The organism is Agaribacillus sp. DX54 (assembly GCF_056858335.1).
This window is the reverse complement of the sequence record NZ_JBXEQE010000038.1, coordinates 1-57,671: the sequence shown is the minus strand read 5'-3', so window position 1 is coordinate 57,671 and position 57,671 is coordinate 1. Positions and strand designations below refer to the sequence as shown.

The following is a 57,671-nucleotide window of genomic DNA, read 5'->3' as shown; positions in this document are numbered from 1 at the left end:
TCTGCATTACAAATATGTTATTGTCCTCATTTAACTCCGGAATGTTGTTAGTTTTATCCACCACCACAATAATGTAATAAGTTCCCGCCGGAGTTGTTTCGGAGACCTTTAGTTCCTCACTGCGCCGAATTTTCTCAACACCGTCTGCACTTATCGGGCCAATAGGTAACAGACCGATTAAATCATCGGCACCGTCATCAAACACATCATCACCGGATATATAGAAGTTCAAAAAAGTCGATTCAACAACTTCATTACCATTATTTCTTATGGATGAATTCACTCGAAAGATTTGCCCTCTGCTCACTTCATTGATAGTGAGGGTCGCATTGGTGATTTCAAGGTCGGAAGCCCCGGACACCGTAACTTTGAATGTCCGGCAAAACGAGTTCACATTGGGTGGATCGCCGGGTCCTTCATCATTTACACATACGGTAATATTTGCTTCCCCTTCCAGATTGGGTTCGATGGTATAGGTCAGTAGGCCAAAATCATTGGCAGGATCAAAATCTACCAATATTTTGGCAGGGTCAACAATTGAAGGGTTGTCAGACGAAAAGGTAATACTGACGGGCTGATTTTCCTTGGGTCCTCCGCTGATTCCGGTGAGGTTTACAGGAGATGGCTCTTCCCCGAGATCAAAGATACCCTGATCAGGAATTTCATCTAAAGTGGGGGCATCGTTGATGGCATTGACGGTAATTTTGAAGGTTATTTCTTTTTGGTTGTCATTGGGTGGACTACCGGGACCTGTATCGGTTAACCTGATTGTGATATTGGCTTCTCCACTGGCATTCTCGATGGGTGTATACAGCAGCGTGCCTTCGGGGTCTCCCTGATTGTAGTTGACCGACAAACTGGTGCCTTCGGGATCGAACAAATCAGTGTTATCAGATATCAACGTAAACGTTAAATCCTGGGACTCGCCTGTTCCGGCAGTAATACCTGTCAGGGTCAAAGGATCCGGAGTGGCATCTTCATCTATGACAATATCACTGACCTGATCGATAGTCGGCTCTTGGTTTACCGGACTGACAACTACGTTAAAATTTTCTACCCTTGTTCCTCCCTCGCTATCCGTAACGGTAACCAGGATCGTACTCGATCCAAATTGATTTGGGAGAGGGGTATAACATACCTGCCCGGTGGCATCCGGAGAAGTGTATTTAACAGTAATTGGCGGATCGTTGGGAATAAGGCTGGTATTACTGGAGCCTGCCGAAACAGAAAGTGTCTGATTCTCGCCCGGACCTGCACTGATCCCTGACAGTGAGACACATTGCTCCCCTGCGTTCACAAAAATAGTACTGGGATCCGGAATCGGATCCAGGGTCGGGTTGTCGTTATCCGGATTGACCACCACCGTAAAAGTCCTGCAAAACTGATATACATTAGAATCTGTCTGGGGGCCGTTATCGGCAACGCAAACCTGAATATCGGCTGTGCCTGATGCATTAGCGACGGGAGTATATCTCAGTACGCCTGTGTTATTGGGACTGGTATATTCCACCGGGGCGATGGTGAGTAGTCCTGTGGAAACAGTATTAGCCGTCACAGTCAGGATCTGCGTTTCATTGGGGCCCGCATTAATGCCGGTAAGATTGATGACTTGTTCTCCCGCATCTTCAATAATGGGGGCCGGACTGGGAATAACACTCAGTAATGGCGCATCATTGATGGGAGCTACATCGACCGCAAATGTGGCATCTTCTGATAATCCATCGGGATCTGTGGCTCGAATGGTGATGGACGCAATGCCATGAGCGTTGGGACTGTAGTCCAGTGTGAGTGTCCCTGCCGCATTATTAATGATAATGTTAGAAAATAATCCCGGAATATCGGGAGGCACTTTTGAAAAAACAAGTTCAGAATCCGCATTGTCCGGATCTGCAAAGTGGTCCCAAAGATTTATGACAGTGTTGGGATCGTCTTCATTTACATCCACATTCGGTATGCCTGATGTAGTCGGCTTATCATTTACTGCATTAACGGTCACTGTAAAAGTTGTACTGGTAGATCCGTTATCGGTATCCGTTGCACTCACTGTGAGATCGGCGGTTCCAAAGGCATCATCGGCGAAATCGAGTGTCAAAACGCCATTGGTAGGGTTTATGTCGGTGCTGTTAAATAATGGAGCATTTGTATTGTTATCAACGGCAAAAACAAGATCTTCATCCTCGTCTTCGGCATCTTGAAATACATTAAACAACTGAATAGTAAAATTCGGAGCATCTTCTTCGACCGTGACATCGTCGATGTCCCCATTGACTAAATTCGGGGGTGAATTGTCAGTTACCACAGTCACTATTTTTGTGTCTGAGCCGGTTAAGTTGTCATCAAAAACTGAAAAAGTAATTTCCCTGTCTCCTCCGGTCGGGTTAACTCCTGCACCATTGACATATTGTAAGGAAGCAAGCACAGTCTGATATTCTGATACCGGTCGGTTCCCGTTCAATTCCATAACACCGGTGTCCTCATCAAATATACCGGTTATGCCAGTATCCGCCTGTATAAAGTTCAATATATCCTCCCCTTTGATATAAGTATCCGTAAAGGCAACCGTTCCGGAGCTAAGATCGGTATTATCAACATCGCTGACTGTAACGCCACCGTCAATAACAACAAACGTTTTCACGGAAGACTCCACATACGTAGTTTTCCCGGTAGTATTGTTTACCTGAGGTTCATCATTCACAGGAGTAACATTAATCGTCATGGTGTAGGTGTCTACACTTTCCTCACCTACATTATTCCGGACTTTAAAAGTAAAAGTGGTGTAAGAAGTACCAAAATCATTAGGGCCCGGCGTAAAAACCAGGGTAGTAACATCAGCAACCAGGTCGTTCGCCGCAACGGCTCCAACTCCGTTTATTGTCAATAATCCATTAACAGGCAGGGTGACGACCCTGATGCCTGCAAAATCGGCACCATCAATATATGTAAAAGGAAAATCCGGCACCGGTAACCCAACAAAATTGTATGCCACATCTTCATCGGTTGTCACTGAAGCATCTGCGCTGGTCGGTGGATTAACTATGGCTCCTCCCACATTCATATTAATGGTCAAATTATCATCCCCTAACGCGTTAGAAGCCAAAACATCAAACGATGCAGCCCCCTCCTGCCCCGCGCCCGGCACCCAGGAAACGGTCTGATTCCCCGCATCATAGGTCATTCCTGTCGGAAGATTACTCACCGATATAGCCGGTGTGGATATACCGTTGGCCATAATCTGGTACTCAAAGTTTTCCCCCACATTGGCTGCCTGGGCACCCGGATCGGTAATCAATGGAACAGCCAGGGTACTTGTGAGGGCCTGTTCCCAGACAGCAGCCATTTTATCGTAGGCCGCCTGAGTCGGATGTATCAAATCAGGCTCAAGATCGCCGGGATAGGTAAGCGCCGACTCCTGATCAACCATGTACAGTTTATCGCCATCGATAACCCTTTGATTCACCATGGCTGCTATTTGACTATTAAAATCGGTGGTTTCAGCACCCGTAAAACCGCAGCACACCAATCTGATAATTCTCGCGATAAAAACTACCACCTCGGTATTGTTTTCAGACTCGTACGCATCAATGTTATCAAGGAGCGTTGCTACTTCATCAACAATATCAGCAAGGTTTTGAGGAATCCCAATATCATTAGCGCCGATATGCAACAATACTACATCAGCGGGATTGTTGTTAAGCCAGGTTTTAACTTCATCACGGATTCCATTAGCCATCCAACCTCCATGTCCCTCGTGATCCTCATCAAAACCCGTCCCATCACCCGTAGAAAGACTTCCTACAAAATCCAAATTGGAATAAACACCATCTAACGAGTTATAGAGCGCTTTCCTGTAGCCAATATCGGTAGCAGTAGCCGGAGAAGTCGATAATACCCCCCTCGTTATTGAATTTCCCAAAGGCATAATTCTTAACTGTGGGCAATTCGCCAGTGCCGGTTGGGACATCATCAGGAATACCAAAACTGTTTTAACAATATTTCGCATGCTTAAATCTTGATTTCGATATTTTAGTAAAAAATTCAAATGCCATCCCTTCACCACCCCTTGTGAGGTATGTTATGAATCAATTCCTAAAATTTTTATGAATTAGTGACCACCCTGTCAGGAATGTTGTAACTAAAAAAAGTACTGCAATTCATGTCGTAGATGTTTAATTCATACATATTTATTTAAAACATTATAGTTTGTCATTTTTATCAATCGGGCGTTACCGGGGGTCCGGGTAATTCATTGTTTTCTTCCCCGTTGGAAATTAAAAAGGCCGTAGCCCCAACAATAATCCCCGCCGAAATAAATTTGAGCGCATTGGGTATTTTCCGTCTTACCTGAAACTTGGAGCTGAAAACAGGGTCACTGGGTTTGTTAGCCACACTTAATCTCAACTGATAATTAACGCCAGGACGTAAATCATTGGGTACGTTCCAAAAAATATTGCCTTTGTTGGAAGTATTGGCGATCACCTTTTGCCGCGTATCATATCTGTATAACTCTATCACCAGGCTTTCATTGATATCCCCTCCCAGCCACTCAATTTTTTCAGTTGTACCTCTTTTAAATACTGCATTTCTATCTCTGGGATGAATAAAGTATAGGGAAGAGCTTTGTATGTTGGCTTTGATTTCAAAGGTCAGATCCTCCAACGAATAGGTGGTCAACTCCTCTTCGTTGGTCCAGACCACTCTTTTGTCCTTACCGGGTTTTACATTTTTTCCTACATCACCGGTAGCAAAATAGAGCCTTTGGGAGTAAGTAGTACTATCTGAACAATACAAAACCACCTCAAAGATTTGACCCTCAATGTTGGCAATCAGATCAAAATAGATGTTCACCTCATCCCCTATGATTTCCTGACGGAAATTTTCAATGATCTGACCCTTTACATGAAACCCCAGAATAAAAAACCATACAACTACTGTAAATCTTCTTATCATAAATCGCTCATTTTTTACTAGACGTAAAACACCGGTAAATAGTACATGCTTACGATTAATTATTTTTTACAAGGTATTTCCGGTTGAATCCGTTCATTTTCTGCATTAAAATTTAAAACTTCGGCAGCCAACCTCAAGAATTGTTATTTGAAACGATCAAAACCACTCCCTTTTAAATAAGACTGAATTACAAATATATTTAAAATTAAGACTAGTGTAATATTTTTATTTATAATTTAACAATTCCGTAATTAAAACCGATTAAAATATTAGAAATGTCATTATGATCATGTAAGTTCACTACGGCTTCTCCGTATGATTTATTATGACCTTTGCTTCATCCCGAGTAAAGGATTTCATCACTCATCCCATTAACCCTTCTTCCGTATATGCTTGTTCAGCGGCTAAAATTCAGGATGTAAGTTTTATGTAATTTTTAGGTACTTTTCTTTGCATTAATGGTCAAAATATCGAAAAAGTAACCCTTAACCTGCGTAAATTCACAAAAAAAAACATAAAAGACCTGTTTATTCGACCAAACCGGAAAATCAAAGGGTAAAACTACCATCTCAGCTCATTTAATCTGTTAAATGAGGCAAATCTTATGGTTTCCCATAGTATCTTTGTCAATCTGCTCATGAGAATCACCATGCAAACATACCGGTTTTATGCGACTATCGCCTCTATATTCAGTTTCAGTGTTTTTGTCCTGTCGGGTACCAAAGCACAAAGCAAGGATTATACCGGAATACCATCATTGGTGTGGCCTGTTTTATATGATATTCAATATAAAAAAGCGCAGGATGAATATGGAGCATATGATAGGCCTGTTTTCAGTGAAGCAGTTAAAAAGATGGCAGGGCAAGAGATTACATTGCCCGGTTATATCATTCCTTTTGAAGGTACCAACCAATCCAAAGCCTTCATGTTTTCTTCGCTACCATTAAACGCCTGTTTTTTTTGTGGCGTCGGGGGTCCTGAGACTGTAGTACAGGTCAGGATGGCTAAACCCATCGATTACAATGATAAACCCGTAGAAATCAGAGGACGGTTAAAGCTCAATCCCGATAATCCGGATGAACATTTTTATATTTTGGAGGATGCTGTGGAGCTTGGACCAGTGAGCTGGTAGCTATAATTAAAAAAAAGCCTCAAAGCCGGGTTACCTTCAGGGGTAAAATTCATTAACTTCATAATCAATGGTAAATCTTCTTCATTAACAATTACCTAACGCACATGTTTTGAAGAGGCTGTCTCAAAAGTGAGATGGCCTTTTTTAACAACGAATATCCTTTTGTTGGATACAGGTTGAATGGGTATTTATCTCAAGATATGAGTAAAACACCCCTTGTTTTCTATCGATTCTCAGTGAGAATTTAACCAAGCAAAATAATATTTGGCAAAAAAATCAGAGGCTACCCTTTTGAGACAGCCTCTTTCTTTTTAATGGAGTACTGGGGCTATAAATAAAATCTTTCTGCATTCCCGGCCTGTTTTTATCTCCTGGGATTTGACTAATATTGCCAATTTTAAGATCAAAATTTTAGTTGAATACGCTATGTGTACTCCCTCACAAAAGTTACTTGTTTGTTACGGCATTAATGGCCTTTCTGACCGATCCGTAACGCTCCAGTAAATTGCTTGCCTCACCCTCAGGAACAGACAATTCCTCCATCAACATTTTTACCCCACGTTTGACAAGCTTGGTGTTGCTCAGTTGCATATCGACCATTTTATTTCCTTTAACCCGGCCAAGTTTAATCATCACAGCGGTGGAAATCATATTTAAAACCAGTTTTTGGGCCGTACCTGCTTTCATTCTGGTACTACCTGTAACAAACTCAGGGCCTACTACCGCTTCTATGGTAATGTCTGCGTTTCTGCTGAGCTCCGTTTCCAGGTTACAGGTGATACCTCCGGTAAATAACCCGTTTTGCTTCGCTGCTTTTAATCCGCCCACAACATAAGGGGTTTTCCCCGAGGCTGCAATACCAATTACTACATCTTTTGCATTCACATCAAAAGCCTGTAAATCCTTCCAGGCCTGCTCATAATCATCTTCGGCAAATTCAACGGCCTTTCTGATAGCGCTGTCACCTCCGGCAATCAGACCAATAACCAGTCCATGGGGCACGCCATAGGTTGGGGGGCACTCCGAGGCATCGAGAATACCTAACCGGCCACTGGTTCCGGCCCCGATATAAAAGAGCCTGCCCCCTTCTTTCATCCTTTCCACAATAGCATTAACCAGTTTTTCAATCCTGGGAATCTGCTTTTCTACGGCAAAAGCTACCGTTTTATCTTCCCTGTTAATGTTACTTAATAATTCAAGGGTTGGCATTTTCTCCAGATCCTGATAGTTTGATGACGACTCGGTAATGCTCATTTAAATAAAGAATTCTAAGGTTTAATGGGTAATACAATAGAACAAATGACTACAAAGATGCTAATTACCGGGATTATTTCCCCTACAAAAACTATGAAATCCATATTCCTGCCGGAAAAAAGTCCTTTGATGGATTTTTACCCTCTGATTCCTTGATAAGCAACCGGAAAATAGTGCAATCCACCGAAAATTCTTGCATGTGAGCAGCCAAGGCAAGATATGAATCCCAGGCATCTTTTAAAATTAATATCTTTAAAAATCCACAAAACCAAGGCAGATTATGAAAAATATATACATTTTAATAATCATATTTTCTTTCTCCGTGCCAGCTACTATTTCAGCCCAGGAATCCGGGGCAAACGGGGATGAGCGTGATAAACTGGTTTCTGAAGTTACAGAAAAAAAGAAGGACAGATTTGTCAATAACCAGGATGAAGACAGAAAAGTTGAAGTCATTGAATTACCGGTCTATCCTGTAGAAATAAAGTATGAACAAAAAATGATGAGTAAAGGCGAAAACATGGCTGTAATCGTCAAAATTCCCGAAACGGACATGAAGGCAGTGCAAAAAGGGTGGGAAAAAACTATAAAGCATAAAACCAAATCCAAAATTCAGAAAGAGCTGAATGAAACCTGGATCGCCAGCACTTTGCTGACGGAAATTTATCAGGAGCCTATTGGCGTCTATGGAAAAATAATAGCCACGCAGGAAGGGGTAGATGTTGTAGCCTTTTTTGAGGTTGACAGCCTGTTTATTAATAAAGAAAATGATCGGGACAAGGTCGCCTCTGCCAGCAGATTTATGCACAGGTTTGGGGTGGAGCAATATAAATCGGCAGTGGCAGAACAGTTAAAAAATGAAGAAAAAAAGCTGAAAGAATTTAAACAAAAGCTGTCAAAATTACAGAAAGAAAACGAGAAATTACATAAAAGTATCAAAGCCAACGAATCAAATATAATCAATAAGGAAAGCGACATCGAGGTAAATATGTCTGATCAGGTAATTAAGGGTAAGGAAGTGGAAAAATATAAACTCGAAGCCTCTGCGGTGGGCGATCCTGAACAGGAAAAAGCGGCAAAAAAAGCGCTAAAAGACAAGGAGAAGGAAAAGAAAAAGCTTCAAAAGAAAAATCAGGATATGCACAAGGATATCGCCAGATACAGGGCTGAAATTGAAAAGGCTAAAAGGGCCATTCAATATAATCTCGATCAACAGGCCATGGAGGACGATGCGATTAAAAAACAGATCGTGATGGTGAGGGCGGTTGAAAACAAACTGGCCAGGATAAAATAATACCCTGAACGGCAGCAGCCCTAATCCGAACTGAGATCTGAAGTCAATATCTGCTGAGCAAGCTCATCAGAGTCCTGGTATTGTTGCTGAAGCTTTGTCAATTCGATCATCATCGATTGCCTGACTTCTTCATAAGCAGGATCATTGATCACATTTTTCATCTCATGGGGATCCTCCGGCAGGTCGTACAGCTCCCACTCGTCAACGTCGTGATAAAAATGAATCAATTTGTAACGATCGGTTCGCACTCCGTAATGTCGTTTTACAGCATGGATACCCGGGTATTCGTAATAGTGGTAATAAATGGAATTCCTCCATTCGGTAGCCTGACCTGTTAAAAGGGGTAAAAGACTTCTTCCCTGCATGTCTGCGGGAATTTCAGCACCTGCGGCATCCAAAAATGTTTGTGCAAAATCGAGGTTTTGCACCAGGTCGGTATTAACAGTACCAGGCTCGACCATCCCCGGCCACCTGACAATGAGGGGCGTCCGGAATGATTCCTCGTACATAAATCTTTTGTCAAACCACCCATGTTCACCCAAATAAAAGCCCTGATCAGAAGTATACACCACCAGGGTGTTTTCTGCCAAACCCGTACTGTCCAGATAATCCAGTAAACGCCCAAGATTTTCATCCACCGACCGGATACTTGTCAAATAATCCTGCATATATCTTTGATACTTCCAGCGGGTCAGTTCCTCGTTTTGCGGGGTATTATTTTTAAAATCTTCGTTGATAGGTCCATAAACACTTTCCCAATTGGCTTTTTCTTCTTCTGTCATGCGGTTATAGGAGTTCAGATGCGCCTTCGAGTACCAGGGCAAAAAATCGCTAAAGCCAAGGGCCTCTGCTATTTCAGGCATAATCTTGTTGTCGTTGGTCAGTCCCATATGATCGCTTATCCGCATTTCTGCCTCCCTGGCTGCCCTGCCACGGTTTTGGTAATCGTCAAACAGTGATGGAGGTTCCGGATAACTTGTTTTTCCGACGTCTGACAAGTGATCCTGCGAAGGCCGCCACTCCCTGTGTGGCGCCTTATGTTGGTACATTAACATAAATGGTTTATCGGGATCGCGTTTTTCCTCCAGCCAATCAATGGTGATATCAGTGATTACATCGGTAACATAGCCGGTTTCCTTGACGATCCCTTCCGGTGTCCTGAATTCAGGATGGTAATAGTGGCCCTGGCCCGGTAAAACTTTCCAGAAATCAAAACCGGTAGGCGTAGATTTCAGATGCCATTTTCCGACGATAGCGGTTTGATAACCAAAAGCCTGCATCAGTTTGGGCAATGTCTGCTGACTGCTGTCAAATACCTGGATATTATCCCTCAAACCATTTATATGACTGTGTTTTCCGGTAATAATGACAGCCCGGCTGGGTGAACAGATAGAGTTGGTGACAAAAGCCTTATCAAAACGCATCCCTTCATTGGCCAGCCGGTCGATATGGGGGGTGTGAATAAGTTTTGAGCCATACGCACTAATGGCCTGATAGGCGTGGTCATCAGTCATCACAAATATAATGTTGAGCTTTTGGTCCGCAGTAGATTTTTCAGCAGAAGGCTGACAACCAAAAGTCAGAAGCACAACAATTATCGACAGTCCAGTAGTAAGATTACGTGTATTCATACCGGTAACTTGCTTGGGTTAGTTAATTCATCTCCAAAGGCAAGCCAATATAATACTTTATTGCAGATTATTAAAGTAACTTAAACTATTGCATGTCGATAATCATCGGCGTATGGGCCGGAACCTGTATTTCCCGGTTCAACACAATTGTCTTGCCGGATATGATGTCTTTTCCTTTTTTGCCGACATCCAGGATTTGTCTGAATCTGGTGAGATCGAGTGTAACATCCCCATCGTTCTTATTCAGGATCACCATGACTTTGTGGCTATCAGTATACCTGAAATAAACATAAAATCCATTTTCAGGAGCAAAATGCATTAATTTTCCATGGTGAACGGCTTTGGCTGTTTTTCTCCAGTTTAAAACATTTTTAATAAAAGATTTTGCCTCCTTTTCCCTGGCAGTTAATCCGGCTCCGGTAAATGCGTCTTTGCCATCTCCATCCCATCCTCCCGGAAAATCGGTGCGGATCAGCCCATGATCGCCCGGGCCGGAGTTTGTCATCAAAATCTCGGTTCCGTAGTAAAGCTGGGGTATGCCTCTCATGGTTAAAATGTAAGTGATGCCTTGTTTGAAAAGGTTATAATCTTCTTTTACCTGTGTGTAAAACCGGTCCATATCATGATTATCTGGAAAAATAACCAGGTTGAAGGGATCGGCATATAAAAAATCATTGCCCAGCATTTCATAAACGGTTATCATACCTGAATGGTCTGATTCGTGGTCAGTCAAGCCTTTAACCAGCATGGCCTGGATGGGAAAATCCATCACGCCCGGCAGACAGGAAGTGTAGCCATTGGCATTGACTTTTCCCCTTTGCCAATGTGAAGTAATGGCCGGGTTAAGAGACCATTCTTCACCGACAATGTTCAAATTCGGATATTCCTCCATTACCCTGCAGGTCCAGGCGGTCATGTACTGCATATCAGGGTAAGGATAAGTATCCATTCTGATTCCCGACAGTTCTGCATATTCAACCCACCAGATACTGTTTTGGATAAGATAAGTGGCCAGTAGATCATTTTTTTGATTCAGATCTGGCATGGTTGCTACAAACCAACCATCTGCAAACTCTTTGTAGTCCACTTCAGACCTGTATGGATCCTGAACCGTGGTGCGGCGATGGGTAGTCTGCCTGAATCCGGTTTGATAATTTAGCCAATCACTGGCAGGCAAATCACTCATCCACCAATGCGCTGATCCGCAGTGATTTAATATCATATCCATCACCATTTTGATACCTTTTTCCCCGGCTTTCAGACTGAGATTCCGGTAGGCTTCATTGGTGCCAAACCGTTGGTCTACTTTGTAAAAGTCCGTGGTGGCATAACCATGATAGGAATAAGAGGGCATATCATTTTCAAGAACGGGATTCAACCAAATGGCTGTAAAGCCAAGATCATGAATGTAATCCAGATTATCTATAATCCCCTCGATATCCCCACCATGCCTGCCACCTTTGTTTGCACGGTTGGCTTTCTCTTTGTATCCTTCCATATTGTCATTACCAGGATCTCCATTGACAAAGCGGTCGGGTGTGATCAGATACATCACATCAGCGGGTGTAAAGCCTGTTCTTTCCGCCGAACCAGGTCTTCTTGCCCTGAGTTCGTAATTAAAAGTGGCATAGTCTTTCTTTCCTTTGCGGAAATGTATGGAAAAACTTCCAGGCTTTGTATTGGCGGTGATATCGAGATAAACAAACAGGTAGTTGGGATTTTCAACCCCGACTACCTTTTCTATCCGAACCCCCTCGTATTGAAGCGAAGGTTTCGTTTCGGAGATATTTTCCCCATAAACCAAAAGTTGCAGTGAAGGGTTTCTCATACCTGTCCACCAAAATGACGGTTCCACCCGCTCTAACTTTTCCAGCCCCCAAGCATCCATACCCAAAACACAGGCTGTCAACATAATAGCCAATCCCTGTTTCAATTTATTCATCATCAAAGAAAGTTTTTTTTTCAATTTCAAAATACATCTATCGATAACCCGGTTATCATACCATTCCAACACCACAAACCATCCACCCCCAAACCCAAACCCAAACTCACACTCACACTCACACTCACACTCAATATCCTTGGTTTTGTTCCAGTTTTGTATTGGCAATAAGTTCCGAGGACGGAATGGGATAAACATCACGAAATTTATCGGTGGTGACGCCGTTGGGGGCGCCGCCTTTGAAAGGCCATAGTCCATTTTCGGTGAACCGGTTGAACCTTATCAGGTCGGTCCTGCGATAACATTCCCAATATAACTCCCGCCCTCTTTCGTCCAGTATAAAATCCAGGGTAAGTTCACCGGAAGTGATATTACCTCCCGCACCCTCATAGGCCCTTTCCCTGATCCTGTTTACAAGGTCAAGGGCGGTGTTCATACCCCCTCCTGTACCTCCTCTTAAAACGGCCTCCGCATACATCAGGTAAATATCGGCTAATCTGAAGAAGGCAAAATCCGTATCAGGATGACCGGAATTTTTACCGGGTTCACCGGTGGAAGTAACATTTCTATACTTTACAACACCAATGCCATTGGTAAAATCCAGAAAACCACTTTCGGAAATCTCCTTGGTTTGCCCATCTGTCCAGAATAATCCTGAGCGCCTGTCAGCAGTGCCATCCGGGTCGGGGAACAAGTCCACCAGGGCGCTGGTAGTTCTCATGCCGGCCCAACCGCCATCAATGCCAAAATCGGCAGCATTCATGGATCCTCCCACCGGCATGTGGGTAAGGAAGGTCATACCCCCGAAGCTGCGCGTGTTGTCGCCATCAAAGGGGACTGTGAAGATCACTTCATCAGAGGTATGGTTATCAGCCAGGAAGATATGGCCGTATGTAGAAGTTAAGGTGTAAGCGTTTGCATCGATCACCTTGTTACAGAAAGTCAGGCATTCCGTATACTTTGATTGCCCCAGGTAAACTTCGGCATTCAGATACAGCTTGGACAACAAAACCCAGGCTGCCGCCCGGTCTACGCGGCCGTATTCGTTACTTCTCGGCTCAGGCAGCTCATTTTCTATGGCCAAAAGTTCGGACTCGATAAAATCAAACACCGTCTGCGGGTCTGCCTGCTCAGGCGCCTCGGAAGTTAGCCCATCTGCATCGGTGAAAAACGGAATATTCCTGAACAAATCCAAACCATGCCAGTAACTTAGTGCCCGCAGAAACCTCGCCTCCGCCCTGAAGGAACGGATATCAGACCTAAGATTATCGTTTACTCCTCTTTCCGCAAGTTTGTCGTCGGTCGTTTCCCGCAGGAATTGATTAGCCAGCCCGATCTGGAAAAATATCCGCGCATAAAAAGCCTCGGTAAACTGGTTGCCGGCTGTCCAGTTGTGATCATTTAAATCACGTATTCCTTCATCGCCCCACCTTGTAACTGCTTCATCTGTTGAAAGCTGCTGAATCTTCCAGTAACCCCGCAAATATTGGGAGAATCCTTCATCAATACCCTGTATATCAGGCTGGCCACTTGGTCCCTGCTGGCCGCTGACTGCCAGTCCGGCATATAGTTTAGCCAGAAAGCTTCGGTATTGGGACGGGTCCTGAAATACTTTATCTGCTGTTGTAAGGTCTTTTGGCTCCAAATCCAGGTCGGTACAGGAAACAGCTACGATGATTGATAAGATATAGGTTATTCTAACTATGATGTTCATGACTTTTGCATTTATAATAATTATAAATTCAAGTGATCTGGTAATTTATAAGCCAAAGCTGGCACCGATGATGAACGTCCTGGCCCTCGGATATAAGTTATTGTCAATACCGAATTGAGGGGTGATATTGTTGTTCGATGCATTGCCTATTTCCGGGTCCAGACCGCTGTAATCTGTTAAAGTAAACAGGTTTTGAATAGTGCCATATATACGCAGATTCATGCCCTGGGGTAATCCTGGAATGGTGTATCCCAATGTGATATTATCCATGCGTAAAAAAGAAGCGTCTTCAATGTAGTAATCTGAGAAGAATTGTGAGTCTTTAAAACCAGTTTCCAAAACAGACCTGTGCATGTTTCCGGGTACAATGCCGTTCACCAAATCCCTGAAACCATTGGCTGAAGAAACATTGTTATATACATAATTGCCAACGTTGGCCCTCAGGGTAAAATTCAGGTCAAAATTTTTGTAATACAATTGGGATGTCAACCCAAAAATCCAATCGGGGGCAGGTTGCCCGAGAAATCGTTTGTCCAGGTCATTCACCTCTCCGTCGCCATTGGTATCGGCATAAATGTCGGCGTCGTTGCGCTGGCCGTCTTCATTATAATCCAACGTATCCAGCCTGGGTCGGCCATTCTGATCCGGTAAATGCTGGAAAACAAAAAATGAGTTCACCGGCTGGCCCACTGCAAGCCGTTGAATGTTATTGCCTACACCGCCGGTTATTCCACCGGTTTCAAACCCTTCGAAATTGGGATCATCATCACCGGCAAGGCCGGTAATTTCATTTTGGTTATAAGCCATATTAAAGCCGATATCCCACCGCCAATCCTGATGGTCAATGGCGATGGCATTGACTGCAAATTCGAAACCTTCATTTTCCAGTTCTCCGATGTTTGTCAGAATTCTGTTGGTGAGGTTGGTACCTGCGGGTACTGCCACGGTAAATAACAAATCGTCAGTTTTCTTATAGTAGTATTCCAGCGACCCGGTGAATCTTCCTTCAAACAGCCCATAATCCAGCCCTACATTAAATGATTCTGTCTCTTCCCATTTCAGGCCCTGGTCGGCTCCATTAGGCCGGGTCGTGGTAACAAAATCGCTGCCAAACTGATAGCGGGAAAACTGATCCCCGGGACGGTAGGTAAAGAGGAACTGGTAATCACCGATTTCCTGGTTACCGGTGATACCCCATCCCACCCGAAGCTTCAGGTCATCCAGTACCGGGCCGGCATTGATGAAAGGTTCATCGATAATCCTCCAGGCAAAAGCGGCTGATGGGAAGGTACCCCACCTGTTCAAGGGGCCGAATCGTGAGGAGCCATCCCGCCGTACCGTTAATGTGAGCAGGTATTTGTCCCTGAATGCGTAGTTTAACCTGCCAAAAACGGAGATCAACCGGTTTTCAAGAATTGTGTTGAATATCTCGAACTGAGAACCCACTGTAGGATTATTCGGACCGAAGCTATTGGTATTTAAGGTAAAGGCCCGGGATGAAGGAAATTCATTTCTAAAATCCTGGTAAGAGTAACCGGCCGTGAAATTGATACTACTACTGATACTTTCAATATCCCTTTTATACGTCAGGTAAGTTTCCAGTAACTTGCTGACCCTGGTCAGGTTTTCGTTTCTCACCTCGCCGCTGTCGGTAACCTGTGATCTTAAGGTGAAGGGTATAAACCTCGTTCTTTGCCCCCTTGTGACATCATATCCCAGATTCACTTTCGCTGAAAGCCCTTCCAACACCGGGATTTTGTATTCTACCTGCACATTCCCTATACTTCTGAATGTTTCTCCCTCGTCCCGGGTTTGCCCGATCAAAGAAACAGGATTGACACCCAACGAATTTCCGAAGCTTACAGGCCACTCCCAATATCCGCCAAACTCACTATTAACATCAAACACGGGTTGGGACGGCGCAAAGGATATAGCGCTGCCAATGGCGCCATTGTCATTGAATTGATCATTGGTGGCTGATCCTTTTACATTGACGTCAAGGATTAAGTCACCATCCAGCAGGGACTGGTTAAAGCCTGCGGAAAAACTTAACCTTTCAGTCTCAGAGGTCCTGACGATACCCTCCTGGTTGAGATAACCCAGGGAAAACCTGTAGCCCAGGTGCTCAGCCCCACCGGTAAAGCTCAGGGAATGATTCTGTCCAACAGCTTGTTGCAATATTTTTGCCTGCCAATCCGTATTGGCATTGAGTAACAGTTCATTTCTGAATGGGGCTTCTTCATTCACAATGCTTCGGAATTCGCCTGCATTTAATACATCCACTTTGTCAATGGCGTCAGCGATTGAAACCCAGCCACTGTAGCTAAGCTGTCCCGCACTTCCTTTATGGCCTTTTTTGGTAGTAATGATGATGACCCCATTGGCACCGCGGGACCCGTAGATGGCTGCGGCAGATGCGTCTTTCAACACCGTAAAAGTTTCAATGTCATCAGGATTCAGGAAATTCAATGGATTTCTGCCAGTAGAAAAGCCCCCTGGGTTGTGGGGAGAATTATCAATGGCAACACCATCGATAACATACAGGGGTTCATTGCTTGCATTTACGGAGGTACCTCCTCTGATACGAATGGAAGTTTGTCCCCCTGGCTCCCCGGTGTTGGAGGTTATCTGAACGCCTGCCACCTTACCTGTGACCAATTGATCAGGAGAAACGATGGCTCCTCTGTTAAAGCTTTCCGAATTGACCGCTGTCACCACACCGGTTACATCTTCCTTTTTTTGCTCACCGTAGCCGATCACCACCACCTCTTGCAATGACTGGATGTCCGGTTCCAAAGCTACATTGATGACCGTTTGTGATCCCACTTCAATTTCACGTGTTATATAGCCAACAAAGGATATGTTCAGTACATCTGTTGGTTGTGCTCTGAGTGAAAAATTTCCCTCGATATCCGTCACTGCGCCGGCCGAAGTGCCTCTGATCAGGATGTTTACACCCGGCAGGCCTTCTCCTGTTGTCGCATCGGTTATCTTACCGGTTACGGTATTCTCCTGGGCAAAAGTCTGTTCTGCCAGCATAAGGCAAATGAAGAAGCATACCCCATGAATTACTGTATTCAATTTCATATGTTTAAAGTCTTTAAGTTTTGGGTTAATTAGCCACGGAATATTCGAAAGTCTCATCGTTAAAGGTAATCGTAACCGTCCCTTCAAATGAGCAATCGATGTTGTCTGATGCCCCTTCTTCATCGGCCACTCCATCACAGTCAGGGTCAGACCAATCCGTACCCTGGAAGTTTGGTGTGTTGGCAAACTTAAATTGGCCGCCGGATGTCATGATCACTCCCGTTACCTGCCACGTATGGTCAGCAATCAGGGTCATGGCCTGATCAGGGTCATTATCCCCCCAACCATTCATAGAGCCCAGCACAAACATTTGCGCTTGGTTAGATAAAAACACCGGCTCCCCTTCCACAGCATACTCAAAGGTCAGGTCGTTGTATCTGATGTCAAAGACCCCGTTAAACCCACAGGCAATGTTGGCGCCCCCTCCTTCTTCATCTGCTATACCGTCACATTCCGGATCAGTCCAGTCTGTACCTGAAAAATCCGGGGTATTGACAAATTTGAATTCATCTGCAGCGGAAATTGAAACATCCAAAATTTCCCAGGTGTAATCACCGACCAGGGTCATCCTGAGGTCGGAGTCATTTGCTGCCCAACCGTTCAGCGAGCCCAATATGTACATGTCAGATTGTACTGATTTGAAGGGACTGCCAAAAAAAACGGTATCTGCTTCGGTCCTGACACCTTCGGTATCTTCTACGATGGCGGTAAGGCTATATGCTCCCACAGATAGCTGATCGGGCTCTATAGTAAACTCAGCAGTATCCAGCACCCCTATCAATGTTTCAGTTAGTGATAAAACAGTAGATCCTGATTCATCCCTCAAAATAATGGATGCAATACTCAAACCGGGGGTTTCGTCTTCAGTCCTAAGCCTGACAGAAAACCCCTCATTCACATTGGCGGTATCGCCGGGGGAAATAATAGCCAGAGTGGGGGCCACATTATTTCCTAAATCATCGGAGAAGTCATCAATTTTACATGACACAGCCACTAAAGAAATGACCATCACCGCCGGCAGCCGACTCCTTATCAAACGGCTCTTGCTAAACAGTCTGATCATCTGCTTGGTTAATCTTAGGTAAATTTGTTTCATACAGTTTTGTTTTTGAATTTTTCAATTACCGGATCAAAAAATGCCGATGTTTTAATAAACACCCGATTTATGATTCGATTTTGAAAATTTTGCAATAAAAGGAATGTGAAGTTTTAAAATAGATTTGGCCGATGCAATTATATACGGTTTACAAATAGTTAACAAAATAATTCAACTATTTGATTTTCAGAAATATACAAATAATTACTTTTGAAGCCGGAATGGGAATGACGAGGGCAAATATGACTAAATCACATGGCCATTACATGATCGGTCAAATCCTGCTGTGACTCCAGGTTCAGCTTTTTTCTGAGTCTGAAACGGGCGGTTTTAACACTTTCCGGAGAGATGCCAAGCAGTGATGCACTCTCGCTGATCGACATATTCAGCCGCAACAGCGCACAATGCCTCAGCTCCAGGGAGGTGAGATCAGGTTGATACTTGATCAGATTTTCAAAGAAACCAGTATGTACCTCTTCAAAATATAACTTAAATTCATCCCAGTCTTTATCTTTTCTGAAACTGTAATTAATTAGTCCCAGCAGTTGCCTCAATTCAGAAGAAGAATGCCTTCCGGAACTTCTGATTATCCGGGTGATGCCTTTACTCAACTCCTTTAAAGTTTCGTTTTTTTGAATAATGTTTAACGTGTGGGTGGTCAGTTGCTTGTTTTTATATTCAATTTTGTCATTGAGCTGCTTTTCTTTCAGCATCAGGTATTTTTCATTTTGGCGAATTATCTCATTTTTTTGAGTGATTATTTTATTTTTCTGCCTTTTTATTTCTATAGTTCTGTTCTTGATAATTCTCTCCAGCCGCTCGTTTTTTTTCATCAGGTGCCAGTTGTAAAATCTTACTGTACCCACCAGAATAACAACAAAAGACACAATATACAGCAAATAGGCCCACCATTCTTTAAACCAGGGGCGTTCGATGTTAAAGCCGTAGCGTTGAACCTCACTCCACAACAAACCACCATATTGTTGAGCACGCACTTCCAAAATATGGTTTCCTGAAGTGAATTTTGGAATAAACAACGCATTGGAAGTGGTGGGGGAAGACCAGGTCGAATCGTCGGGTAACATCCTGGTTTGATATTTTATCCGGTCTGCCGGGTACGACAAGGAAACAAATCGTGCTTCCAGAAAAACATTATGTGCAAAACTTTGAATGCCTTCATTGGAAAGGTGCTGTTTTTTCCCGTTTATTTTTACATATTCAAATATTGGTTTGGGGGTAACTACATTGGCAGGATTCCTGTTAGGCAGGAAAGCAAGGCCTCTGGCAGTGGCAATCCAAAGGGTATTATCATAATCGACCAGCAATCCCCTTGTAGACAGATTTTTACTGGGAAGCCCCCTGGTTTTGTCATAGAAAAGGCTTGCATTGTTTTGATACCGTACAAGGCCATTGGAGGTAGCCACCCACAAGACCTCTTTGGCATAGGCCAAGGCTTTGATGGGTTCATCGATTGGCACTTTTTTGAGGTCAATCCTTTTAACCCTTTTTCCATCAATGCCACCTGTACCTGGTTTCAAGCTGTATGCTAACAATCCACTGGTACTTGCCAAAAAAAGCTCGTTGTTCTGACCAAAGGCCATATCTTCAATGGTAAAATCTTCGTGGACAGGGAAACCGATTTCCGCACTTATATCTTTGAATGAATCATGGGCTTCATTGTAGAGAAATAGATAACTCCGGGCATTCCCCCCGGCACAAAACAAAATGCCATTATGGGTCTCCCTCATCACCTTGGCCTGTGGCAGGCCACCTTCATTGAAAAACTTAAGTTTGCCGGCGGTATCCATCTTAATCAACCCCAACGTTTCATGCCCCACAATCCATGTATTTCCACTTTTATCTTCATACATTTGTGAAAGCTGACTACCCGGGGAAATTTCCGGAATCCGGTCAAGCTCCTGGCTATCGATTTGATACTTAAATACCTCACCCGAAAAATCCCCCACCCACAAAAAGTCCCGGCCTCGTGATACAGCCATGGGATAAATATCGAAATTTTCCAGAATCTCCTTTTGATACCACTGGTTATTCCTTTTCTCCAACTGAAAAATATAGTTATCAGCCGTTGCGTAAATCGTACTGTCTCCATTGAGTTTCAATGAGGAGATATGGTCTGTACTGGAATGGTTTACCCGCTCAAAAAACACCGGGTGAAGCAGAGCAATGTTTTCAGTACTGGAGATCCAGATACCATTCTTATCATAATGTAAACCGGTGATATCATTAAAAGGAAGGATATCCAGCGCCGTAAACGTAGGATTTTTTTCTGATATGTCGGCCCGCCATAGCCCTTTACCTGCGGTACCGATGTAAAATTCCTTATCATTGAGCAACAGGGTGCATGATATTTTATCTATTCCATTGATCCTTCTGCAATGCCCAATGGTTTTCTCATCCTTGATTTTGATCTCAAACAAACCGTTTTCTGCTCCTATCCAAAAAGTGTTTTCCCCCCTGTTATCAATACTGCCCACATTAATGATATTCTCTTTTAACGGCAACTGTATAAACCGGTCCCGAATGGAATCATAACGGTATAAATTTCCGTTGAATGACATGGCCCAGATTGTGCCCAAATGATCTTCGATGATGGAAAAAGCCTTGAAAAAGCTATCGGCAAAATCTTCAGTACCAAAGCGATACTTTTTAAGTTTTCCATTTTGAACTTTACTGATAGCCTGGTTTTCACCAATCCATAGACCTCCCTGGCTATCTTCAAATACAGACTTGGGATAGTACAAGGTGGAGTCAGTGTCAGTGGAAAGCCCGCCGATAATTTTATTGAAATATACAGTATCCGGATTACTGCGTATGGATACCAGCCCAAAATCATGCAATACCAGCAGTTGTCCATCCTCCTTTTTCCAAAATGCCTTGGCAAATCCGGTTGGGATCTGGTCTTTGAACAACACAGCATCCTTACCATTGAATCGGATCACTCCTCTGTCTGTAGCACTCCATACAAAGCCGATATCATCGGTGATTATGGCTTTGATCAGGCCACTTGATAATCCTTCATCGAGATTGTAAGTGCTGAGCTGATATTGCTGCGAAAAGACAGCCGTCGTGGCCAATAATAATGTAATCACGGCCAACCAGCCTTTGCTTTTGATGCATTCAATCCATTTCAAAACTACGCCGCTTTTATTGGTTAATGAGCTTACAATCAAAAATAAAGCATTGCATAAATAATTAATACCGATTAATCTATAATATAAGCCATTCCGATCAAATTTGTTTGTCTTTAAACCGGTGATTTCTGATAAAGGAAGCCTGGATTGTAAAAGCCCTGGCAACTAAACAGGCCTTTTTTTATAGAATTCATTTAATTGACTATCAAGTAGTTATTGAGAACATTTATGAGTTGGCACAATACTTGGGCTTAACTGGGAAAGAATTTAAAATTCCAGGTTATGAAAAAGATACTGATAATATTTACCATATTGGCCGGCATATCGATTTCGAACAGTCAGGCTCAAACCTTTATAACTGCCGGAGGAATACATTTAAGTTGGAATCTGCCTTTGCCTGTGGTGGATGTGGTCAACTATGACTATCCTGGTTATGTATGGGTACATACGGAAAGGATCAGGTTTCACGGGCGTCTGAGATTCAGATTAATTCTGAAAGACGGCCCTTTCTTCGTAGAATTGTATCTCAACCGCCGAGGCCACGTGCTGGACAGGATATATCATGACGATTATCCGCTGATTAATCATACGTGTTATGATTGCGGCTATCATAGTTATTATTATCACAATTTCTACTATCCCGCGTTGGTGAGTTTCAGGGTCAGGCCCCACTATCACTATCACAGGCCTTACTACAACTTTACCTATGTTTACAATTACAATCACTTGCACTATCATAAACAATATTACAGAGAAAGGCCGGTGAGTCGCAGATACTACCGTGACCATCGATCGGGCAGGGATTCCTACAGTAGTAACAGAACGTACAGGAGAGATGGCAGGGTTACCAGAAGTCGGAGTAGCAGTAGTTACAGGGGAAACAACAGCCGGGTCACAAGGGTTCAGCGACCGAGCACCAACACCAGTGTTCAGCGGCAAAGCAGTAGCAGGTCCAGGGTGCAAATTCAGAGTAGTAATAACGCCAGGGTTCAGCGACCGAGCACCAACACCAGTGTTCAGCGGCAAAGCAGTGGTAACGCCAGAGTTCAGCGGTCAGGCAGGAGCAACGCCAGCGTACAGGGGCAGCGTGGCAATTCCTACCGAAGTCGTAAGGAAACCACCACCGGAACATCGCGGCAACAGCTAAGTCAGTCTGCAAGAACTGTGAAAAGCGCGGATAACCGCAACAGCCGATCAGGTAATAGCAGGAGCTATCAAAGAAGTTCGCAAAGCAGAACCCGCAGCTACAACACGAACAGCAGAAGCCAGGTAAAGGCTGAGCCAAGAGGACGTTCCTCTGCCGTAAAATCATCCGGATCCGGTAGTCGAAGTTCCAGGGCAGGTTCAGGAACAAGTTCCGGCTCAAGAAACAGACGGCAGCACTAAGCACAAAAAGTTAATCAAGAGGCTGTCTCAAAAGGGTAGCCTCTGATTTTTTTGCCAAATATTATTTTGCTTGGTTAAAATCTCACTGAGAATAGATAGAAAACAAGGGGTGTTTTACTCATATCTTGAGATAAATACCTATTCAACCTGTATCCGACAAAAGGATATTCGGTGTTAAAAAAGGCCATCTCACTTTTGAGACAGCCTCTTTTTTTTAAGTCATAATTCCAATAAATTTGCAAAATAACTACAGGCCTGAATCGTTGTGTATTTGATTTAATCTCGACCCTATATTGTGAACAACCCATTTGCCAATGTTTTTGAATTGTTAAAGTCCGTGGCCGATAAAACGCGTAAGGCCTGGCAAAACAACGCATGGTACAAATCCCTGTTAAAGTTAACGCTCATCCTGTTTGTAGCCGGTATCGCTACCATAGCTGCATTTTACTGGAGCATTTATTTTGGGCTTTTCGGGCCGATTCCAACCGCGCAGGAACTTGAAAACATAAAAAATCCCGTAGCCTCGGAGGTCTATTCATCCGATAGTGTATTATTAGGAAAATACTATCTTCAGGAGCGTACGGATGTAACCTTTGATCAACTTCCGGAGGAGCTTATCCAGGCTTTGCTTGCCACTGAAGATGTCAGGTTTTATGAACATTCAGGGGTGGATAAACGAAGCCTTTTCAGGGTTCTATTCAAGAGTATAATACTTCGGGACGAGTCATCCGGGGGTGGCAGTACCATCACCCAGCAATTGGCAAAAAACATTTTTCCCAGGCAAAGAAACCGCTACCTTTCCACACCCATTAACAAGTTAAAAGAAATCATCATTGCCCAAAAGCTGGAAAAAATCTATAGCAAGGAAGATATCCTGACTTTGTATTTTAATACGGTTTCGTTTGGAGAAAATGCTTTTGGTATCAGGACTGCTTCAGAGCGGTTTTTTAGTGTGAGGCCAAAACAACTGAAAATTCAGGAAGCTGCCGTTTTGGTAGGGTTATTAAAAGCTACCAATACTTATAACCCAAGGCTAAACCCCAATAATTCGATCTCAAGGCGGAACCTCGTCATCAGTCAAATGGCCAAATACCGGTTTCTGGCAAAAGATGAATCGGACTCGATAAAATCCCTGCCACTGGTTTTAAGGTACAAACAACACAATCATAATGAAGGGCTGGCTACCTATTTCAGGGAACATATCCGGCGGGAGTTAAACGAATGGTGCCGGCAAAATCAAAAAGCTGATGGTACGCACTATAATCTATACACCGACGGTCTTAAAATATATACTACCCTTCATGCCGGTATGCAACGTTACGCCGAAAAAGCGGTGCAAACACACATGGCAGAGCTACAGAATACTTTCTACAGGCATTGGGGCAAGAGCGAACCCTGGACGACCCACAGTCAAATACTGATGAATGCCAAATATAAAAGTGCCAGGTATAAAAAATGGCGGGAAGAAGGTCTTCCCGAGGAAGATATTAATAAAAAATTTTCAGCGCCCATAAGAATGAAAATTTTCACCTGGGAGGGTGAGGTAGAAAAAGAAATGAGCCCTCTGGATTCCATTAAACATTACCTGTATTTCCTCCACGCGGGATTCATGGTGATGGAGCCCAGGTCGGGACATATATTGGCCTGGGTGGGTGGCATCAATCACAAATACTTTAAATTCGACCATGTCAACGTCAACACCAAAAGACAGGTGGGCTCAACCTTCAAACCGATCGTTTACGCTACCGCCCTGGAAAACGGTGTGGAACCTTGCGATTTTGTACCCGCCCGAAGGATTATTTATAAAAACTTCGAGGACTGGTCACCCGGCAATGCCAACGACAAATATGAAGGATCCTATTCTGTCAAAGGCGCCTTAACTCATTCGGTAAATACCGTTTCGGTCAAAGTATTGAAAAGGGCTACTATAGATAAAACGGTAACCTTAGCCTCAGAAATGGGTATTGAAAGTGAAATACCGCCTGTCCCCTCTATTGCCTTAGGAACTGCCAATATCTCATTGCATGAGATGGTAGGTGCTTTTGCTACCTTTGCCAACCGTGGTAAGGTAAGGAAACCCAACTTTCTTCTGGGCATCACCGGCAGGGATGGAAAAGTGCTTGAAAGCTTTCAAAATACAGAAGAAGAAAAAAGGGTGATGAGCACCCAAACCGCCGACATGATGACAGCGATGATGAGAAATGTGGTGAATAATGGAACAGCCTCCCGGTTAAGGACTAAATACGGGCTGAAAAATGACATTGCCGGCAAAACAGGTACTACCCAGTCCCACGCCGATGGCTGGTTTATTGGCTTTACACCGGATCTGGTGGCCGGTGCGTGGGTAGGTTCGGACGATCCTAATATTCATTTCCGGAGCATCACTTATGGCCAGGGGGCCTCTATGGCCTTACCGATCTGGGCCTTGTTTATGCAACAGGTAAATAAGGATAAAGCACTAAGTCATTATGCCAAAGCAGGTTTTCGACATGCCGGTGGAGAAGTCAGCCGGCTGATGAATTGTGATGATTACCGGGACCGAAAATCCTTCATTGATGATATTTTTGCCAAAATTTTAAAGAAACGGGACAGGTCGAAACCCAAACGATCTAAGAGAAAACAGCCTCGTAAAAGAAGGTGGACCAACTAAGTTTTTTGGTATTCCCAATAATTACACTTAATATTTTGTGATCATTTATTTAATTTTGGCCATCAACATGAGAATATATGATAAGTTCAAGGATTATTGGGTTGGGGCACCATGTTCCGGAAAACATTGTTACTAACCACGACCTCTCCAAACTAATGGATACCACTGATGAATGGATCGTAGAGAGAACAGGCATTCATCAGCGGCGTTTCATGAACCCGGAAAAAGATACTGTAGCCAATATGGCAGCCAAGGCCACCCGCATGGCGGCTGAAAGGGCAGATTTAAAAATTGAAGATATAGAATTCATCATCTTTGCCACCATTACACCCGATTACTACTTTCCCGGTTCGGGCGTATTACTGCAAAGGGAATTGAACCTGGAAAGGATTGGGGCCCTGGATATTCGAAATGCCTGTTCGGGATTCATCTATGGCCTTTCGGTGGCGGACCAGTTTATTAAAACAGGCATGTATAAAACCATTCTGGTGGTCGGTGCTGAAATACAATCAACCGTGTTGGACCTGTCTACCCGGGGAAGAAGCACGGCCGTTATTTTTGGGGATGGGGCCGGTGCGGCAATTGTACAAGCCTCACAGGAAAATGGCAGGGGTGTATTATCAACACACCTTCATGCTGATGGAAGGTTTGCGGAAGAACTCTACATAAAGGATCCGGGAAGTAGCCGTCCACAAGCTGAAAGGCAGCCTGAGCAGATTCTCGATACTTCTACATTTAAGGTTCATATGAACGGTAATGCGGTGTTTAAGCACGCCGTTGGCAAGTTTGCAGAAGTTATCGAGGAAGCTTTAAAAAGTAATCAGGTGCATGTCGAAGATATTGACCTGCTGATTCCTCATCAGGCCAATCTTAGAATCAGCAAGTTTTTACAGGCCTCTCTCAATCTTCCTGACGAAAAAGTCTACAACAATATTATGAGATACGGCAATACTACTGCCGCTTCTATTCCTATCGCTTTAAGCGAAGCGTGGGCGGAGGGAAAGATTAATACCGGGCAACTTGTGTGCCTGGCCGCCTTTGGCAGCGGGTTTACCTGGGCCTCCGCCTTAATAAAATGGTAATAAACCCAAACCTTTGTGTCTTGGGCCTCCGTGGTAAAAAATGGTGAGGCACAAAGACACAAAGAGGCACAAAGAATTTTGTCGAAAACGTTGTGCAACAGCCACGGACGCTTGCGCCAGGGGCCGGAAATTGATGCCAGAAAAACTGCGAGCCGTCCTTGCAGGACTTTGAGTAAGGCTATGTATAACATGCTTACTTTTTCCATTGGTTACCATAATCGACCACCAGGTTGCAAAACGCCCGCATACCCAGTAACATGCCCGCATCATCTACATAAAAATCCGGGGTGTGGTGCGGTGCGGCAGTGGCAGGATCTTGACCCTCCGGCATCCCTCCTATGAAAAAGTAAAGACCTGGGATTTTTTCCTGAAAAAAAGAAAAATCCTCTGCCCCGGTGATCGGATCCATATAATTCACATTGTCATGGCCGGCCACACGTTTTAAGGTACCCTCCATAGCTGCGGTCAATTCCGGGTCGTTGTAGGTAATAGGATAGCCTTTTCGTATACTGACCTCAGCCACTGCCCCCTGGCTTTCGGCTATCTTAGTAGCAGTATGCACTATTTTCTCATGGATAATTTTGCGCATTTCATTATCCAGTGTTCTGATGGTACCGATCATTTCCACTTCTTCCGGAATGATATTACTTCTAACGCCACCATGAATACTTCCCACCGATATGACCGCAGGGGCTTTGGTGAGCTCCATTTGCCGGCTTACGATGGTCTGCAGCCCGTTAATGATCTGGGCTGAGGTTACAACCGGGTCAACACCCGTCCAGGGGGTCGAGCCATGGGTCTGTATTCCTTTCACTTTGATTTTAAACGAATTGGCTGCCGCCATAATCCCATGTGATCGATAATTTAACTTACCCACCTCGGTTTTCGAATTAATATGCAAGCCAAAAATTACTTCCACCTCGGGATTGTCCAGTACCCCTTCTTTGATCATAAGGTCAGCACCTCCTTCCTCACCTTCCGGCGCCCCCTCTTCAGCCGGTTGAAAAATAAACACCACCGTACCTTTCAATGACGACTTTAATTGCGACAATATCTCTGCCACGCCCATCAGAATGGCAATATGTGTGTCATGCCCGCAGGCATGCATTACGCCAACCTCCCGGCCATTGAATTGTGTCTTCTCTTTGGAGGCGAAACCAATGTTAACCCTTTCAGTCACCGGCAATGCATCCATATCCGCCCTGAGCGCCATTACCGGTCCGGGCTTTCCACCCCTTAGTATACCTGCAACACCAGTATGGGCTATTCCGGTCTTAACTTCAAAACCTAACGCACTTAAATGATCCGCTACTTTTGCAGCGGTTTTAAACTCACGGTTGGATAACTCCGGATACTGATGAAAATGATGCCTCCACGTAATCACCTTCGGTTCAATCTGTACACTTAGTTTATCTATCTTATCATAAATTGTATTTTGTGATAAGACAGGTTGGTCGGCATCATACGCCGTGATTGTAATAAGGGCTATAAGAAAATAGTTTTTCATAGGGTTATGGAAGTTTATCTTATCTAATTTAAAGAAATAAAACTACAAATGAGCAAAATGCTATTGGAATAAGCGCTCCATAAACCGGATGTAGATATATAAGGCTTTATATGAAAGGACAGTCTGGTATTGCCAGCGCCGGTCTAACTGTTTTTTTTTGAAAATTGGTAGTTAAGCCATTTGTCGTAAAAATCTACCGTACCATTCTTTCTTATCAACAGTACCCCGCTATTGGCATTTACTTTTTCAACATTAGTGAAGTGATTAGTACTTAGCAGGTTAAAGTCCTTGTCATATACTTCAATGATGCCAGTCTTTTTATGGGCAACAATAAACTTATCACCTAATACAATATCTACAATATCATTTAAATTCTTGATTTTATTGGTATTTAGCCCTCGCATAATTTGTTAGATCAAACTTCTTTCTCCCTAATCCAAATGGTATGCCAACTACCATTTCCAGACACAGTTGTCCTTAAAATGCCTCATTTGTGCATAAAATTTCAAGTATTTTGTATCAAAATGGGAATCCGATCCCAATTTGACCATCTTATATTTAAATAAATCGTATATTATAATATATTTCACGGGATATTAACTTTATGATAACAATAGGCGCCTTTAACAAACTCTCAAAATTTCAGCAATGTGTCGTGCTGTGGCAGGAAGGAACCTTTATTTCCAACCGCTTTGACCATAACGGCTACCGCATTAACCTGTATTACACAGGCAATTTTTACGCTGAAGTTTGGTATAACGGCAACCAGAGAAAAGTCGGATCAATTAAAACCTTCAGCACCCTGTCAAAATTAAAGCCATATCTGGATAAAATTGATATTGCCGATATCTATCATTAAACCACCCCCAAACCCACACTCAAACTCAAACTCACTCTCACTCTCAGTTTTGTGATGCCTCCCCCAAGCAAAAAATTGCCCGCCCCGAGGTTCATTTTACAGGTGAAAAAACCCACCCATTTTTTCATGAGCAAATAGGCAATGGGGGTAGCAATGATAAAAGGAATAAGCCCGGTGTTGTACCGGACCATCGATGACATCCGTCCCGGAGAACAGCAACTTGTTAAGCTGAAGATGGGAAATACCCTGAAAGAGCTGGCGGTTCAGTCTTCCGGATTTAAAGTAGGTGAGGATTTGTTTAAATAGGAACTGTTTTTACCATTATGATTTAATTATTTCAAAACGCAATAATATGCAGGGATATTGATATTATTGCAAATATTTTGCTTTTCATCCTGCATATGAAAATAGAAAAAAGTATCTCACTGCAGCCTTACAATACCTTTGGTATCGATGTTAACGCCAAATTGTTTTGTGCTTTTGAAAGTGAAAGTGATCTTAGAAGTCTTTTAATGCATGAAGCCTGTAAGGAGGAGAAAAGACTCATCCTCGGCGGGGGTAGTAATTTGTTGTTTACTTCTGATTTCGATGGACTTGTGATGAAAAATGATATCAGAGGCATCGAAACACTGAAAGAAGATGACAATCACATTTGGGTAAGAGTGGGGGCAGGTGAAAACTGGCATGAATTTGTTTTATACTGCATTCAAAACCAATGGGGTGGCGTTGAAAACCTGTCTCTTATTCCCGGCACTGTGGGCGCTGCCCCGATGCAAAATATCGGTGCCTACGGGGTGGAGATAAAAGAGGTATTCGAATCTTTGGAAGCCATTCAAATCGAAGACGGGATCAGCAAAACATTTTCCAAGGAAGATTGCCAGTTTGGATATAGGGAAAGCATATTCAAGAAAAAAGCCAAAGGGCAGTTTATTATCACCAGAGTTACTTTAAGGCTGTCTAAAAAGCCAGAGTTCAATACCTCTTATGGCGCTATTGGCGAAACGTTAAATGATATGGGTGTACGGCACCCCAGCATCAAAGCCATCAGTGACGCGGTGATTAAAATCCGGCAAAGCAAGCTCCCCGATCCGGATGAGATAGGTAACGCAGGTAGTTTTTTCAAAAACCCGACAGTAGATTATATAGATTTTGAGGGGCTAAGGGTACATTTCCCCAAAATCCCGGGGTATGAATTGCCTGGGAAAAATTTTAAAATCCCTGCTGCCTGGCTTATCGAACAATGCGGGTGGAAGGGCAGGACTTTCGGGCCCATTGGTGTCCATAAAAACCAGGCTCTGGTCCTGGTCAACTACGGTCAGGGGACAGGTGGCGCTATCAAAAACCTCGCCATGGAAATCAAAGAATCCGTAGCCCGCAAATTTGGTATCGAAATAGAACCTGAAGTCAATATTGTCTGATTCCCGAACCTACCCATACCAAATCTCGAGCATAGCGTTGATGTCTCTTGGTGTCTTTGTGCCTTAGTGGTAAAAGAAGTACTCAAAAGACACCATAACACAAAACATTTGCACCGAAAACGTCTTGCACCCCACCTTTAAATCATATGCGTCATATTCTCAAGATTACCATGATACTTTTCAACCTCCACCCCAAATTTAAGCAGGAAGTCGACACCCTCGTCACTGGCAATACCTTTGTATTCGGCATAAGACTTCAGGTAAATCACCTTTTTGACACCCATGGTGTAGATAATTCTCGAACAGGCCAGACATGGCGCCAAGGTTACATACATGGTGGCACCTTCCACAGTGGTCTTGTTTTTGACTGCGTACAGTAATGCATTTTGCTCTGCGTGAATCGCCAGGGAGCATCCGCCTTTGGAATCCCTTGGACAGCCCACATCGGGCCATTCCTGGTCACAATTGTGCGTTCCGGCCGGAGGGCCGTTATAACCGATAGAAATTATTCGTGTATCCTTGGCCAATACCGCTCCTACATGGCGCTTTATACAACGTGACCGCTTTGCCAGATTTACTGCCAGTTCCATATAAATGTCATCAAACTCAGGCCTGTTCATTATAAAAATTAAAAAGTGATGAGAATAAATTCTCGAATTTGGATTAAATAATTTTTAAATTTAAGCTATTTTGAGGCAAACATATCGTTGAATAAATGAAAAAAATCATTCAAGTCAAAGTATTTATTTTTTTACTGGCCTGGATGTCCGATACCAAAGGACAAAGTGCTTTGCCGCCGCAGCCCAGTCCCACTTCGATCACTACGCTTAAACATGAAAATACCTATATCAAAATCACCTACTGCCGTCCACACAAAAGGGGAAGGACAGTGTTTGGGGGCATGATCCCTTATGGAAAAGTCTGGAGAACCGGCGCCAATGAAGCCACTGAGATAACTGTAACCCAAGATATAATAATGGCCGGCAGGAAGCTGCCTGCCGGCACCTACACCCTGTTTACGATTCCCTATCGTGACAAATGGACGATTATTATCAACACAGTATTGGGACAATGGGGTGCTTACGAATATGACAGCCGCCGTAATATCTTAAAATTTGATGTTCCAGTGACTGCTACCAGCGTACATTACGAACCTTTTACCATAGAATTTGAACAAAGGGAAAGGACAACAAATCTATTAATGCTATGGGATCAAACCAGGGTAGCCATTCCGATTCAATTTATGTGACAAACTGTTAAGTAATAATAAAGCCCATCATTTCAACATTCCATTACCCCACCATGTCACGCGAATTCCCCATCAACCTCACAATAAGCACTGCATCCGGGATCTGCGCCAAAACAACTTTGAGCAACACCAGCATTGGCACCGACAATATCATTCCGGTCACTCCCCACAAATAACCCCAGAAGACCAATCCCAATATGACCACCACAGCATTTAAAGACAAGCTTGCCCCCAGCAGCTTCGGCTCAATAAAATTGCCAAAGAAAAACTGAATAGCAATCAGGCACAAAGCCAAAAACAATAAAGCAGGAATGATGCTCAGTTGTATCAACCCCAAAAGAATGGGGGGAATGGTGGCCACTATCGATCCAACAGTAGGAATAAAATTTAATACAAACGCCAAAAACCCCCAAAACAGGGCGAAATCAATGCCAAACATCCAGCAAACCAGGCCAAATCCGGTACCGGTGCACAAACTCATGAAAAACTTGACCTTTATATAGGTGACAATGGAGTTTTTGACCTGTTCAAACCCTTGCAGAATATTTTTTCCTCCTTCTACATCACCTTTTTCAAGGTATTGGATGTACTGTTCATATTTAAGTATTCCACCCAGTAATAATACCAGATAAAGCGAGGTCATGACGAAAATCCCCGTAAAATCACCCAAAAACTCTGCCAGGGTGCCGGAAGATTCGATGATCCAGTCAGTGGACATCATTTGGCCGAGACTTGAGATAATATCTCCTGAATTTATTTCCAATCCACTGATCCGGTGCACCCATTCCATAATCCCCTGAAGCTTTACATTGATCTGGCCTAGCAGCTTTTCTTGCTGCTTTACCAGGCTGACACCGGTTTCATAAATCATGAGTCCTATCAGGGCAACTGTAGAGATGGAGGTGAGGGAAATCACAACCAGACTGAGACCGAAAGGCCAGCTTTTTCTTTCAAACCAGGCTAATATCGGTTGCAACAATATGGCGAAAAATAAGGCCAGGGCAAGCGGCATCAGCAGGTGTGACAGTTCATCCAACAGGAAGGCAATTAAAATACTGGCAATAAAAATCAGAATGTTTTTAATAGTTTTAAGGTTGTTTTCCATGGTTGCGAAAGGCTTAATTGTTACAGCTTGTAAATACGCAACATACAAATTACTAAATATTTAACCAATAAGATAGTTTCAAAACTAATGCCCGGTTTTTAACCTCGAGGTTTTGGGGCAAGTAATTGTCAGTGTAAACGATAAAAAGATCCGAGACGGGTTTGAATCGCCATTGAAATCTGGTATTGATGTTTAGGTTATCGTTTTGTTCATTGAATTGAATAAAAGTGGTTAAAAAGAGTTGGTCGGTGAAGGTGAGGTCTATTCTTGGACCGATGAGAAAAAAGTCGGTGTCTTCAAAGGGCTTAGGTAAAGCAATATTATTGTAGGTTACCGCCAAAGCCAGATTTCCATAGGGCTGATACCTGTAATTCAATTCTGCCTCTACTTCCAGCAAATTTCCGTTGTAAAAGCCCCCATAAGCCGTAAAAAGACTATAATTGAATAATTTGCGCTGATCCGAAGCATATCCGATACCAAATCTGTCCCAGGTATATTCACTTCCGGCCGGAAGCTCCAGGCCATCTGAATTGGTAGGGTCAAAGGGGTCTTGCAGGGTAACCGTATTTCTCTCCACCCCTGCGTTAAACTCACTGGTGTTGGCATAACTTATCTCTACGCTGGCATAAAACTCCTGGTCCAGCACATTAAAATCAGTATCCGTAGTATATTCCGCCCCGATTTCTGTTTCGATGGTATTGATGACGCCGTTGGTCGGGTAAAATACCGGGCTGATACTTAATTCTCCTCTGGCAAAACCTGTGCGGGGCACAAATCCAACTTCAGCGTTATAGTTTTCTCCCACCAAATTATGAATCCAAAATACACCGAGGTTTCTGGTATTGTACCCCAAGAATGCACCATGGGCAAAATTTTCCGTATCCCGGCCGGGGTTTTCCGACCGGTGATAAAAAGCTTCCCCCTCCCATTTGTTGTTTCCTGTGGCAAAATTGTATTCAAACCCCCAGACCCGGTTGTACCTCGAAGTCTCCGAAGCCTCATCTTTCTTCTTATAATTCACGGACTGCCTGTTTACCAATATGGCACTTAAATTGGACCCGGCAAACACCGTTCTTTGCACCGTAGCGACTGTATAGTTTTGTCCGATAATATCCAGGTCATCATCTTTTTGCGTTTGCATGTTCATTAATCCGATCCGCCAGTTTCGATCCAGTTTCCCACTCAATCTTGCCCCATACAAAATGGGGGTCTGTACGTTATTTCCACTGGTATCCTTCGCTATGCCAATCCTCCTTGAAAAAAAAGGACGCGCACCCGGAAAACCGGCTAGTGCAAACAAATCGGAGTTTTCAAGAAAAAACTGCCTGCGCTCGGGAAAAAATATTTCAAACCGGTCGAGGTTTGTGACCTGTTCGTCGACTTCCACCTGTGAAAAGTCAGGGTTGAAGGTAAGGTCAAGATTCAATGCCGGCGTTACCCCGATTTTGGCATCGAATCCTGCTTCAAAAGTATAATCGGTCGGCTCACCCTCCTCAAAATCCCTGGCAGTCGCCCCCGAAAGGTATGGAATAACCGAGACATTGGCACCGGGTTTGGGAGGAAGATCTTCCCAGATCATCTTTCCGGAATAAAGTATGTTGTTGGGCCGGAATTGCTGGGGTACACGCACCCAGGTGGAGCGTTCGTTGTGCTTCAGGCTATACCGTAAAAAGTTGATATTCCACTGGCGATTGTCTTTGTTATATCTCAGGGTTTTGAAGGGTATGGCCATCTCCACGATCCATTTGTCAGGGTAATTTGTAACTCCGGAATACCATTTATTGTCCCAATCGGTGGCCACTTGCTCCCTTTCTGAAAAAAGGCCTTCCCTTTGAACACCTAACGGGGAGATACCGAATGTAAACCCGTTGGTCAGGTCGTTGTAGGTGTCAACGTAGAGGTTAAAACTTTCCGTTGTCGAAAACTCGTAGTCCCTTTTCAGGGAAGCAACTATATAATCGCGCCCTTCGTTATAACAAACGGCCGAAATATAAAGAAAATCGTCGTCAAACATCATTTTAACCTCGGTTTTGGCAATAGCCGGTAATGAATCGGTAGGAAAGTTTTGATAAAAACCACTAACCGCTTCAACTTGTTGCCATGCGGGCTCATCTGTTAATCCATCGACTTTTATCGGCTCCTGAATTTTTCTCATCATAATAACCGACTGTTCACGTTGATTTTGGGCAAAGATGTTGGCAGCTAAAAACGAAATAAAAAAAGCAGTAAAAATCTTCCTCACCTTAATTGTTTTGCTGTGATAAATTTGGATATGGCTTTCACCCCGCACTATCTTTGACAATTCATGTCTGGGAAAACTTATTCACATCTTACTTACCATCAAACGGTACTATACTTTCAAAAGTTTGGAACAGGTAACAAAGTTTTACTGGCCTTCCACGGATATGGTCAAAATAGCGATGCCTTTGAAAAAATCGGGCAATCCATCGGTACGAAATACACACTCTATAGCTTTGACCTCTTTTTTCATGGTAAAAGCATCTGGCCTTTCGGAAGTAAGCCCCTGCAGAAAACTTCGTGGATAGAAATAGTTAAAAACTTTTTAACCCATCGGGGCATAGAAAGGTTTTCACTGGCAGGCTACAGCATGGGGGGTAAATTTTTGTTAGCAATTCTGGAGGGTATGGCCCCTAGAATAGAAGAGGTTTGTTTCATTGCGCCTGATGGCATCAAAACGAATCCCTGGTATAGTTTGGCCACTTATCCCCTGTTTTTAAGAGGGGTTTTCAAGATAATGGTACACTATCCAAAGCCGCTTTTTGGTCTCATGGATTTGCTATTACACTTAAAAATTCTGGAAAAGGGATTGATTAAATTTGCCAGGAATAAAATGAATTCAGAGGCAAAAAGACGGCGGGTTTATAATAGCTGGGTGGTTTTCAGACATTTAAGTTTTGATATGGAAACCATTGCTATGCTCATCAACGATCATGGTATCCCGTTGAAAATGGTTTTAGGCAAATTCGATAAAATTATAACCCTGGAGAACATGCAAATCCTTCTGGAAAAACTAAAGGATTACAAGCTCATTGTACTGGAAACCGGCCACAATCAACTGCTGGATGAATTTGCCTTGCACCTTCAAAAAAATTAAACTTTCTTATACTTTTCCATAAATTTGCCACTGTAAATTAAAGGCTTTTTAACTCCTGAAAATTTTAACCTATGATCCTTTTCTTTAAAAATGCTTCCGCCAATATCTACGCGGTGGGGTGTAAGGAAATATTACCCCCGGAAAGTATCAAAAAGCTCATGTGGTTGTTCGGTAATGCCACCCCTATAAAACCCGACTCTTTGACCGGAGGTTTTACTGGTCCGCGCAAGGAAATGATCACCCCATGGAGTACCAACGCCGTTGAGATCACACAGAACATGGGGATTACCGGTATTGAAAGGATTGAAGAATTTTATCCGGTTGTACAGGGCGAAAGCAAACATGATCCTATGTTGCAGGCCTATTACCCGTATTTGGATCAACATATATTTGCCATTGACAAAAAGCCCGAACCCATCCGCTTCATTGACGATATAGACGCCTACAACCGGCAGGAAGGCCTGGCACTCAATAACGATGAAGTCAGCTACCTGGAAGAGGTAAGCGAAAAACTGGGCAGGAAATTGACAGACAGCGAAGTATTCGGATTTTCGCAGGTAAACTCCGAGCATTGCCGTCATAAAATCTTTAATGGCACTTTTGTCATTGATGGTGACGAAAAGGAAAATTCACTTTTTCAACTGATCAAAAAGACTTCCGAACAAAACCGTAACCGGCTGGTTTCAGCCTACAAAGACAATGTTGCTTTTATGGAAGGTCCTGTGGCAGAGCAGTTTGCTCCGGCATCGCAGTACCGGGCCGATTATTTTGAGACTACCGATTTCAAATCTGTGATCTCCTTAAAAGCGGAAACGCACAACTTCCCAACCACTGTTGAGCCATTCAATGGTGCCGCCACAGGTTCAGGCGGTGAAATCAGGGATAGGTTAGCCGGGGGCAAGGGCAGTGTACCTCTGGCAGGAACTGCCGTCTACATGACATCTTACCCGCGCCTGGAAGGGGGCAGGGACTGGGAAAAAAAGATCACCCCAAGACCCTGGCTGTACCAGACACCCGTTGAAATTCTTATCAAAGCTTCAAATGGCGCCAGTGATTTTGGCAACAAATTCGGGCAACCACTGATCTGCGGCAGTCTGCTCACTTTTGAACATGTCGAAAACAATAAACAGTATGGGTACGATAAAGTGATTATGCTGGCTGGCGGAATAGGATTTGGTAAACTGGCGGACAGTCTGAAGGAAAGACCTGAAAAAGGTGATAAAATAGTCATTTTTGGTGGTGATAACTATCGGATCGGTATGGGCGGCGGGGCTGTTTCATCGGTAGCCACCGGGGAGTTTGATAACCGCATTGAGCTAAATGCCGTTCAGCGCTCCAATCCCGAAATGCAAAAACGGGTGGCAAACGCCATAAGGGCTCTGACCGAGATGGCTGAAAACCCTATTGTTTCTATACATGACCATGGTGCCGGGGGACATCTCAACTGCTTGTCTGAATTGGTGGAAGAAACCGGTGGTGTCATCGACATACAAAAATTGCCAGTAGGAGACCCTACCTTGTCGGACAAAGAAATCATCGGCAACGAATCCCAGGAAAGAATGGGCTTGATCATAAAAGAGAAAGATCTGGATCTGTTGCAAAAAATTGCAAAGCGGGAAAGGGCCCCATTTTATGTAGTGGGGGAGGTATCAGATGATGGCCACCTGACATTTGCTGACAGCCGCGCTGAAACCCATCCTATTGATTGGCAACTGGAACACATGTTTGGCAAGCCGCCGAAAACTATTCTGACAGACAACCAACTACCGGCCTCATTTGAAGACATGAGTTATCATGTCGCCGAAACCCATTATTACACTGAGCAGGTAATGCAACTTGAGAGTGTGGCCTGCAAAGACTGGCTTACCAACAAAGCAGACCGGTGTGTGTCGGGAAAAGTCGCCAAACAACAAACCGCCGGGGCACTGCAACTACCACTAAACAATGTAGCGGTCATGGCTATCGATTACCGCGGAGAGCGTGGTATAGCAACTTCCATCGGTCACGCGCCCGTAAGCGCCCTGATTGACCCCGCCGCAGGCTCTAAACTGTCGATCGCGGAAGCACTCACCAATCTGCTATGGGCACCTATAGAGGGTGGAATTAAAGGTATCTCGCTAAGTGCCAACTGGATGTGGCCAGCTAAAAACGAGGGCGAAGATGCCAGGTTGTATGAGGCCGTGGCAGCAACCGGTAAGTTTGCCTGTGACCTGGGGATAAATATACCCACGGGCAAGGACTCACTTTCCATGACCCAAAAGTACAACGGCGAAAAAGTGGTTTACGCCCCTGGAACTGTCATTATCTCCGCCTGCGCACCGGTTACTGACTTGTCAAAAATTGTGGAGCCGGTGCTGAAATCCATAGAAAACACTACTTTGATGTATGTTGACTTTTCCCTGGATGCGTTTAAACTGGGGGGAAGCAGTTTTTCACAAATTCTGAATCAAATTGGCAAAGCTGCCCCAACAATTATCGATCCGGGATATTTTGCCCGGGCCTTTGATACCATCCAGGAACTGATCAGTGACGGCTATATTCTGGCGGGACATGACATTTCTGCCGGAGGATTGATGACCACTTTGCTTGAGATGAATTTTGCCAATCAAAATGGAGGGGTAAGCGTGAATCTGGATAGTTTTGGGGAGCATGATATGATAAAAATACTGTTCAGCGAAAAGCCAGGTATAGTAATTCAGGTAGAATCAGGGGAGCAGGTAACGGAAAAGTTAAAGGTCGCAGGGCTAAACTTCCATGTACTGGGCCATCCGGTAGAGGAAAGAAAGCTTTTCCTGGAAAAATCCGGTGCCCGGATGGAATTCGATATCAATAACCTGCGGGATCTTTGGTTCAAAACTTCCTTTTTGTTGGATAAGGAACAAACCAATGAGGGTTTCGCCCGGTCGAGGTATGACCATTACACTTCGCAACCATTAAATTTTGCTTTCCCGCCTGCCTTTGAAGGAAGTTACGGCGCCTTGGCCCTTAATCCCGACAAAAAGGGAAAAACCGGTATTAAGGGCGCCATAATCCGTGAAAAAGGGGTTAACGGAGATCGGGAAATGGCTTATGCCATGCACCTGGCCGGCTTTGATGTGAAAGACATCCACATGACGGATTTGATTTCCGGAAGGGAGAATTTGCGTGATGTGAATTTCATCGCTTTTGTCGGTGGCTTCTCTAATTCAGATGTACTGGGCTCAGCCAAAGGTTGGGCAGGGGCCTTTCTTTTTAACGAAAAAGCCAAACAGGCAATAGATGACTTTTACGCCAGGAAAGACACCCTGAGCCTTGGTGTTTGTAATGGCTGTCAGTTAATGATGGCGCTGGGTTTATTGTATCCGGGCATGGAAAATCACCCGACCATGCACCATAATACGTCCGGCAAGTTCGAATGCTCATTTCTCAACGTCGACATCCCTGAAAACAACTCGGTGATGCTTCAGAACCTGGCAGGCACACGCTTGGGGATTTGGGTGGCTCATGGCGAAGGAAGATTCATTTTACCCGGCACCGAAAGTGATTACCACGTTTCTGCAAAATACAGTTATGATGCCTATCCCGGCAACCCTAACGGGTCTGATTTTGCTATTGCGGGCCTTCATTCACGTGACGGAAGACATTTGGCCATTATGCCACATCTGGAAAGATCCATTTTCCCCTGGAACTGGGCATATTACCCTGACGACCGAAAAAAGGACCGGATCAGCCCCTGGGTCAAAGCCTTTATCGATGCCAAAAACTGGGTAAAACAATATACCCAATTAAAAAATGAACCGGATCATGCGCTCTGACTCCGGTCATTCTTAGCCCGACATTATTTTTTAAATATATATGGATGTTATATATTTATATTTCTAAAAAAATTCTACTTTTGTACCTCCAATTTGAGAATGGGAAAATTGACCCATGGTGTAACTGGCAACACGTCTGGTTTTGGTCCAGAAGAGTCTAGGTTCGAGCCCTAGTGGGTCAACTATATTAATCCCGGTTTTTATCGGGATTAATTTATTTTAAAGGCGCTACAATTATACGATTAATCTAACACCTACATATGTCATCTGTCAAACTCTTTTCAGGTACGCGTTCACTCTACCTGGCAGAAAAAATTGCGGGTTTTTACGGGAAAGCATTGGGGAAGCTAACGATTCAAAAGTTCAGTGATGGGGAGATATCACCCAGCTACAATGAGTCGGTTCGCGGTTGCGACGTATTCCTGATCCAGTCCACGTGCCCGCCGGCAGAAAACATCATGGAGTTATTATTGATGATCGACGCTGCCAAAAGAGCCAGTGCAGAATATGTAACAGTGGTAGTGCCTTATTTCGGCTACGCCAGGCAGGACCGGAAAGATAAACCACGCGTATCGATTGCCGCCAAGCTCAATGCCAATTTATTGTCAGCAGCGGGTGCTGACAGGTTGATGACCTGCGACCTGCATGCCGGGCAAATTCAGGGCTTCTTCGATTTTCCGGTAGATCACCTGGACGGATCGGCGATTTTTGTTCCATATCTGAAATCGCTTAACCTGGACAATCTCGTATTTGCCGCCCCTGATGTCGGTGGTGTGGGCCGGGCTCGAAGCTATGCAAAACGGTTTGCCGTGGAAATGGTCGTATGTGACAAGCATAGAAAAAGGGCCAATGAGATTGCTTCCATGCAGGTCATCGGTGATGTAGAAGGCGCCAATGTAGTGTTGGTTGACGATATTGTAGATACCGCAGGCACCATATGCCGGGCGGCTAAAATTCTGATGGAAAAAGGAGCTACCTCGGTAAGGGCCGTCATCACGCATCCTATTTTATCCGGACAGGCTTATGATAATATCAATAATTCTGTGCTGGAAGAACTTGTCGTTACGGATACCATTCCTTTAAAGAAAACTTCCGAAAAACTTAAAGTGCTGACGGTCGCTGAATTGTTTGCCAAGGCAATCCGCAACATACATGATCATGATTCCATCAGCGCATTGTTTATATAGAAAATTAAATAGTAAAATAAATAAATTATGAAAACTGTAGAGATTATAGGGTATAAAAGAGCAAATCTCGGCAAAAAAGAATCAAAACACGTTAGAGAAGATGGGAATGTTCCATGTGTATTGTATGGCGGTGAGGAGCAAGTACACTTTTACGCTCCCATGATTTTGTTCAGGGAGCTCGTTTACACACCGGATGCCCACATGGTAGATTTAAATATCGAAGGGGAAATTTACAGATGCATCCTCCAGGATATTCAATTCCACCCGGTTAGCGAGATTATCCTGCATGCCGATTTTCTTCAATTACACGAAGGAAAACCCGTTAAAATGGATATTCCCGTACACCTGGTTGGAAAAGCCCCGGGTGTAGACAAAGGTGGCACTTTGATGCATAAAAGAAGAAATATCCGGGTACAGGCACTGCCTAAAGATATGCCGGACTTTATAGAGGTAGATATTTCCAAATTGGACTTCAACAAAGCGGTCAAAGTTGCGGAAATCGAAGAAAAAGATTTCAAAATTCTCGATGCACCTCAGTTATCCATCGCGGTGGTTGAGGTTCCGAGGGCATTGCGAGGAAAAACCGACGGAGATGAGCTCGCAGAAGGAGCAGAAGAAGGTGGCGAAGCAACTGAAGAGGGAGGCGCTGGCGAAGCGTAAAAAACCACTGTATTATATTAGGTAAAATCCTGCTCTTCCAGGCAGGATTTTTTTATTATTGATAAATTGTGTTTAATAACTCCTCGGTATGAAATATTTAATCGCCGGATTGGGAAACATCGGTCCTGAATATGAATTAACCAGACATAATATCGGATTTTTGATATTGGATTTCCTGGCAGGAAAATTTGACGCCGCGTTTGAACTGGAAAGGTTGGCCTGGAAAACTGCCGTAAAACATAAAGCCAGAAATTTCCATCTGATTAAGCCTACCACCTATATGAATTTAAGTGGGAAGGCTGTGAATTATTGGATGAAAGAACTGAAAATCCCAAAAGAGAACGTGTTGGTGGTGACAGATGACGTCTCACTGCCTTTCGCCAAACTGAGAATGCGGGCCAAGGGCTCCAGTGCAGGACACAATGGTTTGAAAAATATTGAACAAGCTACGGGTGGAAGTGATTTTGCCAGATTGAAATTCGGCATAGGTAACAATTATCCACAAGGCAAACAGGTGGACTATGTATTAAGCAATTTCAGCCAGCATGAGTTCGCCGAATTGGAAACCCACATTGAAAAAGCCACAGATATGATACTATCCTTTGGTACTATTGGAATTACACAAACAATGAATCGGTTTAATAAAAATTAAAATGACAATGAAAATTAAAATGGGTTGTTGCTAATTTCGGTTTCCGAAGACTTTTTTCAGGAGGTCAGTGGTTCTGGCCACGGGGTTTTTGCGGATATTGGCTTCCTCTTCGGCGATCAACAAAAACAATCCGTCAATGGCCTTTTCAGTGGCGTAAGCATCCAGATCAGGGTTTACTTTTTTTACCAAAGGAATTTTATTATACCTTGCCGCAAGGTCACCATAATATTTCGTGGCATTGACTTTTTGCAGGGCGTTATGGATTATCGGCTGAAATTTTTGCGTCAACTGGGAGGAAGTGGTTCTTTTCAGATATTGAGTCGCAGCATCATTTTCACCCCTTAAAATACCCCACGCATCTTCAATCGTCATGGATTTGATAGCGGCCACAAATATGGGCTTTGCTTCCTTGGCAGCTTCCTCAGCACCCCTGTTCAGGGTTTTGATGAATTTATCGACCTCATTTCCTAATCCAATATCCCGCAAGGTGTTTTCCATTTTTTTGGCTTCAGGGGGAAAGGGAATCTTAATCTTCGGATTTGAAAAATAACCATTTACCGCTGACGCCCTACCGGCACCTTTGCTTATGCCATTGATCAGGGCTTCCTTCAACCCTCCTGCCACCTCCTCAGTGGTCAGGGAACTGCCGGACGAACCAAGCAGATCGCCTACTGTTTGCGAAAATTGTTGCTGTGTACAGCCAACCAATAGCATGACAAAAACTGCCAAATTCCTTCCGATTTTTGTAATATCCATGAATGATATTGATTTGTTTTAAAACAGATTTTTAATCTTCCCACGAAAACCCTGCCAGTTATCGCTTGCCCAAAATTGAATGGATGTCTGTGCTTATTAAACAGCTTCGCAGTGATTCCGGTTCAGGTCAAAAATAGTTAATTTGGATTGAAATAGTAAAATAATTATTTGAAGTGTGAGATTGAAGTTTGAGTGTGGGTGTGAGGAGGGGGTTAGAGGTGATAGGATAGGCCAAAATTTATGCTGAGGTTGTTCGGCTTGATGTGAACAGGCGATGATTCATTTTCATTGATAAACGATGAGTAGTTAAACGTAGGCTGTAATATTAAATCCAGTCGAGGCAATAACCTGTAGTCGAGCTTATAAAAAACGGATATAAAGGAGAAGTGGCTTTTGAGTTTTATGTTTTCCTCATCAAAATCGGTTTCAGACGCCCCGATAAGATTCCTGTGAAAAGCTACATGGCCGCCTATAGCCTGCTCAAAAACCTTCCCCCGGTGCAATGATAATGAAGCTCCTAATTGCAGGCCAAGTTCTTTTCTTCTAAAATTCACCGTACGGTTGTTTTCCGAAAATTCGGGCACCATGGCGAAGGAAGTAGTTTCAGTGTTAGCACTGAGCGTTTGATAGCCTGTAATCGTTTTTTCCGTAAAATTAAAGGACTCATTGGCCCAGGCATATATCAATCCCGCAGAAAACTCAAGGTTTTTTCGATACCGCACCGTACCTCCAATAGCCGCTTTATGGCCCAATCTTTCGCCAGAAATAGCAGATCGCTCCTCTAAACTGCTGATGACAAGGTTATCAGAGGTGTTTGTATGAAAATCATGATAAAAGAGGCTGGGCATAGCCATGGCAAATAGTTCAAATCTTTTTGTTCGTTTTTCAATGATCGGTTCTTCAGCCTGCGCCGGGGCCTGCAGGGGTTGGCTTTTTAAGGGGATGGTAACTGCTTTTAGTGGCGACAGCGTGAATTCGGCTATTTCAGGCCCCTTAAGTGGCAATTTGGAGGCAGATAACACCGGAAGGTGTTATTCTGTCGTCGGTTGTTGCTTTATATATGTCGGTTCGTCCGGTTCTTGAAGCAACGATTTCTTGTCAGATGACGCTTGAAAAGAATTATTAGGCATGTACTTCAGTAAGGCCCCTTCCAGGTTCTCTAAACGGCCGTTATTCGGCGATGTAACGATGTTAAGATGAACAGGTTGGTTGCTTTCGATACCATTTGTTACATCAATGATGGCCATGGAACCGGCACTTAAAAAACTCTCACTATCAAAATCGGTAATCTCCGTTTGAGGAAGCTGGTCATCATCCAGTTTATCACAACCCGGAAATACCAATACAGATACTGCTACAATGGTTAAGTTAATTTTTATTTTTCGAATAATCATTAGACAGGTATTTTGAAATCATTAATCTTTTCAAAAGGCCGAGACAATGATATGATCGAATTGGTTGCATGACCTGAAAATTAATGAATGGTTACAGCCCGGATTAGCCGTTAAAATAATATATTTGGGTCATTCAAAACTTGAAAAATTGATTTTAAATGAGCCAGGTACCTGCAGAATTAATCAGTATTGGCGATGAATTGCTTTATGGGCAGATTGTAGACACAAACAGTCAATGGATGAGCGCGGAATTGGATAAAATAGGCATAAAAGTAATAAGAAAGACTACGGTCGGCGACGTTGAATCCGAAATTCTCCGGGCCTTCGGGGAGGCAGAAGGCAGGGCCGACGTTATTCTGATCAGCGGCGGACTGGGCCCTACTAACGACGACCTGACCAAACCCTGCCTCGCAAAATATTTTAACACTACAATTTCATTGCATCCGCAAGCGCTCAAAGAACTGACGCATTTGTTCGAAAGCCGGGGATTCACCTTAAACGAGCGAAACAAAAAACAGGCGGAGTTACCAGACAAGTGCACCATGGTCCGTAACAGGCTGGGCAGTGCGCCAGGTATGTGGTTTGAAAGGAACCGGAAAATTTTTGTCTCGATGCCAGGCGTACCCCACGAAATGAAAGAGATGATGCAGCGTGAGGTACTGCCAAAAGTAAAGGCATTTTACCAAACACCGACTATACTTCATAAAATGATTAAGACGGCCGGCATCGGAGAGTCATGGCTGGCTGATAAAATCAAGGATTGGGAAAGTAATTTACCGCCGCACCTGAAGCTGGCCTATTTGCCCGGGTTAATGCAAGTGAGGCTCAGGTTAACCGGCACAGGCCCTGACCGGCCCGTCCTGGAGCAGGAAATCGAGCGGGAAATCGCTAAATTATTGCCACTTATTGATCCATTTATCTTTGGTTTTGACAGCGAGAACCTGGAATCCGCCATAGGAAAAATACTGGTTGAACAGCAAAAGACCCTGGCAACCGCTGAAAGTTGTACGGGAGGGCACATTGCGCAAACCATCACCAGCATTGCGGGTAGCTCGAGGTACTTCAACGGTGGGGTTGTGCCTTATCATAATGACATGAAAGTAAACCTCCTCCATGTTAATCCCGAAACGTTAAAAAAACATGGCGCCGTAAGCGAGCAAACGGTGATAGAAATGGCCAATAATGTAAGAGACGTTTTTAAAACAGATATTGGCCTGTCCAGCAGTGGTATTGCGGGACCTGGCGGAGGTACCAAAGAAAAACCGGTAGGGTTAATCTGGATTGCCTATGCCGACGGGGATAAAACTATTACTAAAAAACTACAATTGGGCGATCAGCGATTGATTAATATACAGCGCACCACGATAGCGGCTTTGTACCTGTTATGGCAAAGTTTAACACAAAAAAATAGAGAAAAATAGTGAATTTGCTATTTTTGCAGCAAACAAACATAAATCTGTAAAGAAACAACTATCCAAATGGCACTTGTAGAAATGGTCATGCCCAAGATGGGTGAAAGCATAATGGAAGGCACTATTTTAACGTGGCTCAAAAAAGTTGGTGACAAAATAGAGCAGGATGAATCCGTCCTGGAAGTAGCTACTGACAAAGTGGATACGGAAATTCCGGCCTCTCACGAGGGGGTCTTGAAGGAAATTCTGGCCGGGGAAGGTGAGGTGGTGGAAGTAGGCAAACCCATCGCCATTATCAGTACGGAAGGCGATGACCAGGAACCGGCAATGACACCCGCCGGTGAATCTGCCAAGGTGGAAATTAAACACGAACAGGAATCTAAACCGGCCGGGGCGGATAATGGAAACGGAAGCACCACGCAACCACTCGAAGTTCCCGCAGCAGGCAGATTCTATTCGCCGCTGGTTTTAAATATTGCCAGGCAGGAAAACATCCCTATGCAGGAGTTGGAAAAGGTTTCCGGAACCGGAAAAGAAGGCCGGGTTACTAAAAAGGACATACTGGCTTATCTTCGACACAGGGAAAAATCAACGGCTATGGAAGAGGTGCCTTCGCAGGGAAATGGTGCTATCGAGGTGGTACCTCCTCCGGTTCAACCTGCCGAAACAGAGGTTGCCAAACCCAGGGTACAGGTATCGGTAAACGCCGACGACGAGATTATCGAAATGGACAGAATGCGAAAGATGATCGCCGAACGTATGGTGGCATCCAAAAGAATTTCCCCGCATGTGACTTCTTTCGTAGAGGCCGATGTTACAGACATCGTATACTGGAGAAACAGGGTCAAAAATGAATTTAAGAGGAAGGAAGGTGACAATCTGACCTTCACGCCCATTTTTATAGAAGCGGTGGTCAAGGCAATTAAAGACTACCCCATGGTGAATGTCTCTGTAGATGGGGATAAAATCATCAAAAGAAAAGACATTAATATCGGTATGGCTGTCGCGTTACCCTCAGGGAATCTCATCGTTCCGGTTATCAGGCACGCCGACCAGCTTAACATGATCGGCTTAACCAAAAGGGTCAATGACCTGGCAAAAAGGGCCCGCGACAATAAGCTGACTCCTGACGAGCTTTCAGGTGGCACCTATTCGATATCGAACGTCGGCTCATTTGGTAATGTGATGGGTACGCCCATCATCGTGCAACCACAAGTGGCTATTCTGGCTTTGGGTGCTATTGTGAAAAAACCTGCGGTGATCGAAACCAACAACGGTGATGCCATCGCCATCAGGCACAAGATGTTTTTATCCCATTCGTACGACCACCGCGTGGTAGACGGCGCCCTCGGCGGCATGTTCGTACGCAGGGTGGCTGATTATCTGGAACGATTCGATAGTAATCGCAACATTTAAGACGAGAAGTGGTTGCCGCTTGTTAACCAACTACACCAACTACCACCTCATGCAGGCCCCTTATTGATTGGCCTCAAAAGCTACTTCAACCATTTCCCTCACAAAATTCGGCAGGGCGAAGGCGGCTTTGTGGATATGCGGGTTGTAATAGTTTAAGGAGTTAGCCATGACAAAAGATTCCACCTTTTGATTATCAAAATCCCTGATGGGGTGTTTTCCGTCCTTGGTCGAGTAGGAAAAGCTCCACATGCCGGTGGGATAAGAAGGGATATAAGCCAAATAACAATGAACATGGGAAGGGCCGAATATTTCCCTGTAGCAGGTATAGATTTCCTTAAAAACCTTGTTATTAAATCTTGGAGACTCACTTTGCGTAACCATCACACCGGCTGGTTGAAGGATTCTGTAGACATCCCGGTAAAAAGCCTCGGTAAACAGCCCTTCACTGGGCCCTACTGGATCGGTAGAGTCCACGATCACCAGGTCAAAGGATTCATCGGCACGCTTACTGACATATTTAATACCATCGTCAATGATCAGGTTCAGTTTTGGATGATTCAGGGCCGAGGAGATGCCTGGCAGATATCTTTTGGACGCCTCGACCACTTTATTGTCAATTTCTACCATCACCAATTCTTCGATGCCGGGGTGTTTTAAAAGCTCCCTGGCCGTGCCACCATCCCCACCGCCGATAATCAAGGCCTTACGTACCTGACCGTGTGTTAACATGGGCACGTGGGCGATCATTTCATGGTAAACATATTCATCCTTTTCAGTACACATCACCAGACCGTCCAAAGTGAGCATATTGCCGTAGGCCAGGGTTTCGTAAACCTCTACCTTTTGATAATCCGACTGCTCCTCATATAACTTTCCATGATGTTTCAGGGACAGGGCGATGTTTTCATCCCTTTCAGTAAACCAGATGTCCCTGGTTCTTTTAGGGATGCTATCTCCGGCGCTTTTTTCATCCCTTAAAGCATGTAAGTCCAGCTCCCTCTTTTTTAGCAGATTCATCTCGCCCCGCCTCATTTCCACTGCCGAACCGTGGCTGGCCTTAAAGGAATTTTTTAGGTATTCATATGAAACCCACGGATCGACTGTATCTCCGCAGGTAAATAGATCCACCGAAGCGTAACCATATTCAGGCCAGGTGTGGATGGCCAGATGGCTTTCCTGGATTACCACCACTCCTGATACACCATATGGCGAAAAGTGGTGAAAAGTAGTGTTAATAACGGTTGCTCCGGCAGTGCGGGCCGCAGTTTCCATATGTTGCTCTATGTGCACCACGCTGTTTAGGATCTCAGGCTCGCAGTTATAGAATTCCACAATAATATGTCTTCCCAACGTACTCATTTCAAACGATTTAAAAGGATTTTATTACGGTTAAACCACTACATTTTACAAATAGGTAAATATGCTGCAAAAATGAGATCATAAATCCACTTAAACAAAAGAATAGTTAATTATATTGGGGGTTATAATAGACATCGATATCCCCCAATCCTGCAGAAGCCTCTTTCCAGCTCGGAAGGTCGAACATGATCACAGCCATGCTTGCCGGCGACATGCTGTCAATTAGATTACCGGTTAAATATTCGGCAAAATAGGTGATCACCGGGTTATGGCCAATAATAAACACCCTTTTCCAGTGGTCTTTAAACCCGTTGACAAGTGCCAGCAGGCTTCTTGGCGAAGACTCGTAAAGTTGTTTATCAAATTTTATCTTGTTAACGTCAAAATTTATTTTCTCCGCAATGGTAGTAGCCGTAATCTTAGCCCTGACCGCCGAACTTGAAAAAATTGCGTCCGGATGCAAACTTTTCTTCAATAAATGCATTCCTAATTGAGAGGCATCGATTATGCCTTTATTGGTAAGTGTACGGTCAAAATCTTTTTGCCCTTGTGCTGACTCGGAGGCCTGCGCATGGCGAATTAAAAGTAATTGTTTGGTCATTATGTTTTGGTTTATGCTTAAAAATTTAAATAATAATGACACATTTTCCTACCATTTCATGGAGTATAATTCATTTTGGCCGTTGCTTTTTTTCAAAAAAATTATTGATATTTGAACGAAACACTAAAAAAAATTAGTATGCCCAAGAAACTCGTCATCGTAGAGTCACCAGCTAAGGCCAAAACTATTGAAGGCTACTTAGGATCTGATTTCAAAGTAACTTCGAGCTACGGCCACGTCCGGGATTTGAAGAAGGGTGACAAAGCCATAGACATTGAGAATGGATTCAAGCCAACCTACGTGGTCTCAAGCGATAAAAAAGATGTAATTAAAGAATTGAAAAAACTGGTCAGGGATGCCGAAACAGTTTACCTCGCCAGTGATGATGACCGTGAGGGTGAAGCCATCTCCTGGCATTTGAAAGAAGTATTGGATCTCGATGACTCAAAAGCACGCAGAATCGTATTCCGGGAAATTACCAAAAATGCCATATTGAATGCCTTACAAAACCCCAGAGGTATCGACCATGACCTTGTCAATGCGCAACAGGCCCGGCGAATCCTTGACAGGCTCGTTGGCTTTGAGTTGTCCCCTATTCTCTGGAAAAAGATAAAAACCGGGCTTTCTGCAGGCAGGGTTCAATCAGTGGCTGTCAGACTGGTAGTTGAAAGAGAAAGGGATATTGACAAGTTTGAGGTAAAGTCATCGTACAAAGTGACAGCAACCTTTTTGCTGGATCAGGGAAAAGAGCTCGCAGCCGATTTATCCACTAGGTTTGCCACTGAGGAAGAAGCACTTTCCTTTCTTGAAAAGTGCAAGGGTGCTGAATTTTCCATCAAAAATTTGGAAAAGAAACCGGCCAAAAAATCTCCGGCGCCACCATTTACCACCTCTACTTTACAGCAAGAGGCCAGCAGAAAGCTGGGCTTTTCGGTGGCCCAAACCATGACCCTGGCGCAAAAGCTCTACGAAAACGGTAAAATCTCCTACATGAGGACAGATTCGCTCAATTTATCGGATGATGCCGTGGCCGGCGCCAGTGCTGAAATAAGAAGTGCTTTTGGAGATAAATACCTCAAGACCAGGAAATTTAAAACAAAATCCAAAAGCGCTCAGGAAGCACATGAAGCCATAAGGCCAACGGATTTTTCAGCAAAGGAAGCCGGTAATGACCGCAATGAAAAAAGACTTTATGAATTGATATGGAAACGCGCCATCGCCTCGCAAATGGCCGAGGCATCGCTGGAAAAAACCATTGCTACCATCGATGTATCCACCGTGGAACAGGACTTTATCGCTTCAGGCGAAGTAATTACTTTTGATGGCTTTTTGAAAGTGTATATTGAGTCCACAGATGACGAAATTCAGGATGAAGAGAATAAGGGGATGCTCCCTCCACTGGCAATAGGGCAAATGCTTGACCTGGACCATATCAGAGCAAGACAGGGATTCTCAAGGCCACCGGCAAGATTTACCGAGGCAAGCCTTGTAAAGCACTTGGAAGAGATGGGGATCGGCAGGCCTTCTACCTATGCCCCCACTATATCCACCATTCAAAAAAGGGGGTATGTAGAAAAGGAATCAAGACCGGGAAAGGAAAGAAAATACAAGGAGTTAATTTTAAAGGATGGTACTATTCAAAGTACGGAAAAAGAAGAAATAGCCGGTACTGAAAAAAACAAGCTATTCCCAACCAATACTGCCATGGTTGTCAATGACTTCCTGGTTACACACTTCCCGGATGTGACTGATTACTCTTTTACCGCAGAGGTGGAAAAAGAGCTGGATGATATTGCCGAGGGCAATTTTTCCTGGGACAATATGATAGATGTTTTTTATGGAAAATTTCATCCGAAAGTTGAAAGCACAGAAAATATTGAAAGATCGCAGGTCGGTTCTTCCAGGGAAATCGGTGTCGATCCGGCCAGCGGTAAAAAAGTTTATGCCAAGCTGGGTAAATTCGGTCCTTACGTGCAGATCGGAGAAAATGATGATGACCCAAAACCCAGATATGCCAGCCTCAGGACAGGACAGTTTATTGAAAGCATAAAAATTGAAGAGGCCCTGGAGCTGTTCAAACTTCCCCGGGAAATTGGGGAATTTGAAGGGGAAATGATGATTGCGGCCATCGGTAAATTCGGGCCTTACATCCGTCATAACGGAAAGTTTTACTCCATAGGCAAAGATCAGGATCCGCTTAGTATCTCTGAAGAAGAGGCAGTTGAGTTAATTCATGCCAAGAGGAAAGCTGATGCGGAAAAATTCATCAAAGTTTTTGAAGAAAATCCGGAAGTACAGGTTTTAAAGGGCAGGTATGGCCCATATATCAAAGTAGGAAAGAAAAATGTAAAAATCCCAAAAGGCAAGGAGCCGGAGGATCTGACCCTGGAGGAGTGCCTGGAACTGGCAGAAAAAGCCCCGGCCAGGGGCAAAAGAGCTGCCAGAAAGAAATAATAACCCCAGGTTAATAGCATGGCCAGGGCCAAAAACATTTTAATGCCATTAGCCCAAAGAGCGACAGCAGAGATATAACGGGCGCCTAAAGCCGGTCAAATTATTGATTTGTTGGCAAACTGTCTATTTAACATATAGTGCCTTGCGTAAACCCACTGCTTACGATCAGGCGTTTGCTTCGGATTAATCTTATGTAGTATCTTTATTATTGAGAGATCAGCTTTTTTTGCCCGTGAAAAAAAAGTAAATTAGCCCTATGGTCAGAAAAAAAATCGTGGTTTTATCGGGTGCAGGTGTAAGCGCGGAAAGTGGTATACCAACTTTCAGGGACTCTAACGGGTTGTGGGAGGGACATGATGTCATGGATGTAGCATCTCCCGAGGGCTGGCGCCGAAATCCTGAGTTGGTCCTGGATTTTTACAATCAAAGGAGAAAAAACGCCCTGTCGGTTCATCCTAATCAGGGACATAGTACATTAGCTGATCTGGAGGAGAATTTCGATGTAATCATTATCACCCAAAATGTTGACAATCTCCACGAAAGGGCGGGTTCGACCAATGTTATCCATTTACACGGCGAATTATTTAAGTCCAGAAGTACATTAGACCACAGACTTATCTATGATATCAGTGGTTGGGAATTAAATATAGGTGACAAATGTGAAAAAGGTGCTCAGCTCAGACCCCATATCGTATGGTTTGGAGAGATGGTGCCGATGATGGAGCTAGCGGTAAAGGAAGTAACCACCGCCGATATCTTTGTTGTGGTGGGTACTTCCCTGCAGGTTTACCCGGCAGCCGGTCTGATTGACTATGTGAGCCGGAATGTACCTGTTTATATCATCGACCCTAACATGCCGGAGGTTGCTCCGAGAACCAATCTGTCATTAATAGAAGCGCCTGGAAGCGTGGGTTTAAAGCAGGTGGCGGAGGAGTTGGCGGCTAAGTATTTGCCCTGACCCAATGTTGGGCCGTGTGCCGTATTGTATCTCACAATAATTGAGTGAATCGCTTGGTCGAGCAGCCCATCGATGGGCTGTAGCGCAAAAAAGTAAAAGAAAAAAATGTATTTCAATTGATTAATCTGCCACCCGTCACGCTAAAACAACTGTTTCGCTATATTATAAACCGGCTCGGCCTTGCCCATAGAATAATAGTGCAAACACGGCACGCCATATTCAATCAGTTCTTTGGATTGCTGGACGCACCACTCGACCCCAACCTGCCGGGCGGCGCGATTATCCTTACAGCCTTCTATCGCATCCGATAAATCCTCGGGAATATCAATATGAAATATACTGGGCAGGATAGTTACCTGCTTGATGGTGGTAATAGGCTTCAAACCAGGAATAATGGGGACATCTATCCCTTCATTTCTGCAGGTTTCTACAAAGTCAAAATATTTCTGGTTATTGTAAAACATCTGCGTGACGATATAATCTGCTCCAAGGGCGACCTTTTGCTTCAAATACCTGATATCTGATTTTAAATTAGGGGCTTCAAAATGTTTTTCAGGGTAACCGGCTACCCCCACACAAAAACCGGTAGGGTGTGCGTTCAATAATTCGTCGTCAATATATTTACCCTTATTCATGTCCAATACCTGTGAAAGCAGGTCGATGGCGTAGTTATGGCCTTCCGGATCAGGCACAAAGCGGGACTCCGATTTAATGGCATCGCCCCGGATGACCAAAACGTTGTCGATACCCAGAAAGTTGAGGTCAATAAGGGCATTTTCAGTCTCTTCCCTGGTAAATCCACCGCAAATAATGTGAGGCACCGTATCGACATTATATTTATTCTTAATAGCCGCACAGATTCCCACAGTACCCGGCCTCTTTTTAATCGCCATTTTTTCCAGCAAGCCATTTTCCCGGTTTTTGTAAACGTACTCCTCACGATGGTAGGTAACATCTATAAAAGGTGGTTTAAACTCCATTAAGGCATCAATATGTTTAAACAGGCTTTCGATACTGTCACCTTTTAACGGAGGCAGGATTTCTATCGAAAACAGTGTTTTTTTTGCATTTTTCAGATGTTCGGTAACTTTCATTTTTTCTTAACAAATATCAAAATTATTGTTGCTGAAGCATACGGACGGCATTCAGGGATTGTAGGAAAGGTTAGGAGAAAGCCATTTTTCAGCCTCATTTACAGGCATATCTTTTCTGGTAGCGTAATTCAGCACCTGGTCCTTATCGATTTTACCTAAACCGAAATATTTAGCGTCGCTGTGGGCAAAGTAAAAACCACTTACCGCAGAAGCCGGATACATGGCAAAGGACTCTGTAAGGCTAATACCCGTATTTTTCTCTACCTCCAGCAAATCAAACAGCGTCCGCTTTTCTGTATGATCCGGACATGCGGGATAGCCCGGCGCCGGGCGGATTCCCTGGTATTTTTCCCTGATCAGTTCGTTATTGGACAGGTTTTCAGCCGCTGCATAACCCCAGAGCTCCTTTCTGACTTTTTCGTGCATTAATTCTGCAAAAGCCTCAGCCAGCCTGTCAGCCAGCGCTTTAACCATAATTTCCTTGTAATCGTCATGGTCTTTTTTGTATGCTTCTATCAGCAATTCGAGGCCGATACCGGAGGTAACGGCAAAAGCCCCCAGATAATCCTGTTTACCAGACGATTCGGGTGCAATGTAGTCCGCGAGGGAAAGGTTGGGCAGGTTCTTACCTTTTTTCCCCTGTTGACGAAGGAAATGAAATCTGGTCAATTCCTCCCGACTGTTTTCATCGCAATAAACAGCCACATCATCCGTGTTGATATTGTTAGCCGCATACATGCCTACTACCGAATTGGCAATCAAACTTTTATTGCTTATAATCTCGGACAGCATGTGCTGAGCGTCATCGAACAGTTTCCTGGCCTCTTGCCCCACGGTTTTATCTTCAAAAATTTTAGGATATTTGCCTTTCAACATCCAGGTTTGAAAAAATGGTGTCCAGTCAATGTAACGACTTATTTTCTCCAAAGAATAGTCGTTAAAAACGAGATTACCCAACTGAGGTGGCTTTATGATGTCGGTATTTTCCCAATCGATGGCGAATTTATTCTTTTGGGCTTCTTCAAAGGATATGTAGCTTTTCGTCTGCTTCCTGCTGGCATGATCTTCCCTCAACTTTTGATATTCATCCTTGATTTTCTCTTTGTAATCCCTTTTTGTTTCAGGGTTTATCAATTCCCCCGCCACAGGAACACTTCTGGAGGCATCCAATACGTGCACCACGGGTCCACTATAATTAGGATCGATTTTCACTGCGGTATGGATGCGGGAGGTAGTGGCCCCTCCGATCAACAGGGGCAACCTGAAGTGTTGTTTTTCCATTTCCTTGGCCACGTGTACCATTTCATCGAGCGAAGGGGTAATCAGTCCGCTAAGCCCAATGACATCGACCCCTTTTTCAATGGCCGTTTCCAGAATTTTTTCAGCCGGTACCATTACGCCCAAATCCACAATCTCGTAGTTGTTACAGGCCAACACTACGCCGACAATATTTTTGCCAATATCATGCACATCACCTTTAACCGTAGCCAAGAGGATTTTAGCTACCCCATGCTGACCATTTTGCGATTTTTCTGCCTCAAGAAAGGGCAAAAGATAGGCCACCGCTTTTTTCATCACACGGGCACTCTTCACGACCTGCGGCAAAAACATCTTTCCGGAGCCAAACAAATCACCTACCACATTCATACCATCCATAAGTGGGCCCTCGATGACTTTAATGGGCATATTATATTTTATACGGGCCTCCTCAGTATCTTCTTCAATGTACTCGACAATTCCCTTCACCAAGGCATGCGCCAACCTTTGCTCAACGGGGTCACTGCGCCATGCGTCATCTACCACCTGCTTCCGGGCACCTCCCTTCACCTTTTCGGCAAATTCCAACAATCGCTCTGTAGCATCATCCTTTCTATCCAGCAACACATCTTCTACCCGCTCCAACAAATCTTTGGGAATTTCATCATATACTTCCAGCAGGGTCGGGTTTACAATACCCATGTCCATACCGTGTCGGATGGCATGATAGAGAAAAGCCGAATGCATAGCTTCCCTGACTACATTATTACCACGGAAGGAAAAAGAAACATTACTTACCCCTCCGCTGACGTGAGCGCCCGGCAGGTTTTCTTTGATCCATTGGGTCGCATTGAAAAAATCCATGGCATTTTTCCGGTGTTCCTCGATGCCGGTAGCTACCGGAAAAATGTTAGGATCGAATATGATGTCCTGAGGCTGGAATTTCACCTTTTCCACCAATGTTTTGTAGGAACGCTCACATATTTCAATTCTCCTTTCATAAGTATCTGCCTGGCCCTTTTCATCAAAAGCCATCACAATTACTGCCGCTCCATAACGTAGAATTCTCTTTGCCTGCCAAATAAACTCTTCCTCTCCCCCTTTTAAGCTAATGGAGTTAACAATCCCTTTACCTTGTATGCATTTCAGACCGGCTTCGATGATGTGCCATTTGGATGAGTCGATCATAATGGGTACCCGGGCGATCTCGGGCTCCGCAGCAACCAGATTCAGAAACTTCACCATCGCCTCTTCGCCATCAATCATGCCTTCGTCCATATTGATATCAATGATCTGCGCTCCTCCCTTCACCTGATCCAATGCCACTTCCAACGCCTCATCATACCTTTCTTCTTTAATCAACCGTAAAAATCTCTTTGAGCCGGTGACATTTGTTCGCTCCCCGATGTTAACAAAATTGGTTTCCGGCGTAATTACCAGCGGTTCTAACCCACTTAACTTCAAATAACCAATCTTATTCAGTGTTTCAGACATCTAATTTCTTTTTAGTCAGGTTTAATGTTTATGTAAGCAGCCAATTATGCCATAATTTTTTCTAAAACCACCTGTCTGGGGCTGTATTTGGCTGCCAGCTCGCTGATCTTTTTTATATGGGCAGGGGTGGTGCCGCAGCATCCACCGACAATGTTTACCAGTCCCTCCTTGAGGAATTCCTCAATTTGTTCGGCCATCATTTCAGGTGTTTCATCATATTCCCCGAACTCATTGGGCAAGCCTGCGTTAGGATGGGCACTGACAAAACTGTCTGACTCCCTGGACAAAACCTGCAGGTAAGGCCTCAACTGACTTGCTCCCAGTGCGCAATTCAAACCCACACTTAACAAAGGAATGTGCCCGATCGAAACCAGGAAGGCGTTCGCGGTTTGCCCTGATAAAGTTCTGCCGCTGGCATCCGTAATGGTGCCGGATACCATCAGGGGAATATCACAGTTCAATTCCTCCAGTAATTCTGTAACACCGAAGAGTGCCGCTTTGGCATTGAGCGTGTCAAAAACGGTTTCGATGAGCAGAAGATCCACACCTCCATCTATCAGCCCTTTCGCCTGCTCCTTATAAGCCTTGGTAAGTTCATCAAAAGAAACCCCGCGGTAACCCGGATCGTTGACATCGGGGGAGATCGAAGCGGTTTTATTGGTAGGACCGATGGACCCCGCTACAAATCTTGGTTTATGTGGTTCCTTTTCAGTAAATTCCCTGGCAGCTTCTTTAGCCAGTTTGGCTGACTGATAGTTTAATTCATATACCAGATCTTCCAGATGGTAGTCCGACTGGGCAATGGTGGTGCTGCAAAAAGTATTGGTCTCAGCAATATCAGCGCCCGCAGCGAAATATGCTTTATGAATTTCTTTAATAATATCAGGTTGTGTTATGGAAAGCAGATCGTTGTTCCCTTGCAACGGATGCGGGTGATCCTCGAACCGTTCGCCCCGGTAGTCTTTCTCCTCCAGTTTGTGTTTCTGGATCATTGTGCCCATGGCACCGTCCAGCACCAGGATTCTATCTTTCAAAATTTTCTTTAAGTTCATTGCAATCGAGCTTATACAGTGAGATTGTCCTTTGTTTTATTACCAATAAACTTATCAGAAAGATTTTAAGAGAGGCTCAATAGCTTATCTTTCCCTTATTGGGATGGGAATTAGCACCAAGTTTTACCAAGGTTGCCAAGACTTCATAGGGCCCAGTCCCTCCGTCTTTCTTGATAAGTAGATGCAAAGAAATACATAAAATATGATAATGGAAAGAAAGAGGGTAAAAAATTTGAGCGCTTTGGGAAAAAAGCCCCCAAAACCGGATAAGTGTCAGACTTTTCACCGGCATCGTGCGTTGGCGCATAATTTGCCCTGACCAACTGAAGAGTGGTCATAGAAAACAGGCGCAGTGTCGACGTTTAATTTTACCGGCGGGTTGAGTTACCTGGGCCAAGAGTTCCGCCCTGAATAAAATGAGAAAGGCTAAATGACAAAAGTACTTCATGATCAAGTGTAAAAGCTAAAAAAATATCCATCCACATTCGCTCCTCTCTGTGTCTCTTTGTAC

At 44.0% G+C, this 57,671-nt stretch carries 40 protein-coding genes, 1 tRNA gene and 1 riboswitch (1 of these 42 running past the window's edge); of the genes, 19 read left to right on the top strand and 22 right to left on the bottom strand.

What is annotated here, in order from left to right; translation table 11 throughout:
• Nucleotides 1-4,000: the 5' portion of a CARDB domain-containing protein gene (locus AC04NP_RS26685; protein ID WP_482863133.1), read on the bottom strand. The gene continues 1,673 nt to the left of window position 1, outside the view; 4,000 of the gene's 5,673 nt are visible here — the first part of the coding sequence; it begins with the start codon at nucleotides 3,998-4,000; its stop codon lies off the left edge, out of view.
• 212 nt (nucleotides 4,001-4,212) lie between these two features.
• On the bottom strand, nucleotides 4,213-4,947 hold the full coding sequence (locus tag AC04NP_RS26680; RefSeq protein WP_482863132.1) for a hypothetical protein: 735 nt from the start codon (nucleotides 4,945-4,947) through the stop codon (nucleotides 4,213-4,215).
• Nucleotides 4,948-5,551: 604 nt separating this feature from the next.
• On the opposite strand from AC04NP_RS26680, the gene AC04NP_RS26675 reads away from it, so the two are divergent.
• The gene (locus AC04NP_RS26675; RefSeq protein WP_482863131.1) at nucleotides 5,552-6,079 is read left to right on the top strand and encodes a DUF3299 domain-containing protein; all 528 of its coding nucleotides are present in this window, start codon (nucleotides 5,552-5,554) and stop codon (nucleotides 6,077-6,079) included.
• A 447-nt stretch (nucleotides 6,080-6,526) separates the two neighbouring features.
• On the opposite strand, the gene murQ is transcribed toward AC04NP_RS26675, so the two are convergent.
• Nucleotides 6,527-7,333, bottom strand: coding sequence for an N-acetylmuramic acid 6-phosphate etherase (murQ, locus tag AC04NP_RS26670; RefSeq protein ID WP_482863130.1), 807 nt, complete (start codon nucleotides 7,331-7,333; stop codon nucleotides 6,527-6,529).
• Nucleotides 7,334-7,613: 280 nt separating this feature from the next.
• On the opposite strand from murQ, the gene AC04NP_RS26665 reads away from it, so the two are divergent.
• Entirely contained in the window at nucleotides 7,614-8,627 is a 1,014-nt protein-coding gene (locus AC04NP_RS26665) for a hypothetical protein (protein ID WP_482863129.1), read from the top strand.
• Nucleotides 8,628-8,647: 20 nt separating this feature from the next.
• On the opposite strand, the gene AC04NP_RS26660 is transcribed toward AC04NP_RS26665, so the two are convergent.
• The 6 genes from AC04NP_RS26660 to AC04NP_RS26635 form a co-directional block, all read right to left on the bottom strand.
• Complete coding sequence (locus tag AC04NP_RS26660) at nucleotides 8,648-10,258, bottom strand: sulfatase family protein (RefSeq protein ID WP_482863128.1); 1,611 nt, start codon at nucleotides 10,256-10,258, stop codon at nucleotides 8,648-8,650.
• Between the two features lie 85 nt (nucleotides 10,259-10,343).
• Nucleotides 10,344-12,203, bottom strand: coding sequence for a glycoside hydrolase family 13 protein (locus tag AC04NP_RS26655; RefSeq protein ID WP_482863127.1), 1,860 nt, complete (start codon nucleotides 12,201-12,203; stop codon nucleotides 10,344-10,346).
• 127 nt (nucleotides 12,204-12,330) lie between these two features.
• The gene (locus AC04NP_RS26650; protein ID WP_482863126.1) at nucleotides 12,331-13,914 is read right to left on the bottom strand and encodes a RagB/SusD family nutrient uptake outer membrane protein; all 1,584 of its coding nucleotides are present in this window, start codon (nucleotides 13,912-13,914) and stop codon (nucleotides 12,331-12,333) included.
• Nucleotides 13,915-13,959: 45 nt separating this feature from the next.
• Nucleotides 13,960-17,001, bottom strand: a complete 3,042-nt coding sequence (locus AC04NP_RS26645) for a SusC/RagA family TonB-linked outer membrane protein (RefSeq protein ID WP_482863125.1) — start codon at nucleotides 16,999-17,001, stop codon at nucleotides 13,960-13,962.
• 25 nt (nucleotides 17,002-17,026) lie between these two features.
• Entirely contained in the window at nucleotides 17,027-18,097 is a 1,071-nt protein-coding gene (locus AC04NP_RS26640; RefSeq protein ID WP_482863124.1) for an early set domain-containing protein, read from the bottom strand.
• A gap of 251 nt (nucleotides 18,098-18,348) precedes the next feature.
• The gene (locus tag AC04NP_RS26635; RefSeq protein WP_482863123.1) at nucleotides 18,349-21,249 is read right to left on the bottom strand and encodes a ligand-binding sensor domain-containing protein; all 2,901 of its coding nucleotides are present in this window, start codon (nucleotides 21,247-21,249) and stop codon (nucleotides 18,349-18,351) included.
• A 282-nt stretch (nucleotides 21,250-21,531) separates the two neighbouring features.
• On the opposite strand from AC04NP_RS26635, the gene AC04NP_RS26630 reads away from it, so the two are divergent.
• The 3 genes from AC04NP_RS26630 (at nucleotide 21,532) to AC04NP_RS26620 (ending at nucleotide 26,367) form a co-directional block, all read left to right on the top strand.
• A complete protein-coding gene (locus AC04NP_RS26630; RefSeq protein WP_482863122.1) occupies nucleotides 21,532-22,635 on the top strand; it encodes a hypothetical protein in 1,104 nt (367 codons plus the stop codon).
• Nucleotides 22,636-22,930: 295 nt separating this feature from the next.
• Nucleotides 22,931-25,285 carry a penicillin-binding protein 1A gene (locus tag AC04NP_RS26625; protein ID WP_482863121.1) on the top strand — a complete coding sequence of 785 codons (2,355 nt, stop codon included), beginning with the start codon at nucleotides 22,931-22,933 and terminating at the stop codon, nucleotides 25,283-25,285.
• A 77-nt stretch (nucleotides 25,286-25,362) separates the two neighbouring features.
• Nucleotides 25,363-26,367, top strand: a complete 1,005-nt coding sequence (locus AC04NP_RS26620) for a 3-oxoacyl-ACP synthase III family protein (RefSeq protein WP_482863120.1) — start codon at nucleotides 25,363-25,365, stop codon at nucleotides 26,365-26,367.
• A 193-nt stretch (nucleotides 26,368-26,560) separates the two neighbouring features.
• Here the strand turns inward: AC04NP_RS26620 and AC04NP_RS26615 are convergent, their stop codons facing one another.
• Together AC04NP_RS26615 and AC04NP_RS26610 are read right to left on the bottom strand one after the other, a co-directional pair.
• Nucleotides 26,561-27,874 (bottom strand): amidohydrolase, encoded by a 1,314-nt coding sequence (locus AC04NP_RS26615; protein ID WP_482863119.1) that lies wholly within the window; start codon nucleotides 27,872-27,874, stop codon nucleotides 26,561-26,563.
• Between the two features lie 143 nt (nucleotides 27,875-28,017).
• The gene (locus AC04NP_RS26610; RefSeq protein ID WP_482863118.1) at nucleotides 28,018-28,278 is read right to left on the bottom strand and encodes a hypothetical protein; all 261 of its coding nucleotides are present in this window, start codon (nucleotides 28,276-28,278) and stop codon (nucleotides 28,018-28,020) included.
• A gap of 200 nt (nucleotides 28,279-28,478) precedes the next feature.
• Between AC04NP_RS26610 and AC04NP_RS26605 the strand changes: the two genes are divergently transcribed.
• The 3 genes from AC04NP_RS26605 to murB all read left to right on the top strand — a co-directional run bounded on the left by AC04NP_RS26605 (nucleotide 28,479) and on the right by murB (nucleotide 30,151).
• The gene (locus AC04NP_RS26605; protein WP_482863117.1) at nucleotides 28,479-28,733 is read left to right on the top strand and encodes a hypothetical protein; all 255 of its coding nucleotides are present in this window, start codon (nucleotides 28,479-28,481) and stop codon (nucleotides 28,731-28,733) included.
• Between the two features lie 153 nt (nucleotides 28,734-28,886).
• Complete coding sequence (locus AC04NP_RS26600; protein ID WP_482863116.1) at nucleotides 28,887-29,039, top strand: hypothetical protein; 153 nt, start codon at nucleotides 28,887-28,889, stop codon at nucleotides 29,037-29,039.
• Nucleotides 29,040-29,134: 95 nt separating this feature from the next.
• Nucleotides 29,135-30,151, top strand: a complete 1,017-nt coding sequence (gene murB, locus AC04NP_RS26595; protein WP_482863115.1) for a UDP-N-acetylmuramate dehydrogenase — start codon at nucleotides 29,135-29,137, stop codon at nucleotides 30,149-30,151.
• Between the two features lie 137 nt (nucleotides 30,152-30,288).
• Here the strand turns inward: murB and AC04NP_RS26590 are convergent, their stop codons facing one another.
• Nucleotides 30,289-30,771, bottom strand: a complete 483-nt coding sequence (locus tag AC04NP_RS26590; RefSeq protein WP_482863114.1) for a deoxycytidylate deaminase — start codon at nucleotides 30,769-30,771, stop codon at nucleotides 30,289-30,291.
• Between the two features lie 95 nt (nucleotides 30,772-30,866).
• Between AC04NP_RS26590 and AC04NP_RS26585 the strand changes: the two genes are divergently transcribed.
• The gene (locus tag AC04NP_RS26585; protein ID WP_482863113.1) at nucleotides 30,867-31,400 is read left to right on the top strand and encodes a DUF2911 domain-containing protein; all 534 of its coding nucleotides are present in this window, start codon (nucleotides 30,867-30,869) and stop codon (nucleotides 31,398-31,400) included.
• Nucleotides 31,401-31,443: 43 nt separating this feature from the next.
• Here AC04NP_RS26585 and AC04NP_RS26580 read toward each other — a convergent pair whose 3' ends face one another.
• Nucleotides 31,444-32,505 carry an AI-2E family transporter gene (locus AC04NP_RS26580; protein ID WP_482863112.1) on the bottom strand — a complete coding sequence of 354 codons (1,062 nt, stop codon included), beginning with the start codon at nucleotides 32,503-32,505 and terminating at the stop codon, nucleotides 31,444-31,446.
• Between the two features lie 52 nt (nucleotides 32,506-32,557).
• Entirely contained in the window at nucleotides 32,558-34,747 is a 2,190-nt protein-coding gene (locus tag AC04NP_RS26575) for a DUF5916 domain-containing protein (RefSeq protein ID WP_482863111.1), read from the bottom strand.
• A 63-nt stretch (nucleotides 34,748-34,810) separates the two neighbouring features.
• Between AC04NP_RS26575 and AC04NP_RS26570 the strand changes: the two genes are divergently transcribed.
• From AC04NP_RS26570 to pth, 6 genes are all read left to right on the top strand, one after another.
• Entirely contained in the window at nucleotides 34,811-35,620 is an 810-nt protein-coding gene (locus AC04NP_RS26570) for an alpha/beta fold hydrolase (RefSeq protein WP_482863110.1), read from the top strand.
• 71 nt (nucleotides 35,621-35,691) lie between these two features.
• Complete coding sequence (gene purL / locus AC04NP_RS26565; protein WP_482863109.1) at nucleotides 35,692-39,414, top strand: phosphoribosylformylglycinamidine synthase; 3,723 nt, start codon at nucleotides 35,692-35,694, stop codon at nucleotides 39,412-39,414.
• A 109-nt stretch (nucleotides 39,415-39,523) separates the two neighbouring features.
• A tRNA-Gln gene (locus AC04NP_RS26560) sits at nucleotides 39,524-39,596 on the top strand.
• Nucleotides 39,597-39,674: 78 nt separating this feature from the next.
• Nucleotides 39,675-40,601 (top strand): ribose-phosphate pyrophosphokinase, encoded by a 927-nt coding sequence (locus tag AC04NP_RS26555; RefSeq protein ID WP_482863108.1) that lies wholly within the window; start codon nucleotides 39,675-39,677, stop codon nucleotides 40,599-40,601.
• A gap of 27 nt (nucleotides 40,602-40,628) precedes the next feature.
• Entirely contained in the window at nucleotides 40,629-41,261 is a 633-nt protein-coding gene (locus tag AC04NP_RS26550; protein WP_482863107.1) for a 50S ribosomal protein L25/general stress protein Ctc, read from the top strand.
• Between the two features lie 88 nt (nucleotides 41,262-41,349).
• The gene (gene pth, locus AC04NP_RS26545) at nucleotides 41,350-41,913 is read left to right on the top strand and encodes an aminoacyl-tRNA hydrolase (protein WP_482863106.1); all 564 of its coding nucleotides are present in this window, start codon (nucleotides 41,350-41,352) and stop codon (nucleotides 41,911-41,913) included.
• Nucleotides 41,914-41,943: 30 nt separating this feature from the next.
• Here pth and AC04NP_RS26540 read toward each other — a convergent pair whose 3' ends face one another.
• The 3 genes from AC04NP_RS26540 to AC04NP_RS26530 form a co-directional block, all read right to left on the bottom strand.
• On the bottom strand, nucleotides 41,944-42,669 hold the full coding sequence (locus AC04NP_RS26540; RefSeq protein ID WP_482863105.1) for a DUF4197 domain-containing protein: 726 nt from the start codon (nucleotides 42,667-42,669) through the stop codon (nucleotides 41,944-41,946).
• A 212-nt stretch (nucleotides 42,670-42,881) separates the two neighbouring features.
• A complete protein-coding gene (locus AC04NP_RS26535; protein WP_482863104.1) occupies nucleotides 42,882-43,673 on the bottom strand; it encodes a hypothetical protein in 792 nt (263 codons plus the stop codon).
• A gap of 27 nt (nucleotides 43,674-43,700) precedes the next feature.
• Entirely contained in the window at nucleotides 43,701-44,063 is a 363-nt protein-coding gene (locus AC04NP_RS26530) for a hypothetical protein (RefSeq protein WP_482863103.1), read from the bottom strand.
• Between the two features lie 158 nt (nucleotides 44,064-44,221).
• Here AC04NP_RS26530 and AC04NP_RS26525 point away from each other — a divergent pair, with 158 nt between their 5' ends.
• Both AC04NP_RS26525 and AC04NP_RS26520 read left to right on the top strand, forming a co-directional pair.
• On the top strand, nucleotides 44,222-45,484 hold the full coding sequence (locus tag AC04NP_RS26525; protein WP_482863102.1) for a competence/damage-inducible protein A: 1,263 nt from the start codon (nucleotides 44,222-44,224) through the stop codon (nucleotides 45,482-45,484).
• A 57-nt stretch (nucleotides 45,485-45,541) separates the two neighbouring features.
• Nucleotides 45,542-46,891 carry a dihydrolipoamide acetyltransferase family protein gene (locus AC04NP_RS26520; protein ID WP_482863101.1) on the top strand — a complete coding sequence of 450 codons (1,350 nt, stop codon included), beginning with the start codon at nucleotides 45,542-45,544 and terminating at the stop codon, nucleotides 46,889-46,891.
• 60 nt (nucleotides 46,892-46,951) lie between these two features.
• Here AC04NP_RS26520 and speE read toward each other — a convergent pair whose 3' ends face one another.
• Nucleotides 46,952-48,250, bottom strand: coding sequence for a polyamine aminopropyltransferase (gene speE, locus AC04NP_RS26515; protein ID WP_482863100.1), 1,299 nt, complete (start codon nucleotides 48,248-48,250; stop codon nucleotides 46,952-46,954).
• Between the two features lie 106 nt (nucleotides 48,251-48,356).
• Entirely contained in the window at nucleotides 48,357-48,851 is a 495-nt protein-coding gene (locus AC04NP_RS26510) for a SixA phosphatase family protein (RefSeq protein WP_482863099.1), read from the bottom strand.
• Nucleotides 48,852-48,989: 138 nt separating this feature from the next.
• Here AC04NP_RS26510 and topA point away from each other — a divergent pair, with 138 nt between their 5' ends.
• Nucleotides 48,990-51,305, top strand: a complete 2,316-nt coding sequence (topA, locus tag AC04NP_RS26505) for a type I DNA topoisomerase (RefSeq protein ID WP_482863098.1) — start codon at nucleotides 48,990-48,992, stop codon at nucleotides 51,303-51,305.
• A 256-nt stretch (nucleotides 51,306-51,561) separates the two neighbouring features.
• Complete coding sequence (locus AC04NP_RS26500; RefSeq protein ID WP_482863097.1) at nucleotides 51,562-52,263, top strand: SIR2 family NAD-dependent protein deacylase; 702 nt, start codon at nucleotides 51,562-51,564, stop codon at nucleotides 52,261-52,263.
• Nucleotides 52,264-52,403: 140 nt separating this feature from the next.
• On the opposite strand, the gene metF is transcribed toward AC04NP_RS26500, so the two are convergent.
• From metF to AC04NP_RS26485, 3 genes are read right to left on the bottom strand one after another with little or no spacing between them, the layout of a single operon-like run.
• Complete coding sequence (gene metF / locus AC04NP_RS26495) at nucleotides 52,404-53,357, bottom strand: methylenetetrahydrofolate reductase [NAD(P)H] (protein ID WP_482863096.1); 954 nt, start codon at nucleotides 53,355-53,357, stop codon at nucleotides 52,404-52,406.
• Between the two features lie 51 nt (nucleotides 53,358-53,408).
• Nucleotides 53,409-56,108, bottom strand: coding sequence for a methionine synthase (gene metH, locus AC04NP_RS26490; protein WP_482863095.1), 2,700 nt, complete (start codon nucleotides 56,106-56,108; stop codon nucleotides 53,409-53,411).
• Between the two features lie 44 nt (nucleotides 56,109-56,152).
• Nucleotides 56,153-57,160 (bottom strand): homocysteine S-methyltransferase family protein, encoded by a 1,008-nt coding sequence (locus tag AC04NP_RS26485; protein ID WP_482863094.1) that lies wholly within the window; start codon nucleotides 57,158-57,160, stop codon nucleotides 56,153-56,155.
• An 81-nt stretch (nucleotides 57,161-57,241) separates the two neighbouring features.
• Nucleotides 57,242-57,340, bottom strand: a riboswitch (SAM riboswitch).
• Nucleotides 57,341-57,671 lie beyond the last annotated feature (331 nt).

Coding starts and splice junctions, on each gene's coding strand:
- AC04NP_RS26680 (WP_482863132.1), bottom strand. CDS start 4,947: ATGATAAGAAGATTTACAGTAGTTGTATGGTTTTTTATTCTGGGGTTT.
- AC04NP_RS26675 (WP_482863131.1), top strand. CDS start 5,552: ATGGTTTCCCATAGTATCTTTGTCAATCTGCTCATGAGAATCACCATG.
- murQ (WP_482863130.1), bottom strand. CDS start 7,333: ATGAGCATTACCGAGTCGTCATCAAACTATCAGGATCTGGAGAAAATG.
- AC04NP_RS26665 (WP_482863129.1), top strand. CDS start 7,614: ATGAAAAATATATACATTTTAATAATCATATTTTCTTTCTCCGTGCCA.
- AC04NP_RS26660 (WP_482863128.1), bottom strand. CDS start 10,258: ATGAATACACGTAATCTTACTACTGGACTGTCGATAATTGTTGTGCTT.
- AC04NP_RS26655 (WP_482863127.1), bottom strand. CDS start 12,203: ATGATGAATAAATTGAAACAGGGATTGGCTATTATGTTGACAGCCTGT.
- AC04NP_RS26650 (WP_482863126.1), bottom strand. CDS start 13,914: ATGAACATCATAGTTAGAATAACCTATATCTTATCAATCATCGTAGCT.
- AC04NP_RS26645 (WP_482863125.1), bottom strand. CDS start 17,001: ATGAAATTGAATACAGTAATTCATGGGGTATGCTTCTTCATTTGCCTT.
- AC04NP_RS26640 (WP_482863124.1), bottom strand. CDS start 18,097: ATGAAACAAATTTACCTAAGATTAACCAAGCAGATGATCAGACTGTTT.
- AC04NP_RS26630 (WP_482863122.1), top strand. CDS start 21,532: ATGAAAAAGATACTGATAATATTTACCATATTGGCCGGCATATCGATT.
- AC04NP_RS26620 (WP_482863120.1), top strand. CDS start 25,363: ATGATAAGTTCAAGGATTATTGGGTTGGGGCACCATGTTCCGGAAAAC.
- AC04NP_RS26615 (WP_482863119.1), bottom strand. CDS start 27,874: ATGAAAAACTATTTTCTTATAGCCCTTATTACAATCACGGCGTATGAT.
- AC04NP_RS26610 (WP_482863118.1), bottom strand. CDS start 28,278: ATGCGAGGGCTAAATACCAATAAAATCAAGAATTTAAATGATATTGTA.
- AC04NP_RS26605 (WP_482863117.1), top strand. CDS start 28,479: ATGATAACAATAGGCGCCTTTAACAAACTCTCAAAATTTCAGCAATGT.
- AC04NP_RS26600 (WP_482863116.1), top strand. CDS start 28,887: ATGATAAAAGGAATAAGCCCGGTGTTGTACCGGACCATCGATGACATC.
- murB (WP_482863115.1), top strand. CDS start 29,135: ATGAAAATAGAAAAAAGTATCTCACTGCAGCCTTACAATACCTTTGGT.
- AC04NP_RS26590 (WP_482863114.1), bottom strand. CDS start 30,771: ATGAACAGGCCTGAGTTTGATGACATTTATATGGAACTGGCAGTAAAT.
- AC04NP_RS26585 (WP_482863113.1), top strand. CDS start 30,867: ATGAAAAAAATCATTCAAGTCAAAGTATTTATTTTTTTACTGGCCTGG.
- AC04NP_RS26580 (WP_482863112.1), bottom strand. CDS start 32,505: ATGGAAAACAACCTTAAAACTATTAAAAACATTCTGATTTTTATTGCC.
- AC04NP_RS26570 (WP_482863110.1), top strand. CDS start 34,811: ATGTCTGGGAAAACTTATTCACATCTTACTTACCATCAAACGGTACTA.
- purL (WP_482863109.1), top strand. CDS start 35,692: ATGATCCTTTTCTTTAAAAATGCTTCCGCCAATATCTACGCGGTGGGG.
- AC04NP_RS26555 (WP_482863108.1), top strand. CDS start 39,675: ATGTCATCTGTCAAACTCTTTTCAGGTACGCGTTCACTCTACCTGGCA.
- AC04NP_RS26550 (WP_482863107.1), top strand. CDS start 40,629: ATGAAAACTGTAGAGATTATAGGGTATAAAAGAGCAAATCTCGGCAAA.
- pth (WP_482863106.1), top strand. CDS start 41,350: ATGAAATATTTAATCGCCGGATTGGGAAACATCGGTCCTGAATATGAA.
- AC04NP_RS26540 (WP_482863105.1), bottom strand. CDS start 42,669: ATGGATATTACAAAAATCGGAAGGAATTTGGCAGTTTTTGTCATGCTA.
- AC04NP_RS26530 (WP_482863103.1), bottom strand. CDS start 44,063: ATGATTATTCGAAAAATAAAAATTAACTTAACCATTGTAGCAGTATCT.
- AC04NP_RS26525 (WP_482863102.1), top strand. CDS start 44,222: ATGAGCCAGGTACCTGCAGAATTAATCAGTATTGGCGATGAATTGCTT.
- AC04NP_RS26520 (WP_482863101.1), top strand. CDS start 45,542: ATGGCACTTGTAGAAATGGTCATGCCCAAGATGGGTGAAAGCATAATG.
- speE (WP_482863100.1), bottom strand. CDS start 48,250: ATGAGTACGTTGGGAAGACATATTATTGTGGAATTCTATAACTGCGAG.
- AC04NP_RS26510 (WP_482863099.1), bottom strand. CDS start 48,851: ATGACCAAACAATTACTTTTAATTCGCCATGCGCAGGCCTCCGAGTCA.
- topA (WP_482863098.1), top strand. CDS start 48,990: ATGCCCAAGAAACTCGTCATCGTAGAGTCACCAGCTAAGGCCAAAACT.
- AC04NP_RS26500 (WP_482863097.1), top strand. CDS start 51,562: ATGGTCAGAAAAAAAATCGTGGTTTTATCGGGTGCAGGTGTAAGCGCG.
- metF (WP_482863096.1), bottom strand. CDS start 53,357: ATGAAAGTTACCGAACATCTGAAAAATGCAAAAAAAACACTGTTTTCG.
- metH (WP_482863095.1), bottom strand. CDS start 56,108: ATGTCTGAAACACTGAATAAGATTGGTTATTTGAAGTTAAGTGGGTTA.
- AC04NP_RS26485 (WP_482863094.1), bottom strand. CDS start 57,160: ATGAACTTAAAGAAAATTTTGAAAGATAGAATCCTGGTGCTGGACGGT.